This window comes from Phycisphaerales bacterium (genome assembly GCA_040221175.1).
In the GTDB taxonomy this organism is placed as follows: domain Bacteria; phylum Planctomycetota; class Phycisphaerae; order Phycisphaerales; family UBA1924; genus JAHCJI01.
The window spans coordinates 1-57,671 of sequence record JAVJVK010000015.1; the positions used below are offsets into that span (position 1 = coordinate 1).

The following is a 57,671-nucleotide window of genomic DNA, read 5'->3' on the forward strand; positions in this document are numbered from 1 at the left end:
GCGATAGATTTAGGTATAGATAATTTGATGGCTGTAACTTCAAATCAACCGGGTTTTACTCCTTTGTTGATTAATGGCAGACCGTTAAAAAGCCTAAATCAATTTTATAATCAGCGTCGAGCGAAGTTACAATCTCTCTTAAAAAGCAATCGTCAAAGTTCCCAGAGAATTCGTCGTTTAACCCGTTGCCGTAATCAGAAGATAGATAATTATCTTCACCGAGCTAGTCGTTATTTAGTCAATCTCTTAGTTGCTCAAGATATCACCACTTTAGTAATTGGGAAAAATGACGGTTGGAAACAAGAAGTGAACTTAGGAAAAGTCAACAATCAAAAATTTGTGACCGTTCCTCATGCTCGATTAATTGACAGGATTATTTACAAATGTCAATTAGCCGGAATATCTGTGATTCTTCAAGAAGAATCCTATACATCAGCTTCTAATTTTTTGAATTTAGATCCTCTCCCCGTTTATGGACAGCTCACTGAAAAACCCGTTTTTAGTGGAAAAAGAATTAAACGAGGTTTATATCGTACAAATCAGGGGGTTCTTGTTCAATCTGATGTCTTATGTGCTTACAATATTTTACGAAAAGCATTCCCAAATGCGTTTAACCGCTATGGGATAGAGAGGTGCGTAGTTCACCCAAGGAGAATTAATCTCTCAAAGTAAAAGCGAAGGGAATTTCTGCAATGAAATTTAGTCTGTCTATATTTGACTATACTTTTACCAACTATAAATAGCAGGAGATCAACTCATGCCCTTGAATGTCACCCAAAAACTGATTCAATCTCATCTGGTTTCTGGCAAGATGGAACCTGGTGCAGAAATTGGACTCCGGATCGATCAGTCTTTGACCCAGGATGCCACAGGAACCATGGTCATGCTGGAGTTAGAAGCCATGGGTATTGATCGAGTTAAAACTGAACTTTCAGCACAATACGTCGATCACAATCTCCTGCAAACCGACTATAAAAATGCCGATGATCATCTGTTTTTACGATCCGCCTGTCAACGGTTTGGCGTTTGGTATAGTCGCCCTGGCAATGGTGTCAGCCATCCCGTTCAGATGGAACGCTTTGGTATTCCCGGCAAAACCTTAATCGGTTCTGATAGTCACACCCCAGCCGCAGGTTCCCTGGGAATGCTAGCCTTTGGCGCGGGTGGAATTGATGTCGCCATGGCAATGGCGGGGGAACCCATGTTTGTGAAAATGCCCAGAGTCTTGGGTGTGAAACTTTTGGGGAAATTACCCGATTGGGTTAGTGCCAAAGATGTTGTCCTGGAAATGTTGCGCCGCTACGATGTCCACGGCTGTCGGGGCATGATTATTGAATATTATGGACCCGGACTTGCCCAACTCAGTGCCATGGATCGCCATGTTATCGCCAACATGGGAACGGAAATGGGTGCCACAACCACTGTTTTTCCCTCTGATGCTGAAATTAAGCGATTTTTAGAGGCTCAAGGGCGAGGACAGGATTGGGTAGAACGGGTTGCCGATGAGGACGCTGAATACGATGTCTATGACATGATTAATTTGTCGGAACTGGTTCCCTTAATTGCCTGTCCCAGTAGTCCTGGAAATGTTGTTCCGGTTACCGAAGTGCAGGGACGCCCCGTAAATCAGGTGGTGATTGGTTCCTCAGCAAATCCAGGGTTGCGTGATTTCTGGATAGTCAGCCAAATTGTGAAAGGACAAATTGTTCATGATCGCGTATCCTTTGATGTTAACCCAACCTCCCGCCAGGTGATTGAGAATTTAGCGGCAATGGATGACGCCTTTATGAATTTAATTCATGCTGGGGTACGATTTCATCAGGCAGGCTGTTTAGGTTGTATCGGCATGGGACAAGCACCCGCTTCTGATCAAATCTCTTTACGGACAATGCCGCGTAACTTCCCTGGGCGTTCGGGAACGGCTGATGATCAAGTGTATTTGTGTAGTCCAGAAACGGCTGTAGCGGCGGCTATTACGGGGGAAATCACTGATCCGCGTGAGTTGGAACAGCGTTTTGGTATCACCTATCCCCAATTCATTGCCCCAGAAACGGAAATCATTAATACCGATATGTTAGTGGCTCCGCCAGACAATGGCAGGACAGTGGAACTGGAAAAGGGACCCAATATTAAATCCTTCCCCGAATTTGCCGCTTTACCCAATGACATTTCTGTGCCTGTGCTGTTGAAAGTGAAGGATAATATTTCTACCGATGAAATTTTACCTGCAGGGGCGCGGGTTTTACCTTATCGCAGTAATATCCCCGGAATTAGCCAGTTTGTCTATTACATGAAGGATGAGACATTTTGGCAACGGGCAGAAGCCGCTAAGGAAAAATCTGGGGGACATGTTATTGTTGGCGGAAGTAACTATGCTCAGGGTTCTAGTCGGGAACACGCCGCGATCGCACCCCGTTATTTGGGGCAAGTGGCTGTCTTAGCTAAATCTTATGCCCGGATTGGTTGGCAAAATCTGGTGAATTTTGGAATTATGCCCCTAGAGTTTGTCAATCCTCAGGATTACGACAGTATCAGCGAAGGAGATGAACTGGAAATTATTGGCTTACGGGATGCGTTAGAGGCAGGGCGTTCAATTCCTGTGAAAAACCTAACTAAGGACATCATATATCCCATGACTCATAGCCTGAGTCCCCGTCAGGTAGAAATTATGCTTTGTGGCGGCTTAATCAATCACTTTAAAGCTAAGTCACAAGTTGCTCAATCTGTCAATATCTAAATTTGGGTTAACTGTCCCCTTTTTGGTAGGGAAAAGCTACAGGACAGAAGTTTCAAATAAAAAAGTCCCCTTGGGTTCTAATGGAATTCAATTTTTCCCTACACCCCACACCCTACCTATACCTCAAGTAGCTTGTCACCCTTCAGGTTTTTTTCCACGGAGAGGGGGGGATTCGAACCCCCGATGACCCGAAGGCCATACCGGATTTCGAATCCGGCGCGTTCAACCGCTCCGCCACCTCTCCGGGATGGGGAAGGGAATCTGTAGGCCGCTCCCGGGCCCTTGGCGAGCCGGACAGGTGCCAACAATGTCGCCCCATGGCCCAAGCACCTGAACTCAGTCGTACGGCCGATCGATCGTTGTCCAGGGCGTACTGGTGGATGTTGGGGGTGCCCTCGTTCGCGCTCTTGACCGCATTCGGCGCGCACGTCGCCGTGCCGTTGCCGCCCGATGGCGTTCCGATGACGCTCCAGACGCTATTCGTCGTGCTTGCCGCCCTTTGCCTGGGGCCGCGTGCCGGGTCCATGAGCATGCTGCTGTACATTGGTGCGGGCGTCGTAGGGGTGCCGCTGTTTGCCGAGGAATCCGTCGGGCTGGGCGTGATCCTGGGGCAGACTGGCGGCTACATCGTGGGCTTCCTCGCATGCCAGCCAGTCGTCGGAATGATCGTCAAGGACCGCAATGGGATGCCGCGCGGCTGGCTGGCGATCGTGCTGGCGGTGCTGGCGGCACACATGGTCGTGTTCGCCATCGGCGTGCCCTGGCTTGCCATCGTGCGGGACTTTTCGCTGGGCCGGGCCATCGAAGGCGGCATGGTGCCCTTCCTGCCGGGCATGGTCATCAAGAGCGTCATCGCCGTACTGGTGGGCCTGGCGGTGGCCCCGTGGTGCGTGCGGCGGGTGTGGTGAAGTTTTTTTGAGCGGCGGTGTCGAGTCGGGCGTTGCACGTGCGTCTACATGGGTGAGCCCAAGGCCGCGCCTCCCCTGCGGCCGCGGATCGAACCCTGAGAGGAGCCCATGATGCCGAAGTTCATGCTGTTGTTGTTCGATAACCCCGCCGACTACGCCGACCTGACGCCCGAGCAGATGCAGCAGGTCGTCCGGGAGTACGGTGCCTGGGCCCAGAAGATGGGCAAGGCCGGCAAGCTCGAAGGTGGCGAGAAGCTGGCCGACGAGGGCGGAAAGGTCGTCACCCAGAGCGGCGTGACCGATGGCCCGTTCGCCGAGAGCAAGGAAGTGCTGGGCGGGTACTTTACCATCAATGCGGCTTCATATGACGAGGCCGTCGAGATCGCCCGCAGCAGCCCGCACGTGAAGTATGGCGCCAGCACCCACGTCCGGCAGATCGACGCCCACTGACTCGGGCGGCGTGCCCGAACTGGTCGACCACCTGTTCCGGCACGAGTCCGGCCGGCTGTCGGCGTCGCTCGTAGCGGTGTTCGGGCCGGGCAAGCTCGACCTCATCGAAGACGTGGTGCAGGAAGCGCTCGTCGAGGCGCTGCGGCATTGGCGATTCAGTGGCGTGCCCGACCATCCCGCCGCGTGGCTCACGCAAGTCGCCCGGCGTCGGGCGTTCGATGCGCTGCGGCGGGACGCGACGCTACGAAGGCACGAGCCCAAGCTGCGGGCGTGGGCCGAGCGCAACGCGTATGCACGCGCGCACGACGAGCTGGATGAGCAGGTCCGGCTCATGCTGATGTGCTGCCACCCGGAGTTGCCGCGGGAGCAGCGCATCGCGCTCACGCTCAAGCTCGTCGCGGGCCTGGGCACCGGCGAGATCGCGCGGGCGTTCCTGATCAGCGAATCGGCGGCGGCGCAGCGGCTGGTACGGGCCAAGCGTGCGATCCGCGAGGGCGGCATCTCGATGGAAATGCCCGAACCCGAGGAACTCCGGCCGCGGCTTCGCAGCGTTCTCGAGACGGTGTACCTGCTCTTCAACGAGGGCTATTCGGCGGGCGAGGGCGAGGATGTGATCCAGCGTGATCGTTTGGAGGAGGCTTGCCGCTTGGGCGCAATGCTCGTGCAAGACGAGCGCACGGCCAGTCCCGCGGCCCACGCGCTCCTGGCACTCATGCTCTTTCACGCATCGCGACTGGAAACGAGGAGCGATGCCCAGGGCGCGCTGTTGCTGCTCGAAGACCAGGACCGTTCGCGGTGGGATCGCGACCTCATCTCGCGCGGCTTCCACCACCTGCAATGCTCGGCTGCGGGCGACGAATTGACCGCATACCACCTCGAGGCCGGCATCGCCGCCGTGCATGCGCGGTCGGCCAGCTTCGACCAGACCAACTGGGACGAGATCGTTTCGCTCTATGACATGCTGCGAGAGATCAAGCCCGGGCCGGTGGTGGGGCTGAACAGGGCGGTGGCGATCGCGATGACGCGGGGGACCGACGCCGGGCTCGCCGAGCTGGATTCGATCGGACCGATGGATCGCTACGCCCAGGCGAGCATCGTGCGGGGCGAACTGCTCCGGCGGGCCGGGCGCAACGACGAGGCCCGCGAGCAGTTCGAGCGGGCGTTGGCGATGCCGTGCTCGAAGCCGCAGCGGGCTCTGGTGAATCGAAAGCTGAAGGCGATGGCTCAGCGGCGGTAGTGGGAGGCCACCTTGGCGATTGCCTGGCCGATCCTGGTCACCGTCGGCCCGTCGAGCTCGTGGTGCATGGGCAGGCAGAAGACCTTGCTGGCCAGCCGTTCGGCGACGGGCGGGTGACCGCCGGACTGCGCGTTGACGTAGTCCTTGAACGCCGGCTGGTGGGTCAGCGAGCGCGGGTAGTGGATGGCCGTGGGCACGCCCTCGGCGTTCAGAGCCTTGACGAACGTATCGCGGTCGCAGGTGAACTGGTCCAGATCGAGCTTGGCGGTGTAGAGGTGCCACGCCGCGTCGGCGCCCTTGGTGCGGCCGGGGGCCAGCACGCCGTCGATCTCGCCGAGCACCTTGTCGTACTGGTCGGCCGCGGCCCGGCGGGCGTTGGTCTCCTCGCGCAGGCGGTCGAGGCGCGAGCAGCCGATGGCGCCGGTGATGTCGTTCATGCGGTAATTGAAGCCGATGCGCTCGTGCAGGTACTTGTCGGTTTCGCCGTGGCTGCGCATGAGCTCGATGTCGCGCTTGAGCGTGTCGTCGTTGACGGTCACCATGCCGCCCTCGCCGGTGCCCAGGTTCTTGGTGGCGTAGAACGAGTAGGTGCACGCGTCGCCGAACTCGCCGATGCCGTCCCCGTCGATCGTCGCCAGATGGCTCTGGGCGCAGTCGTAGACGACCTTGAGGTCCTTGGCCTTGGCCAGTTCCTGCACGGCCTTGATGTCCACCGGCATGCCGTAGAGGTGCGTGGCGGCGATGCCCCTGGTCTTGCTGGTCACCTTGCGGGCGGCGTCCTGGACGTCGATCTGCATCGTGTCCTCGAGGGCGTCGACCCAGACGGGGATCAATCCCTCGGCCACCAGCATGCTGGCGGTGGCGATGTAGGTCCACGCGGGCACGAGCACCTCGTCGCCGCGCTGAAACAGGCTGCGGTAGGCAAGCTGCAGGGCGCAGGTGCCGTTGGCGCAGGTCAGGCCGTGCCGGGCGCCGCTGGCCTTGGCGAAGCGCTCCTCGAGCTCGGCGCACTTGGTCGAGGCCCGCAGCATGCCGCTCTTGAGGACCTCGTGGGCGGCTTCGACGTCCTGGGGCATGAGCTGGGGGCGCATGAACGCGACGGGCGAGTCGAAGGTGGGGGCGCCGCCGTCGAGTGCGAGCTTTGAGGCCGTGGCCTGGGTCATCAGTCTCTCCTGGAGCCGTGTCGAGAACCGTCCGTGGATTCGGATGAGAATGCTAGGAACCCGGCCCGGGCCGATGCCGCGGCCGGCGGGGGTTCCCCGGTTTTCCTAGACTGGCCGCCTATGGCTCCAGAACCTCCACCGCACGCCGACCCCCACCCGGAGATCGACCGCATCCTCATCGACCGCACGCGCATCGCCAGCCGCGTGGTCGAGCTGGGCACGCAGATCGCCAGCGACGCCGAGCTGGACCGCGGGGCCGACCGGCTGGTCGTCGTGCCCGTCCTGACCGGGGCGCTGGTCTTCGCCGCCGATCTGGTGCGCTCGATGCCCATGCGATTGCGTCTGGAACTCATCCAGGCCAGCAGCTACCCCGGCACGGCAACCAAGAGCCAGGGCGTGACGCTGGGCAGCGGGCCGACCGACGAACTGAAGGACGCCCACGTGCTCATCGTCGACGACATCTTCGACAGCGGCCGCACGCTGGCGGCGGTGAAGCAGCTGGTGCAGGCGACCGGCCCGGCCAGCGTGCGCACGGCCGTGCTGCTTCGAAAGGAAGTCGAGCGCGCCCCCGACCTGCCGCCCCAGAGCGAGCCGGACTACGTGGGCTTCGACGTGCCCGACGCCTTCGTCGTGGGCTACGGGCTGGACTACGACGGGTGGTACCGCAACCTGCCGAATATCGCCGTGCTCAGGGCATAGACGATCACGCCGCGGGGAGCGCGCCCTCGCGCCCGCCGCGGCGTGGTAGGAAGTTCCGCCCGCGAACCGAACCGGCCTCAGGCCGCTCCGGAATCGGGCGTCTTGGCCTCGCTCGCCTCGGCCACCACCGGCTCGGTGGACAGCTGCCCATCGGTGCCGTAGTACACCGTCGAGGCGTCGCTCCACTCGCCCGCGTTGCCGTTGGTGCGGCGCGCGCGGACGCGATAACTGACGCTCGCCACGCCGCGAGGAACCTCCGTGTCCTCGAAGCGCTTATTATCTTCGGCCAGCCCGACGAACTCCCAGGGCGACACAACATTGCCCAGGGTCGTCGTGCGGCGCTGCACCTCGTAGACGCACCCGCCCCCGCTGCGCAGCTTGAAGCCGAATAAAACATTGCCCCCCGGACGAACGCGCGTCGTCACGGCCGTGGCCGCCGGCGGCGCGGGCCGCTCGCTCGGAGTCTTCGGCTCGGGCAAACCGGCGCGTGCGTACACGTCCGGGTCGCCCGAGCTCTTGGCGAACGAATCGATCGAGTCGAACATGCTGCCCAGCTGCCCCTTGATCGACCCGAAGGAAGAATCCTTCTCGTCGATCGCCGAGCGGTAGGCGGTGCGCTTGGCCTTGGCCGAAGCCAACTTACTTTCCCCGTCGGTGACGAGCGCCGCCAGGTCCTGGACCTGCTGCAACGTGACGCCGATGTCCGGCGGCCCTGCCTGGCCGCCCTCCCACAGCGTCACGTGCTCGCGTGCCCAGAGAATGAAGGCGTCGTCGTTGACGGGATACTTCGTGCTCATGATGAGCGCCCCTTTCCGCGGCGCCGTGCCGCGTGGAACCATGGCCGGGCCGCGGCACACGCCGCCGTCGCCCGCCCGATGGAGGGGTCATCGAAACAATCGAGGGGCCGGTTGAGTCGGATGTGCGGATTCCGCGGATTTTGTCGCCGGCGCCCTCCGACCGTCCGAGAACGGGCCGGGGCCGGGGGACGTTCTTATGTTTGGTTCTTACACGGAGAATCGGCCCTGCCGGCTCGTCAGGGCCGTTGCACACGCCGCCAACCCGAACAAAAATAAGGCAAAAGGACCGCGAAACGTCATTTTGCGGCCCCGAGATGCGATCTTGCGGCTCCGAAACGCGATCCCGCGGCCCCGGAAGGCAACGTCGCGGCTCCAAGACCTGATGTTGCGGCTCCAGGATCCCGTGGTGCGGTCTGGCCATGCCATCCCACGGCCCCGAAAGGGCATCCCGCGGCCCCAGGCCCCCGTCTTGCGGCTCCAAAAGGGGGCGCCGGGACCGCAACCCAACGCATGATGGCCGGGTAACGCACGAAGAACGCGCACGGGGCCGGCGATCGGCCTCGTGATCGTGTCGGTCTTCGGTTATCCTGACCCGGAGAAGGAGAACCCCATGCCCGCGACCACGAGAACCGCCTCTATCCTGGCCGCCTGCGGCCTGGCCGCGGCGTGTGCCCCCGCCTTGGCCCAGACGTTCCCGGCCGAGCTGCACGTCGAGGACCTGGACGGCGGCAACGGCTTCGCCGTCGACGGCGTCCCCGCTGCGCCCGGGCTGGGGCGGAGCGTCTCGAACGCGGGCGACGTCAACGGCGACGGCGTGGACGACTTTATCGTCGCCCGGGCCAACGGCGCCGGGCTGGGGGCGACCTACGTCGTCTTCGGCGATGCGGGCGGCTTCCCGGCGGTGATCGACGTAGAGGACCTGGACGGCGCCAATGGCTTTCGCATCGACGGCTTCGAGCCCGCCGACGTCGAGGGCCGCAGCGTGGCCCGCGCGGGCGACGTCAACGGCGACGGCGTCGACGACATCATCATCGGCAACGCGCGGGCGGCCGGTGGCGATGGCCGGGCCTCGGTGGTGTTCGGCCGGGCGATGGGGTCCGGGGGATTTCCGGCCGTGGTGGACCTAGCCGACCTCGATGGCGGCGACGGCTTCACCCTGCTGGGTGAAGCGGGCTTTGGCTACGGGGTGGGCAACGCCGTCGCCGGCGCGGGCGACGTCAACGGCGACGGCATCGACGACGTCATCGTCGGCTCGGACGACTACTACGGCGCGTGGCGGGACAGCGGCCGGGCCCACGTCATCTTCGGCCGCACGACCGGCTTCGACGCCACGATCCCCATCGGCGCGGCCGGTGGGTTCGCGGTGATCGGCGAGGGCTACCGGGCGCACCTGGGCCGGTCGGTCGCGGCGGCGGGCGACATCAACGGCGACGGCCTGGGCGACGTGATCATCGGCTCGACGGACTGGGGCGGGCATCCGTATTACTCTGTTGAACGGGCGGGCGCGGCCTACGTCATCTACGGCCGCGCCGGGACGCCCTCGGGCACGATCTCCATCGCCCGCCTGTCGGGGCTGGGCTTCGAGATCCGCGGCCAGTTCGATTTCGAGAACTTCGGCGAGGCGGTCGCCTCGGCGGGCGACCTCAACGGCGACGGCGTGGACGACGTGATCATCGGCGTGCGCGACGCCTTCCGGGTGGGCAACAGCGGCGCGGCCTGGGTCATCTATGGCCGCGGACCCGGCGAGCCGTCCTTCCCCGAACTGTTGTTGACCGAGGGCCTTGCGGCCAGCGACGGCGCCCGGTTCGATGGCCAGTTCTCGGGGGACCAGACCGGCCGGTCGGTGGCGCCGCTGGGGGACATCAACGGCGATGGGCTGGACGACGTGGCCATCGGCGCCTGGGGCTGGGGCGCGACCTACCCCAGCGAGTTCGGCGCGGCGTACGTCGTGTACGGCCGCTCAGACGACTTCCCTTCCCGGGTGCTGCTCGAAGACCTCGGCGGCGAAGCGGGCTTTCGCATCCGCGGCGAGAACCCCAGCGACGAGCTTGGCTGGTCGGTCTCGTCGGCGGGCGACGTCAACGGCGATGGCGCCCGCGACATCCTGGTTGGCGCCCCCGGGGCCATCGAGAGCGGCGGCATCGGCGCCGGTCGGGCCTACGTGATTTATGGCCAGAGCGGCGCATGCCCGGCCGACGTGGACGGCGACGGCGAGCTGACACTGTTCGACTTCCTCGCCTTCCAGAACCTCTTCGACGCCGGCGACCCCCGCGCCGACTTCGACGCCGACGGCAGCCTCACCCTCTTCGACTTCCTGGCCTTCCAGAACGCCTTCGACGCCGGCTGCCCGTAGGACCCGTCGCGGCCCGTGGCCGCCCGGATCGCACCCCGGTACGCTCCCCGCGGGAGGCTCGCCATGCATCGACGCCGTGCGAACGTGGCCGTGTTGGGGGCGCCGGCCTTCGAGGGGGCCCTGGTCCTGGCGCTGGCGTGCGTGCTCGCCGCGGCCGCCCCGGCGGCGGGCCAGCGGTGCGATCCCGGCGGGCTGTTCGAGGCCCAGGTGCGCTACGCCGCGGGCGATGGGGCCGATTGCGTGGCCCTGGGCGACCTGGACGGCGACGGCGACCTGGACGTGGTCGTCTCCAACCGCTACTCGGACGACGTAAGCGTGCTGAGGGGCCTGGGCGACGGCACGTTCGGGCCGCAGCGCCGCCTGCCGGTGGGCGCGTTTCCCCTGTGCGTGGCGCTGGGCGACCTGGACGGCGACGGCGCGCTGGACGCGATGGTCGCCAACGAGTTCTCCGATGATTGCAGCGTGCTCATGGGACGCGGCGACGGCACGTTCGAGCCGCAGCGCCGCGTGGCGGCCGGCGGTGGGCCGCTGAGCATCGCCCTGGCCGACGTCGACGGCGATGGCGCGCTGGATGCGGTCGTCGCCAACGTCTTCTCCGACGATTGCAGCGTCTTGATGGGCCTGGGCGACGGCACGTTCGGGCCGCAGCGACGCTTCGACGCGGGCGACTATCCCCTGGCCGTGGCGCTGGGCGACCTCGACGCCGACGGCGTGCTCGACGCGGTGGTGGCTAACCTGGGCAGCGGCGACGTGAGCGTGCTGCTCGGCCTGGGCGACGGGGCGTTCGGGCCCCAGCGGCGCTTTGCGGTTGGCCAAGCGCCCTACGCGCTCGCGCTGGGCGACCTCAACGCCGACGGCGCGCTGGACGTGGTGGCGGCGAACTTCCAGTCGGGCGATGCGAGCGTCCTGATGGGCCTGGGCGACGGCGCGCTGGCCGCCCAGCAACGCGTTGCCGCGGGCTTCGAGCCGGCCAGCGTGGCGCTGGGCGAATTCAACGGCGACGGCGTGCTCGATGCGTTGGTGGCCAACAGCGGCTCGAACGACGCGAGCCTCCTGCTTGGCGTGGGCGGCGGCGCGTTCGAGCCGCAGCGCCGCGTGGCGACGGGCCTGGGCCCCCGCGGCGTGACGCTGGCGGACGTCAACGCCGACGGCGCGCCCGACGCGATGATCGCCTGCGTGCGCTCGGACGAGCTGAGCGTGCTGCTGGGCCGGTGCGTGCCCAACCAGCCCTGCCCGCCGGACCTGGACGGCGACGGTGCGCTGACGATCTTCGACTACCTTGCCTTCCAGAATCTCTTCGACGCCGGCGACGCCCAGGCCGACTTCGACGGCGACGGCCGGCTGACGATCTTCGACTTCCTGGCCTTCCAGAACGCCTTCGACGCGGGGTGCCCGTAGGGGCGGATGGCGGGCTAGTCCTCGGTCAGCCATGCCTCCAGGCCGTCCAGGTCCAGCGGCTTGCTGAACAAGGGGGCCTGGGCGTGCTGCTCGGGCAGGTCCTCGGCGTTGTAGCCGGTGACGAAGGCGAAGGGCACGTTCCGCTCGCGCAGCCGATCGGCCACGGGGTAGACCATCGTGCCGTCCAGGTCGATGTCCAGCAGGGCCACCTCGGGCGTGTGTTGCTCGAGCAGTTCGAGGGCGGCGTCGACCGTAGCCACCGGGCCGAGCACCTCGAAGCCAAGCTCGCGCAGGAACACCGTCATCGAGCGTGCGATGACCGAGTTGTCCTCGACGTACAGCAGCGGCGGCGCGGGCTCGCTCGCCCCGTCCGCGTCTGCATCTGCGGCGGCCGCGCCGTCCGGTGCGGCGCGATTGGCGGTGCGCTGGAGCTGGAGCGGCGTCAGCGGCTTCTTCGTCCGCGCCGGCAGGGGTGGGGGCGCGCCCGTGTCGGTATGGCGGAGCGGGAACCAGATGCGGGCGGTCAGCCCATCGGGCTCGTATTCGAACGAGACTTCGCCCTCGAGCTCGTACGCGAGCATGTCGCGGATCATCTGGCTGCCGAAGCCCTCGGGCTTTACGCCCTCCAGGCGAGGCCCGCCGCGCTCGGTCCAGGTGATCTCCACGCCCTCGGCCTCACGAGGCGACACGATGCGCCACGCCACGCGGAGCCGCCCCTGGTGCGACGAGAGGGCGCCGTACTTGGCGGCGTTGGTGGCCATCTCGTGGATGGCCATGTGCAGCGAGAGCGCGCTCTTGGGCTTGACGGCCAGCTTGGGGCCTTCCATCTCCAGGGCATCGGCCGACCCGACGCGCGGTTCGAGCTCGCTGGCGATAATGTCGCCGATGTTGGCCCCCCGCCAGTCGCTGCGCGTCAGCAGCGAATGGGCCACGCCCATCGACGTCAGGCGGTCGGCGAAGGCCTTGCGGAAGGCTTCCAATGACGGCGCGTTGCGGGCCGTGACGCGGGCCAGGGCCTGGACCGAGGCGAGGGTGTTCTTTACCCGATGGTTCAGTTCGCTCATCACCAGCCGGAGGTGGGCCTCGCTGCGTTTGCGTTCGGTGATGTCCGTCGAGATGCCGCACACCGCGTAGATCTGCCCCGAGGCGGTCCGCAGGGGGAACTTCTGGGAGATGAACGACACGGTCTTGCCGTCGATCTCGATGTGTTCCTCGAACTCGATCGGTTCGCCGTGCTTGGCCACCTCGGCGTCGTTGCTTCGATACAACTCGGCCAGTTCCCGGCTGGGGGCGATGTCGTCGTCGCGTTTGCCCAGCGGCTGGCCGTGCTCGACGCCGAGGGCCCGGGCATGCGCAGCATTGCTGAGGATGAACCGACCTTGAAGATCCTTGGCATAGATCGCCGCGGGCGCGTTGTCGATGATCGACTGCAGCTTGCGCTGGCTCTCTTCGACCTCGCGGCCGGCCGCCAGGCGCTGGATCGCCACGCCCAGGACGTTGGCCATTTGTTGCACGAAGGCGACCTGGTGCTCGTCGAAGGCCTTCGTTTGTGTCGAATGCACGCCCAGCACGCCGAAAGGCTGTCCGCCCGAGCCCACGATGACGACGCTGATGCCGCTGCCGACCTCGTGGTCGGCCAAGAGTTCGGGCCCGCTGAAGCGTGTCTCGCCCGAAAGGTCGGTGACCACCACGGGGCCGGATGCCTCGAGCGTGTAGCCGGCCTGGCTGCTGCGGTCATTGGGCACCATCGCCTTGCCGACGAGGCCTTCCTGCCAGCCCACGCCCGCAATGAGGCGCATGCTGCTGCGGTCCTCGGTGAGCTCGAGCACCTTACACAGCGGACAGCCGAGCGTGTGGGCGACGACATAGACCGCGTGGTCGGCCAACACTTTGAAGTCATTCTCGCGGAGGGCCAGCACGCCCGCCTCGGCTGCCGCCCGCTGCTGCTCGCGCTGGGCGGTCAGGGCGGCGGTGAGGTCCTTCAGGCGGGTGACCTGCGAGAACGTGACGACCACGCCATCGATGCGATCGTCGGCGGTGCGGTAGGGCAGGATGCGACGCAAGTACCAGGCGCCGTCCTCGTCCTGGATTTCCTTCTCGACCGGCGCCAGGCCATCGATCACGCGCTGGGCGTCATCGAGCATGCCGTCGTCGATGCACACGCCCTTGAGGTCACGGATCGGCCGACCGATGTCGCTCTCGATGACGCTGAGTAGCTTGCGCGCCTCGGGCGTGTAGCGACGGATGCAGAAGTTGCGGTCGAGAAAGATGGCGGGCAGCTTGGTGCTGTGCAGCAGGTTGGCGATGTCGGCGTGGGCTTCCTGGAGTTCTTCGAGCTTCTCGCGGAGCTGGCTGTTGACGGTGATGAGCTCTTCGTTCACGCTGCGGAGCTCTTCGGACTGGGTCTCCAGCTCCTCGTTGGTCGACTGGAGTTCCTCGTTCATCGTCATCGACTCTTCGTTGCTCGTGCGCAGCTCTTCGTTGGCCTGCTCGAGCTCTTCGACGGTCGACTGCAGATCATTCCGAAGGGCTTCGACCTCTCGGTTGAGTTCCTCGGTGACGGTGTCCATGCCCGGATCGCTGCTGGCATCGGCGTCGCTCGCTTCACCTAGCTCGAACGTAACGGCCAGCAGATCGTCGCCAAGTTCGGTCGATGCGCACGGCGTGACGATGACCTCGTAGGCCCGCCGCTCGCCACCGCGCGTGTACAGAGTGCCCTGGGTCACGATGCGCTCGCGCGACCGTGAGGCCCGGTACACCGCCGCGCGGATGCGGGTCCGCGGCTCCTCACGCACCATCTCGATGAGGGTCATACGCCCCGCGCCGCTCGGCAGGTCGAGGAACTCGATGAGATCGCCGTGGAGGTACACGACCTGATGCTCACCATTGATGAGCACGCTGGGCGGCGTCGACGCCTGAGCCAGCAGTCGCAGCGAGGCCAACTCGCCGCTGCGTTGCTCGCTGCGGCGTTGCATCGTGGGTGAGGGGTGGGCCACTGGTTCGAAGCGGCGGCCGACGAACGCCGGCGTTCCCGGCGTGTCGTGCTTGCGCTGGGTTTCCAATCGCTGATAGAGGCGCCAGCGCTTGTCGATTACGCGGAAGTGGCTGGCGGTCTGGCCGAGGGCCTCGGAGGGACCCAGCAGGAGGTAGCCCTGGGGCCGCAGCGCGAAATGAAAGCCCGAGAGCGCGGTTTCCTGGGCCTCACGCCGCAGGTAGATCAGCAGATTCCGGCAACTGACCAGGTGCAGCCTCGAAAATGGCGGGTCGCTCAGCAGATTGTGCGTGGCGAACGACACCAAGTCGCGCACGGGCTGGCGGACGCGGAACATCCCCGGAGTATCCAACTGATCGAAGTGGGCCTCGCGACGTTCTTTGCTCACGTTGGACAGGCACGCTTCGGGATAGACCGCGGCGCGTGCCTGCTGGATGGCTTCCTGGTCGACGTCGGTGGCGAAGACCTGGATGGCGATGTCGGCATCCGCCGATCGCGTCTGGCGATGCTCCAACAACGCGATGGCCAGCGAGTACGCCTCCTCCCCGGTGGCGCACCCGGGCGCCCAGACGCGGATGACGCGCTCGTCGTCTGGGTCGTTCGACACGGCCTCGAAGATGCGCGGAATGGCGCGAACCGAGAGCGCCTGGAAGGCCTCGGGATCTCGGAAGAAGTCCGTGACGCTGATGTGCACGTCGCGGGCGAGTTCCTGGAGCTCGGTGAGATCCTGCTCGATGAGGTCGCGATAGTCCGATATCGCGGTGATGTGGCGCAGCCCCATCCGCCGCTGCACACGCCGGGCGAGGGTTGACATCTTGTACAGCGTCAGGTCGATGCCCAGCTTGTTGCGGAGCAAGTCGAAGACCTCGTGGATTTCGGCGGGGACGTCGTCGTTTTCTTCGGGACGCTGCTGCTCGCCCGTTGTTCCGAGTTCTCCTGATCTCCGATCACCGCCGTCTTCCGCCGTCCCGGCCATCTCGCCGGAGCCGTCGCCGCTGACATACGGGTGGTCGAGGAACCGCTGGATGGCCTCGGGAATCTCGTGAATCTCCAGCACGAGATCGGCCACGCCATGATCGACCGCGCTGCGGGGCATGCCCTCGTAAGCAGCGGTCTCGGGATCCTGAGCGATCGTGAACCCGCCGGCTGCCTTGATGGCGCGCAATCCGTTGGTGCCATCGCTGCCCGTGCCGCTCAGCACCACGCCAATGGCGCTGCGACCGAAGGACTCGGCCAGTGACCGGAACAGGTGGTCAATGGCAAGGCGCCCGCCGCGTTCGCCCGAGGGTGTGTCGAGCCTGAGGGCGTTGCCATCGATGGTCAGGAAGCGATTTGGTGGAATGATGTAGACGCATCCCGCCTGCACGCGCTCATCTGGCTGGGCTTCTTTCACCTCCAGCGAGGTCTTGCGCGACAGCAGGTCGGCCATCATGCTCTCATGCGTCGGATCGAGGTGCTGCACGCACACCCATGCGACGCGCAGATCGCTGGGGATGTTCGAAAGCAACTGAGAGAATGCTTCCAGGCCTCCCGCGGAGGCTCCGACGCCGACGACGATGAGCGGCTCTGTCGACATGGAACTCTCCGGGCGGATGGGCCGGCGACATCGCGCCGTGCCCCAGATGTACCCCGATCATGGTACCACGCCGGCTGGCTGTCAGAGCCACCAAATTAGAATCAGATCGAGGTTTCACGGAACCACCCCAGCATCGCCTTGCGACAAGTCTGAGGTAACGCTGCCCAGCGTGGCGCTACTTCACCAGCGTCGAACGCGCGGTAACGGGCGCGGCGGCCTCCACCGCGTTGATGAACATGCGCAATCCGGGTGCGGGTTCACCCGCCAGCGAGGCGCGATCCAGGCGCGAGTAATGGGGATGGCGCGTCCATTGCAAGAAGCGATCGGGATGGGGCATCAAGCCAAAGATCCGACCCGTCGGATCGCAAACTCCGGCGATCGCGCCGGCCGAGCCGTTGAAGTTGTCGAGGTAGGTCAGGGGCGCTTGGCCGCTCCGCTTCAGCCTGTTGACCACGTCCGGAGGGGCGAAGAGGCGCCCTTCGCCGTGGCCGACGGGCAGCATGAACGTGCCGGTCGGATCGTGCTGCAGATCGCGCGTCCAAATGCAGGGACTGTCGGCCTGGACCTCGAGCCGCACCCATCGGTCGGCGTAGCGGCCAAGCTGGTTGTCGCACAATGCCAGGGTGGCCGATTGCGGTTGCTCGGGCCACTCGATCTGGTCAGCCGAAGCGCCTCGTTCGGTGGGGCCGGGCAGCAGGCCCGCCTGCGTGAGCACCTGAAAGCCGTTGCAGATGCCGATCATGGCCACGCCACGACGCGCGGCATGGCGGAGGGCGGGGTAGAGCTTCTCCCGCACCAGCAGGGCCAGTACGCGGCCCGAGGCCACGTCGTCGCCATAGCTGAAGCCACCCGGGAAGCCGATCAGGCTGTAGCGGTCCAGCCGACCCGGGTCGTTGGCCAGGGCCCGCACGTGCAGGACGTCGACGTCGGCTCCGGCCATGCGAAAGCCGCGGGCCATTTCCTCATCGCAGTTGATGCCCGCGGCCCGGATGACCAGTGCTCTCGTCATGGGATGAGTGTATGGCCCGCAGGCCTCAGGCAGTGCGATCCCGGCGGCTGGCAGGCGGCTGGTGGCGTCTCGGAGGGCCAGCGGGCATATCCTTGCCGCGGCCGGGCCGGGTGGCTCCTGGCCCGGTGTCTTCACCGTTTCTCAACCCGTGACTCGTGTCTCAGGAGGCTTTGCCATGCCCGCCGTTTTTCCCTTTCGGGCCGTTCAGTTCAACCACGGCAAGGGCGACGTGAGCGCGTTCATCGCGCCTCCCTATGACGTGCTCGATGCGCGTGGCAAGGCGAAGCTGCTCGAGAAGAGCCCGGCCAACATCGTGGCGGTGGACCTGCCCCACACGCCCGCCAAGGAACTGGGGCCCCCCGAGGCCTACGCCAAGGCCGCCGACATGTATCGCGGCTGGCTCGAAGACGGCACGCTGAGCCCGACCGACCGGCCCAGCATCTTCGCCTATCGGCAGACGTTTGACTTCATGGGCCAGCGATATCAACGCTCAGGCATGGCCTGCACGGTCGAGACCCGCCCTTTCGGCCCACGCGAGGGCGGCGGCGTGCTGCCCCACGAGCAGACCTTCAGCGGACCCAAGCAGGACCGCTTCGCACTCATGGAAGCCAGCGCGACGCAGTTCAGCCCCATCTTCGGCTTGCACGCCGACGAAGACGGCGCCGCCACCGCGCTGACCAAGAGCGTCATGGACAGCCGCCCGGCGGATCTGACGGCCGACATGGGCGACGGCGTGATGCACGAGGTCTGGACCATCGACGATGCCGAGACCATCGCCGCGTACGAGAAGGCACTGGAAGGCGAAGACGTCTTCATCGCCGACGGTCACCACCGCTACACCACGGCCATCAACTACCTGGCCAAGCTTGAAGAGGCCGGCAAGGAGATCGGCCCCGATCATCCCGCGCGGCGCACGATGATCGTCCTGGTGGGCATGAGCGATCCGGGCCTGGCCATCGGCGCGACCCATCGTGTGCTGGGCGGCATGAAGGACTACGACTTTGGCAAGCTCACGAATGAACTCGACCAGTACTTCACCCTCGATCGCGTGGGACGCGAACCCGGCCAGATCGAGGCCCACATGGAGAAGCGGTTTGACCCGGGCAAGAACGTGCTCGGTCTGATCGATCTGGCGACCAACGAGTGCGTCGTGCTGACCCTGAAGGACGGCGACCCGCTGGCCGACAAGTTCGCCAGCAAGCCCGAAGCCTGGCGCAAGCTCGACGTCGCACTCGTGCAGCATCTGATCGTTGAGAAGGTGTGCGAACCGAAGTTCAACGGCGGCGAGGCGGTCAAGTGGGCCTTCCCGCACACGGTGGACGAGGTGCTCGAGATCGCCAGCGGCCAAGAGACCGGCGCGGGCGGCGGCGCCGGCTTTGCGCAGGTCGCGGTCATCGTTCGCCCCACGCCGCTCGACGCGGTGAAGGAGATCGGCGCCGCGGGCGAACTGATGCCCCAGAAGTCGACGTTCTTCTACCCCAAGCTGGCGACGGGCCTGTTCATCAACCCGCTGACAAGCGACCTGCCGGTGGGCGCGGGCGCATAAGCGTCAATTAGTCTGGCCGGTCGCGAAGCGTATGTGCGAGCGCTCGGTAGGATCTGGCCGTCCGCCAGCGAAGGCGTGCGATCAGGATGCACGCGGAGAGCCGCGACAACACGCTGGCGTCGCTCTGGCGCCATACCCGCCGCCACTGTCCTAGTGGCGGCTTCATTGCGCGACGGGCACGCCGGCGCACTTCGTCGATGCCACGTGGCCCGGCCAGTTCGGAATCGGCAAGGCCACCAATCACGCGATCGAGCTTGCGGTAGAGTTGCTCGATCGAATGCCGGGCCGGGTGTCGCACGACGCAGGCGGGGTCGTACACGAGGTTGAAGCCAGCGCTCGTTGCGCGCCGTCCGAACTCCCGGTCGCCACCGGAGTGCAGGCCGTCTGCAAATGGACCGGCCTTCTCGATGACCCGTCGCCGGACGAAGAGGTTGGCCGTCACGCCGAACGAATCGCTCTGGACGTATGCAGCCTGCGGGAATGCGAACACGATCTCGTAGATCTCCGCGGGTGTCGGCGCGTTGGCGTCTCGGGCGAACACGTCGACGCGGCCGGCGACGAGGTCGGGCAGTGCGACGCGGCCGTCCCTGCTCTCCATCGCGGCCAAGCCCTGCTCGAGCCAATCCTTCGCAGGAATGCAGTCCGAATCGGTGAAGGCCAGCACATCTCCGCGGGCGATCTCAATGGCTGCGTTGCGGGCTGCATACGAGCCGCCTTCGGGCTGAAGCACGTACCGGGCATCGAACTCTCGCGCCAGCGGCTCGAGCGACGGATCCGAACCATTGTCGGCGACGATAATCTCGAACTGCGTCTCTTCGAGCGTTTGCGCACGAAGTGATTCAAGGCATGTTCGCAGCCGTTGATGGTCATCCTTGCTCGGGATGATGACGGTCACGCGTGGCGCCTGGCTCATCGTGCGCCGTCCTTGGTGGCAGCGGCCTTGATGCCGTCGTGCAAGAGCGTGCTCAACTGCGATCGGCTGGCGGGTATGAGCCAGAGTACTCCGAGGTAGACCAGCCCCACCAGCGGTCCGACGATCGCGATGCGTCCGATGGCCGATGGGACGGGTTCGTCCAGAGCCCCCAAGGCGAGCAAGCCGGCGATCGCCGAGAGTAATGAAGCGGTGAGTTGTGGCGACAGCCGGGCGGCAAGGTCGCGCTTACGGACCGGCGAATTATGGCACGCCATGGCGATGAACACGAAGTTGCCGATGCACCAGGAGAGGCTGAACGCGGCCGCCACGCCGTCGATGCCCCAGTGCACGCCGATGGCAAACGCTGCAACCGTGATGGGCGCCCACATCATGGCCCATCGTACCTGGACCTGCGGCTTGCCCAGCGAGACGCACAGCCATCCGGGTGCGACGTTGATGGTGCCGAACAGGGCAGCCGGCGCCAGCCAGCGGAAGACCGTGGCAGCCTGAGCCCACTCGGACCCGAGCAGAACAAACACCATTTCGTGGGCGAGCACGTATGCGACGACGACGACCGGCATGCCAACCATGGCAAGCGCACTCATTGCTTGCAAATATGCACGCTTGTACCGCACCGGATTGTCCTGCAATCGGCTCAGGGACGGGACCATCACGGCGCCGACGGGCGCATTGATCTGGCGGATTGGCAGCATCAGCAGGTTGTATGCCTTCGAGTAGATGCCCAGCGGACCACTGCCCATGACGAAGCCGATGATCACGTTGTCGGCGTTTCGGGTGAAGTAGTTCAGGAACGAGAAGCCCGTGACATTGCCGCCGAACTTCAGCATCGACATGGCGCCGCAGCCCCGACGTGGCAGCCCAGGACGCCAGTCGCAGAATACCCACACCAGCACGGCATTGGTGGCTGCGGCTGCGCAGATGTTGCCCACCAGCGCCCAATACCCAAAGCCCAGGATCGCCATGACGATGGCGACGATGATGCCCATCGCCATCGCCGAGACTTGGATGATCGCAAGCGCCTTGAATCGCATCTGGCGACGCAGCAACGCCTGGTGCTGGGTCGTCAGGCCGCCGAAGATCATGGCTCCCGCCAGTACCATCGTAATCGGGATGAGCTTGGGTTCGGCGTAGAACGCGGCAACGACCGGCGCGAGCGCGGCGATCACGAAGGTGGCCGCAACGCCCAGCAGTACGTTGATCCAGAACAACGTGGAGACCTGCTCGTGGGTGATGTCCTTGCGTTGCACCGTGGCGGTCGAAAGCCCGGCATCCTTGAACATCTCGACGAAGCCGGTCACCGCGATCACCATGGCGATCAGGCCGAAGTCGCTGGGCAGCAGCAGGCGAGCCAGCACGACTGTCGAGCCCATGTGGAGCACGAATTTCAGGGTCTGTGCAGTAAGGGTCACCGTGCCGCCGCGCAGCGATCGCCCCTTGAGATCACCCATCAGGTGATCGGTGGAGAAATGCCGCCGGTGCGGATCTTCGGCCCCAATGGCGGGCTTGGCGGGCGGGCTCTGGGCGGGTATGCTCAACATCGCTGCTTGGCTGTGTTCCTGCCCGCCGTTCATCCTTGGAGCATCGGCCTCAGCCGACGCCACAGGAACTTCATCGGGCTGCCCATGCGGGCGCGGTTCGCGCGAAAGGCACGAACGACCGCCGCGGGAAACGACGCGTAGTGTCGCAGGGCGCTGGTTGCCGAGACGCCCTGCACGCGTTCGTAGCCCAGTTGGTCGATGAGCTTTCCGCTTACCCGCTGGATCACAGCGATCTCGCCGGGCCTCAGCTTGCTCTTCCATCGATCCACCGGCTGTTTCGAGACGCCCCGCCCCTCGGTGAACTTCTCATAGCTGCTGTTGGACATGGGCATGTCCAGGACGGCCTCATCGAAGGGAAGCTCGAGCCAGTCAAGCAACGCGCGCATCTTTGCGTCCGGGTTGCCCACAACGTCCTCGAATCGTTGCAGGCGTACGCGATCCTGGCCGAAGCGATCCTCGGCCGCCAGCGCCGACTTCATCGCGCCGTTCCACAGCGAAGCGATGATGATCGGGTGGTACGACTTCTTCGCGCGCTGGTGGTCGGCCTCGAGCGTCTCCTTGTGGCCCGGGTCCTTCTCGAAGTCGAAGCCACCCTGGTTCTTCCAGTCGCGGTATGACGCCACGACGGCGCGCACGTCGCGGATCATGCAGATGACCCGCGCATCGGGAAACGCCGTCAGGATGTCGTCGATCCGGAAAATGTGCCGGGGCGTCTTCTCGCCCCATACGACCTTGCCGTGGTGCTCGGCCTCCAACTCGCAGTAGGCACGAAGGCACAGGTCGGCGGTGGGGGCGTTGTCCCCGGCGAGCGCACCGACTCGGTCCCGGAAAGCCTGCCGAGTCACGCGACCCTTGTCGGGGTCTCCGCCGTGGCTGTAAGGCCGGTGGCCGAGGGCCAGCAAGTAGTCCTCTGCTTGACGCACCTGCTCGGGCGAGAGCGGGCCGTCGCCGCCCGTGCCCAACGCAACGCGAAGGTCGTCGAAGTAGTGGGTCTCGCCGCTCAGGTGGACCATTGGGTGTAGGTTCAGGGCCGCGCGCACCATGGCCGTGCCCGAGCGCGACGGCCCGCAGATGAAGATTGGTCCCTGTGGCAGCGCGTTCTCGCTCACGATCCCGATTCTCCCAGAGCTCCAGAGCCCGTCCATTCCCTCCGCCGCGCCCAGACCTCGTCGAAGGTCCCCGGCTCCTTAGCGGGCTTGCCCCTGCCGATCGCGCAGCGGAGGCGTGCTACGGCGCGTCGCCGCAACACGTTCATCATCGGTCCAACATCGGCCCACCATTGCCACGCTCGGCCCCAGTGCCTTGCATAGAGCTGCCGGCGGGCGGTATAGAGGCGAACAATCTTATCGGGCCTGACGGTGTCAGACTGCCCGCCATAGTGGACGATGTCGGCCCGGGCGGTCACCATGGGGCTCGCGCCGAGCCCGCGTGCCCGCAGGCACAGGTCCGCGTCTTCACCGTACATGAAGAACGCCGGGTCGAAGCCGTCCAGCTTCTCCCACAGCTCGCGGTCGATCATCAGCAGGCACCCGGTCACCACATCCACGGGCAGCTCGGCCCCGTCAGGCAGCACGCCGAGGGACTCGGGGTTGAAAAGCCGCGAGCCCTTGAACAGCCCGGCCAGCGCCGAGGCCGAGCAGAAGACGCTCCAGGGCGTGGGCCTTCGCCAGCAACTCGTCGGGTTGGGCGAACCGTCTCCGAAGCGGGTTCGCCCGCCCCAGATGCCCGCCTTCGGATTGCGGTCGGCAAAGGTTACGAGTTCGTCGATCGCGCCAGGGTCGACCAGCGTGTCGGGATTGAGCAACAACAAACGCTCAGCGGTCGCGTGCGTCGCGGCCAGGTTGTTTGCCCGGGCAAAGCCGAGGTTGTCCTCTGACGCAATGACGCGGAAGCCGGGGAACTCGCGCAAGATCGCATCGGCCGACCCATCACTCGAAGCATTGTCGACGACGATCACCTCATGGCTGGTCTTGCTCGCTCCCTCGCGGATCGTGCGTAAGCAGGCGAGGGTCATCTCTTTCGTGTTGTAGCTGATGACGAGGATGGCCACGCGGGAGTCGTTTGTCATTGGTGGTAAGGCTTCCAGAGCCCTTGGGCGGGCGGGACTTCATGGCGGGCAACTGCGAGATGGTGGCGGCGAGCGCGAGCGTCAGGAACCATGCCACGCGGGTCTGGCCAAAATACGACACGCCGATGAACGCCATGCAATGCGTGAACAGGCTGGCGCCGACGGCCCATTTGAGCCAGAACAGTCCGCGGCGGGTCGGTTCGGTCTTGAGCGCCCTACCCACGGCGCGGAAAGCCAGCACGATGACGACGACGAAGGCCACCATGCCCCAGATGCCCCCGCGGACGCCTTCGAGGATGTATTGGTTGGTCACGTCCTGAAGGCCGTAGCCCCAGTGCTCGGTCGTGCGGGTGCCCAGCAGGGCCCATTCGCCGAAGTTCTCCACGGTCTTGTCGATCAGGTGCTTGCGGTGCCAGGCCGTCGATCCGCCAACCGCGCTGACGCGAGCGATGAGCGCCCAGACGGGCCCTTCCATGACGAAGTGCAGCATGATCAGCAGGGCGACCAAGGCATAACGGAGGGGACGGAGTAGTTCCCGCACCCAGGCGAACGCCATGGCGATGCCGCCAGAGAGCACCGCGAGGAGCGGAGTGCTGGACGCGCACATGATCACGATGGTGGCCGACGCAATGCAACCGGCCATGGCCGTGGTGCGTTTGCGTCGGTTCATGTACAGTCCCGAAGCCAGCACGAGCACGATGGCGAAGAAGCAGCCGGCCATGATCGGGTGGCTGAACGCCCCCTGGGCGCGCAGCCGGCCTTCTCTCACCTGGGTGTAGGTGCGTACGCCGCCCATGACCGAGAACATGTTGTACCCGGTCTGCTTCTCGATCATGAAAAAGCCGGCGCAGCCCAGAGACACCAACGCCAGGATCACGATCGTTCGCTCGACGTCGGCCCAGGAGCGCAGCAGACATCGAAAGGTGATGTAGATGCCCAGCGACTCGTAGATGTAGCCGGCCCGATTGATGATTGCGGACGTGCTGCTCCATTGGAGGATGAACACGACCGAAACGATGAGGATCCACGCTCCCACGGCATAGTCCAGTGCGACCAGCCGGAGCCCTCGATAGTCGCGAAATGCCAGGATTCGCACCCAGTAGGCGATGACCAGCAGCCGCAGGAACGTGAAGTCGAGGCCAAGGAAGGCGATGCGCTGGCCCGCCGGCACGAAGCACGCCAGCACGAGCAGCGGCGCCAGCGACCAGCGCCGGGGCAGCGTGAACACCAGCACGCCAAGCACTGCCAGAACCGCAAACCCGACCGGGTGGACCGACGTCTGGTTGGTGTAACCCAGGTCATCGCCGGCGATCTGCGCGAGAAGGCTGCTCAACGCCATCATGACGCACCCACCGCGGCACCAGGCTTCATGGCACCCTGGCTCACGACCGAATCCAGAACACCCGCCATGCGGCAAGCAATCTCTCGTCGGTCGTAGACCTTCAGATCATCATCAGCCAGCGGCGGCTCGCACAGCGTTGATCCATGCTCGATCAACTCGGCCAGCGCGCGTGCAATGCTCCCGGGATCGCATGGGTCGGCCAACACGCACCGACGCCGACACGCCAGCATGTCGCGTGCATCGCCCTCGGGGAGCGCGCCCAGGATTGGTCGTCCGCTGGCCAAATACTCGTAGGACTTGCCGGGCACGATCCGCGCCCGGTGGCCGGCAGGAAGGCCGTGCAGGTGCAGGAAGAGTGCGTCCGCCGCCAGCAGGTGGGCAATCGACTCGTCATGCGGGCGGTAGCCGACCGGCGTAACAAGGTCCCTCGAAGGGCTGGCATCGATCCGGGCCCTTGTGGCTGGGTCGAGGTTGCCCACGTGCATGAAGCGGAACCCGTCCATCATCGTGGGGCGCTCACGCCGCACGATGTCGATGGCGTCCAGGACCGGCCCGATCGACCGCCCTATGGGACGAATGGGTTCGGGCCGGTAGTGCAGTCGACGCTTCAACCGGGCTGCGAAGCCTCGAGCGGGCAAGGCCTGCTTGGTCAGAAACGTCCCGGTATGCACCAGCACGAATCGGGCTCCGGCAGGCCGAGGGGCCGCGATCACGTTCTCGAAGTCAGCTGGATCGAAACCATTTGGAATGACGTGCACCCGCTGGGCATCGAGTCGGGGAAACGTCTTTAGTGTCTCTCGCCGCGCTTCGGGGGTGTTCATGACAACCCCGGGCGCCGCATGCAGCGTGAGCTCCATCGTCGCCAGATCACGCTTCCACTGGAGCTTGTGGCGATAGATCGGCACACCATCGAGTGCCCAGGGGTCGCGCAGGTCAACCACCACCGGAACCCGGTCCTGCAATTGCTCGGCCAGCGGCGAGAGCCAGAACGGGCTCATGGTGATCAGGACGGCGTCGATCTCCTGGCGCTCGATAAGTTCGACGAGATACGCCCGCGCGCGCTCCAGCCACGCCGGCTGAGATTCGGCCTCGATTCGCTCGATGTGGACGCTCGCGGGCACGTCAGCATGGGCCATGCGGTCGTCCAGGTGTTGTGCCGATACCCCCCTCGCGGCGCCATCACCGGTCGGGGCGCAACAGACAACGGTCGGAGTCCAGCCAGACTTGCCGAGGTAGCGGCATAGCTTCGCGGCGCGCTGCGTGCCAGCTCCGCCGATCGGCGGGAAGTAGTACGACACGATGGCCACGCGCTTCGGTATCACGCCGCCACCCATTGGCCCCGCTCGAAGTCGAAGCGTCGGATCACCCGCGCCGGCACGCCCACGGCAATGCAGTACGGTGGAACGTCCCGGTTGACCAACGCTCCGGCCCCGATGATGGCTCCCTCGCCAATCGTCACGCCCTTGAGGATGATCGCCCGTTCACCTACCCACGCCTTGGGCCCGATTCGCACGGGGGCGGCGAGCAATTCGCCCGTACCGAAGTAGCCGCGCTTTGGGTCGCGATAGTCGTGATCGTGGTCCGTCACGTACACGCCCGACCCAAAGACCGTGCCGTCCAGGATCTCCACGCTCTGGCACGCGCCGATATGGACGTCTCGCTGGATCGAGACGCGTTCACCGAGCACCACCTGCGGCGTCTGCCCGGCCCCGACGGCCTCGATGCGTGCCCCCCGAAAGAGCGTCACGTTGGCGCCGATGGCGATGCGGGACGGCCTGACAAACTGGCTCGTGTGGTGCAGGTACGCGCCGCGACCCAGGCTGTGCAGCCGCGATCTCCACAGGGTCCTCGTCGCAATGCTGTACACACGGGTGACGATGCGGATGGGCAGAGTCCGCCTGGGATACTCCTGAGGCACCGGCATGGCTTGCTGTGCACTCATGGGGTGAACCCTTAATCACGCTCGGTCTGATGCGTCCTGGTCCGAGAGTCGGTCAATTGCCTGAGCCATGGTCAGGAGCGCCCCGATGGCGTGGGCACTGGTCCGCGGATCGGATCGCATCACCTCGGCTACGCGATCGACCCGCACGCCATCGAGCGTACGCAGACGATCGACCACACTATCGGCACCATCGAGGGTCCGCATGAGCGAAGCAGCCGTGGAAGCCCATCGTTCGGGCTGCTCACTGGGCCCGGGGAGCACCCGGCCCGCGAGTCGTTGAACCTTGGCAAACTTGCGGCGCAGCCTGCCCCCCGGCGAGGGTTGCAGCGATGCGGCGTAGGGAATGTCGGCCAGTTGAGGCGCCAGTCGGTGGATGACCTCCTTCTGACCGGCTCGGCCGTGCCGTTGTTCCGGGGAGAGCGAAGCCGACCAGGCGAGATACTCCGGAGACAGGAACGGCGTCACGGGTCGGTACCAGGCGGCTGACGCTCGGATGACCGGCAACGCCCAGCCGTGGATACGGGCGTGCAGGTAGAAGGCATCGGTCCGCACCCTCCAGGGCCCGGACCCGTGCAGTTCCGTGCGGTCGCGGGCGACGGCCCGAAGGCGTTCGGCAAAGACGCCGCGATCGAAGAGGCTTGCCCAGCGACCCCCATCCACGACCGCCCGAACGCGCAGCCACAGGCGAGGAGAGTTCAAGCGCTGAAAGAGGCGGTCCAGGCCGGTGTAGTAGAAGCCCTCGCCAACCTCGCCGCCCACGCCCGAGAGTTGCTCGGTGCGGAAGTCGTCGAGCTCGCGAAATACGGTGGGCAACCATCCGTAGGCTGCGGCATTGCACACGAAGCCGCTCTCGGCGATGAAATCAATTGCATCCGTGCCGATCGATCGCTGGTCTGGTTCGACCAGAAGAGTTCGATGCTCGATGTCCAGCGCACGGGCAAGATCCCTCGCAACGCGGACGTCCGGATCGTGCTCTTTGCCAATGGTGAACGCCTTGGTGGGCTTGCCGCCCGACCCGAGGCCGAGTGCGAGCAGCAGCCTGCTGTCGACCCCGCCGGTCAGTTCGACGCAGGCGCCGGCATTCATGGATTCGGCGACGCGGCGGCCGAGGGTCTCCAGCGGATCATCAACGCCCGCTTGGTCGGGGGTGTCGATGCCTCCGGGGTGGAATTCCAGGGCATGCGCCGACCCGCACGGCAGTACGTCCTGGTAAGGTGAACGACCATCGGGACGGAAGCCGAGCAGCAGATCATCGACCAACGCCGAAGGATCGGCGCTACGGCCGATCGCACGCGCCACGGTGGCGGAGTCACTGCCGATTGCATGGATCGAACCATCCGTCTGGCGTGCATACCAGGCCGCCGCGTGCGAGAACGGTTCGCTTCGAAATCGCCAACTCGCGCCTTCGAAGATCAGTCCCGTTGGCAATTCGTCCTTCGCGGCAAACAACTTCCAAGGGCCTACCGCGCGTTGAGACGGGGCCTGGAAAGATGGTGGGCGTCCATCTCGCAATAAGACCCACGGCGAACGCTTGGTTCGCCGTGGGTGCTCGATCTCGGTGGTTGATTTCATCGGCGGATTATTCGCCGATCAGCCGCCGAAGTAGGCGCCCAGCGGAACCATGTCGCCGCGGGCGGGGCGGCCGAGCACGTCGGCCGGGGCCATGAGGTCGCTCGCGGGGAAGCGACCCCACACGATGCTGGAAGGACGTGGCTGGTAGTTCTTGCTCCGCGGGCTGACGAAGATGTCTTCGCGCGAATCGCCACCGTGGACGTCGCCATCGGTGATGTTCACGCCCGGGGGCACCCATGCCATGTGGCTGTTGCCGTCGATCACGTGGATGTTGCGGAAGCGTCCATCTTCGGGCAGAGCATTGCCGGTGATCTTCGCGAAGATGCTGTTGGTCACGGCGAGGTTCTTGATGGTCAGTTCGCCATCGTCGTCCTGGCGGTGTACATCGAAGCGGAAGGTCTGATCGGGGAGCTGGAGGCCCGAGATTACGAGGTGGTTCACGTCGAAGTTCCACATGCTCGACCCGACACTGTCCTGGTCTTTGGAAATGTGGACGTTGACAATGGCGATGTCCTCGAGTTCCTGCTCGCCACCGCGGATGGGATTCATCAGGAAGCCAAGAAGCGGAAATTCGTAGACCCGGAGGTTGTAGATCAGTCGGTTCTCGCGTTCCTGGTCATCGCGCCAGAACCAGTGGAACACGTCCGCATGCGTGCCGTCGGGATTTCGCGTGAAGTCTCGGACGTCGCCGTTGATCACCAGCGTGTCGGCTCCAAAAGGCGTATCCGAGAAGCCACTGGCCTGAACGTTGCGGACGAACGTCGACGAGCGGAACGGCGAACGGACCTCGATGGCGCGGATGTCGGTGCCATAGATGCCGGCCCAGTCGTTACTGCCCGATGCGAGGCCGCCACCCTCGAATCGGCTGTCGCCCATCAGGGTCGAGTTGCTCAGCCAGAAGTACGTGTCCATGCTGGTGAACGTGCGTGGTGTGCCTTCGCCGGTCATGGTGATGTTGTGGGCCCGAATCAGACGCGTCCGAAGGCCGGCGGGTTCGTTGCCGACGAAGCGGACCTGATCGGCATCGACGCCCGGCGCCGGGGTCACGGTCGCCCAACGAGTGGACGTGTCGATCGTGTGCGGGTGCGAAATGCCCTCCCAGACGTAGTCGCCGGGAAGGAGATAGCACACGGCGCCCTCGGAAGAACCGTGCTGCGCCGTCACCTCCGCAAGCGCCCGGACGTGGCTGCGGAAGGGGTTGTCGCGTGAGCCATCGCCCGTCTCGTCGCTGCCATTCTCGGCATCGGCGTAGACCTCGTGGCGGGGGAGCGTGCCGCCGGCGTTGGCATTGAGGAACATGGAGTGGATGCCATTGCGAAACGCGATGGAACCATCGTTGTGGCCATCGATCTGGCCGCCCAGCACGCGAACCTCACCGGCATACCTCGGGAAGGCTCGGGCGCGAATCTCGACCAGGCCGTCGTCGAGCGTGGCTGCATCGACGATGGCCGTGTACTCCCAAACGCCCGTCCGCGGGTTGAGCTTCATCTCGCGAACCGCTTCCCACGGGCCGCCGTTGAGGCTGAACTCGACGCGATCGATGCCGTTCATGTGGAAGGCCACGACGCCGATGTGGAACTGGCCGTCGAAGTCTTGGTAGGGCACGGCGTCCCATCGTGCAATCGCCTGGGCGTCGTAGCCCGGCAGGCTCGGGTTGCCCACCGCCGGCGGCTGCGGCGTCGCGCCCGCGAAGCCCGAACCCGGACGGAGCACCGGGAAGTCGCCCGCGGATCCGCCGCCGCCGCCACCCGAGCCGGGTTCGGGATCAGACGAGAGCGTGCCAGCCGTGGCGCTGGGACCGGCCAACATCCCCGGCGTGGGTCGAACGAAGGAACCAGGTTCGGTGGTGCCCGAAGGGGGGGCGATAGGGCCCGAGGTGCTGATGGTGATCCGGCCAAGGGTGGGATGGCTCAGGATTACGCCGCGAGGGTTGGAACTGGGACCCGCGCCCATATCGCGGATGAGCCGGAGCCGCGCTGCGCGGATCTCGCGAAGCTCCTCCTCGGTGTACTGCCGTCGCAAGCCCGAAGCCTGAACGTGCGTCCGCTTCGAGGTGAGGGCGTGCCGGCTAGGGCCGGTGAGGTAGAACCGTGGGTCGGCGGTGCGAGCGGCCTCCAGGCGTTCCTGGCTGGCTCGTGCGTCTCGCTGCAGGGAGTTACGCGTCGTCGTTTTCTCGGCATCCTGGGCCGCCAGGATGCTCGTCGGAAGGGCTAGAACAGAAGCGGCCATGAGAATGGCCGAAACGGATCGGCGGCGATCAAGCATCGTGTCCTCCAGCGCCCCACACCCGGACGCACCACCACCATCCATTCTGATCGCCCACGAGTCTCGCCTTCTTGCCCGGCTTGTTGAGCTTTTCAGCGTTGCCCAAGCCACACAATCAGACCAATCTCTACGAATCGAAGGGGGTGATGCTGCCTTGTTTGGTGTGGGTTCTGACCAGGCCCTGGACGCGATGCCGATCGATCCGGGGCCTCAACGAGCTCCGACATCCGTGCCGGCGCCAGACGCAGGCGGCTCCGCTTGCGGGAGACTCGCTACCTGCGCAAGGGGCAAGCGTAACCGACTCAATGTGAACGGAAGCTCACAAAGAGATGGGGAGTTTCCCTGATTTTCTGGGCAAAACTTGTCAACCTTCTAGGTCGGCCGCTGCTAAGGCCCGTCAGAGCAACGGATTCTTTGCCCCGTGCACATATTCACGCGTGGGGCTCAGGTGTGGCTGGGGATACACGAACACGTCCGAGTAGAGTTCGGCTTCGACGCTGGGCGCCTCGGCGGACTCGGCAAACTCGACCGCGTCCTTCACCTCATCGCGAATCTCGCCTCGCATGGTCTTCCACGCGTCCTCGTCGATGGCGCCGCGGTCGTTCATGAGGTGGTCGAGCAGTGCCGCGATGGAGTCCTTGCCCTTGTATTCGTCGACTTCGTCTTTCGTCCGATATTTCTGCGGGTCGCTCATTGAGTGGCCCTGGTAGCGGTACGTCAGCAGGTCGACGAAGGCGGGCTTCTGTTCCTCGCGGCATTGGTCGACTACGGGCCTGAACTGGTCGTATACGTCACGAATGTCCAGGCCGTCGATCTGCACGGAATGGATGTCGTAGCTCTTGCCGCGAGAGATCAGGTCCTTGTGGTTGGCGGTGTGCCTGTCGATCGACGTACCCATCGAGTAGCCGTTGTTCTCGATGACATAGATGACCGGCAGGCCGAAGAGCGAGGACAGATTCAGCGCCTCGTGGAAGGCGCCCTGGTCGATGGCGCCGTCGCCCAGGTAGCACAGGCAAACCTTCTTCGAGCCCGTGCCGAGAACCTCCCACTCGTAGCGGGTGGCGAAAGCCAAGCCGGCGCCGAGCGGCGTCTGCGCTCCGACGATGCCGTGGCCGCCATAAAGGTGGTTGGGCTTGTCGAACATGTGCATCGACCCGCCCTTGCCCTTGGCGCAGCCATCGATCTTGCCGTACATCTCGGCCATGCACGCACGGGGCGTCATGCCGCGAGCGAGCGCATGGCCATGATCGCGATACGCCGTAATGACCGGGTCGTCGGCGTTGGTGCAGGCGATGGTGCCGACGGCGCAGGCTTCCTGGCCTGAGTAGATGTGGCAGAAGCCACCGATCTTGGCCTGCTGATATGCCTGCTGCGTCCGGGTCTCGAATTCGCGGATGAGCTGCATCGATCGCAGCCAGCCCAGCAGCGTGTCATTGTCCAAGGCATCGACCAGACGGGATCCGGCCGACGAGGCGTTCGCACTGTTCGTGGTAGCTTGGGCCATGGTGATTCGGGGCTCCCCGGGCGTGCCCGGCTGGCGGAGGCACGGGCTTGTCAGGATTCGGTCTGGGGCCGCGCGCACGCGTGGCCGGAACGTTCAAGTCTAACGCCCCGGCCACGCCAAGTCGCCCGATTGTGCCCATTCGTCAGGGCGTTCGACGGCCGGATTCCTCCGGCAGCATCGCCGCAGCGCCGGTCGTGGGCCGGGTCTGGGACTGCAGCAGAACGAGGGCGGCGTTCAACTGCAGGTCCATCGCCTCGTCGATCAGTCGCGAGGGGTCGGGTCGATCCTCGATGGCCGGCGGGTTGCCCTCTTCATCCAGGACCAGGACGTCGGCTTCCTGGCGAAGCACCAGGCTCTCGGCCACTTGATCGGGCAGCATCGAGATCGAGAGATCGGGCACCACGCCGTGCTCGATCTTGCCCGGCACCCGGTGGATCATCCGGCCGCCCGGCAACACGTAATACTGGGTGGTGAGCTTCATGAGCGCCCGTGGGGCCGATCGCCGCTCGGGGTCGATGGGCAGCACGTTCTGCACGCTTCCCTTGCCGAAGCTGGTCTGGCCCAGCACGACGGCCTTGGCGGCCGACACCTCGGCATAGTCCTGGATGGCGCCGGCGACGATCTCACTGGCCGAGGCGCTCCCCTCGTTGATCAACACGACGACGGGGATGTTCGGCAGCGGCGAGTTGCGTCGTTGAAGACGCTCGGGAGGCATGCCGGTGCCATCGGTGCGTTCGTTGCGCGTCGAGACGACCACCTGCCCGAACGATCGACGGCTCTGCGTGTAGTCGACGAATCGGCTGGTGATTTCCACGGCCTGATCGAGCAGACCGCCACGGTTGAACCGCAGATCGAGGATAAGGCCCTGGAGCCCCTGATCCTGCATCTCGGAGATCGCCTTGTCGAAGTCTTCGGTCGTGTTCTCGGTGAACCCCGTGAGGCGAACGTAGCCGATGCCGTAGATCGGATCGATCATCCAGTTCCAGTGGTCTTCTGCGGCGTCGACACGCTCCCATCCCTTGACGGTCTTGAGTTCAACCGTGTCGCGAACGATCGTGAAGGTGATTTCTTCCTTCTCCTCTTCCTCGCCGCGGGTCACGGTAATGTCTACCGGCGTGCCCTTGGGCCCGGTAATCTTGTCCACCGCCTGATTGAGCGAGATGCCGAAGGTCGGCTCGCCGTTGACTGCCGAGATGATGTCCTCGGCCCGGACGCCTGCGCGCTGTGCGGGCGTGCCATCGAGCGGCGTGACGACCTGGATCTGCCGCTTGTTGTTCATCTGGATGGAGACGCCGATGCCGCTGAAGTTGCCGCGGGTGCTACGCTCGAACTGGCGGACGTCATAGGGCCAGATGATCTCGGTGTAGTCGTCCAACGCCCGCATCGCGCCATCGCCGAAGACTCGGAGTACGAGCGTTTCGGGCAGCCGCACGGTCTGGCGGTTCCACGACTGGACGTCGCGGACGACGTCCTGCAGGGTGCGATCGGTAGCGATCGGCGCCCGTTCCACGTCCGCGGCGCGAGATGCGACGGCCTCGATGAATCGTGCACGCGACTGCTCGTCGGCCAACTGGGGATACTGCCCGTAGAGGTCTTCGGTCTCGGCCAGCAGGCGCAAGCCCTTAAGTCCTGATACCAGCAGGTCCTTCATCTTCGAGCCAGACACATGGTGCCGGTCGGCGTTGACCATGGCGTAGAGCAGCATGAGCGGCTCGATGTCTTCCAATCGCTCGTCGACGGAGTTGCCGGCCGGGTTGTAGGGGGGCAGCGGCTCCTCGCCGGTCTCGACCAGCCGTTCGCTGCGCAGCTCGTGATTGCGCTCGGGCGCATACAGGGCCACCAGCGACAGTCGCTTCAGTTGACGCTTGCGATCATCCAGGTACGTGCCCTCGTCCTCGTACAGCGCGTGCAGCCGCTCGAACATCTCGGCCGCGGCATACCAGCGACCGTCCGATTCGGCCTTTCGAGCCTCGGCGTCCGCCGCCGAGACGAGTTGCGTGATCGTCTCTTCCCGAAGCACGCCTTCCTTGTCGTCGGCCAGCATGTGCAGCGCGATGGCTGCGCTCATGCCTTCGAGCAAAGCCTCCTCGCGCTCGTTGGGCTCGGGCTCGTCGCCGAGCGTCGCAAGCGTCTCTTGAACGGTCTGGCGATACTCCTCGACCTTCTCGTGACGCGCGACGGTGTGCTCGTCGAGCGCGACGCCAAGCGACTCTGCCAGCCCTGCCAGGATCGGATCACGGACGTTCTGGGTGGCGGTGGTCAGCAACGACTGGAACTCGGCGCGATCGCCTCGGCTGGCAGCTTCCCACAGGTCGGTCGACCATACCCGAGCTTCCTTGGCCGAGGCGGCCTTGGCCTGATCCTGTGTTTGGGTCGTGTTCTGGATTGCAAGCGCCGGTGGCGCCGCGACGGCCGCGCCGAGGGCGGCCAAGAGGGCCGCCGCGGTGGTGATGACGCGCGTGCTCGTTCCGGTCTGTCGCATGGTGCCTCCTGACGTGTCCGTGCCTCGGTCCCTCCAGGACCGTGCCCCAAGATCGGGCATAAGCCATCGCATCGGCTCGATCGACCCTCGTGGCTTGCGATCTCGTCCACCTACAAGGATCATCGGGGAAGGTTGTACCGTCACCGAACACAGGTTATTCGACGTGGACCCCTCCGGCGTTCATTGCCCAGGGATTCTGATATCGGAGTCAGGGCTTGCCCCATTCACTCCAGCGACTCGCCCGGTTGCTTTCCATCCCTTCGCCCCGACACCAACGCCCATACTACCGAGCCAAGTCCAAGCACCACCACGATGGATCCAGCGATGGCCAGCAACAGCAGGCTGGGGCTGGTGGGGAGGGGGCCATGCGGTCGCGCGAAGCCGTAGGCCATCAGGCCCACCAGCGGCCCGCCGAGGTAGCCCAGCCCGATGAACGCCTCGTGCTTTCCACCGGCGTCAATTTCCGCATCGCCAACCTCCATGGCGTAGTACAGCGCACCGGTGTAGATCATGCCCACGCCCAAGCCAAGCACGGCCAGCCCGCCCAGGACCAGCAGCCGCGCGGGCGTGAGCGCGTCGATGTTCGGCCCGATGGTGATGCCAGCGAACCCGACGAGCATGAGCGCAGCGGCAATGGCGGGCATCGCCCACCTGCCGTGCCAGCCGTGCCACCGCGCGAGCAGGGCGAAGGTCGCCACTCGGGTTGCCAGCCAGATGGCCGCCGCCGGCGCGCGCCATGGATCTTCGATGGCCACGCTGGCGATGAGGAATGGCGATGCCGGCTCGAGCACGGCGACGACCAGAAAGCTCGTGGGCAATTGCACCCGGAACACCGAGAGCAGCTTCTTGTACCGCCCCGGCCGCGTCGGGTGGGCGTCGGGCAGGCTGCGGGCGGGTTCGGGGCCCATCCAGACCGTCAGCAGAGCGCAGAGTCCATAGACCGGGAGCATCGCGGCCAGGGCTTCGAGGGGGTGTGGCTTCACGAATGGGCCCAATGCCGCCAGGGCAACCACGATGCATCCACCCCAGGTAATGTTGAACAGGCCGGTTGCGTGCCGGAGGCTCTGCCCACGCCTGCCGCCGCTGAGGTAGCTCTCGACGATGGGCCATGTAGCGCCGCTAAGCAGCCCTTGAGCAGCCATCATGAGCCAGATGGCCCACGCCCCCATCGCACCGCTCTCGGCGGCAGGCCTGGTGACCAGGGGGAGGGCCGCGAGCAGGCCGAGGACGATGCTGATGCACGCCAGCAGCCGACCACTGGTCATCCACGAGTGCCGAGCCGCAAAGCGTCTCAGGGCGGGGCCCACGCCCAGGGCGCCCGGGATATAGACCACCCCGTAGAGCAGTGCAAGCAAGAACACCGCCGTCTCGCCGTAGCCGTAGGCGCTCTGTGCGAGGAAGGGGACCCCGGCGGTGGCCACTGCGGTTCCGACGCTGCCGGCGAAGGTGAAGGAAAGCACCGCCCACAGCGGGGCGGGCAGCATGGGCACATGATCACTTGAGGAGTTGGCTTCGGCCTTGCTTGGCACCGCGAGTGTCCTTACCATGAGCCCGTTGGCCGGCACCGGGCTGGCCACGTCGAGCCCGTAGCTCAATTGGATAGAGCGCTGGCCTCCGAAGCCAGAGGTTCCGCGTTCGAATCGCGGCGGGCTCGCTTCCCCTTCGACGCCTTCGCCTTGGCCGATCCACGCGCGTTCTCGCAGAACCGCTGGCAGATGCTGTCGCTCTCGCACAGCCAGCCGCGGGCCTTGCAGACCTGCCGGCCGTGGTAGATGATGCGGTGGCTGAGGTCCGCCCACTGGTCTCTTGGAAAGAGCGCAATCAGGTACCGCTCGACCATGGCCACCGTGGCATCGTGAGGGGCCAGGCCAAACCGCTTGCTCAGCCGCTCGATGTGGGTGTCGACGACGAACCCTTCATTGATGCCAAAGGCGTTGCCGAGCACGACGCTGGCCGTTTTCCTTGCGACGCCTCGCAGGGTGAGCAGTTCATCCATCGTTTGTGGTACCTGGCCACCAAAGTCCTCGACCACGCTGGTCATCGCCGAGTGGATCGCCTTGGCCTTGTTGCGGTATAGACCGATGGACTTGATGTGCTTCTCAATCTTCGCCGGGGTCGCATCGGCATAGTCCTGCGGCATCGGGAAGGCCTCGAACAAGGCGGGCGTCGCCTTGTTCACGCCCACGTCGGTTGACTGTGCGGACAGGATCGTGGCAATCAGCAGTTCGTGCGGCGTCGTGTAATCGAGCGCACACACGGCATCGGGATATCGCTCGGCCAGGGCCTTGGCGATGCGACGCGCACGCGCCTTCTCGGCCTTGGTTACCTCGGGTACTTTGAAGGGAAGGTCCCGCAGGCCGCGAGGATTCTCGGGGGTGCGAGCGGTCAACGTCGCGGTCCTCGTGCCAGTTGCGGCTCCTGGAGGCGGGGCTCGACGGCGTGTGCGGAACGATCGCCCACCTCGCCGGACATGACACGGCGTGTGGTGGCGAACGTCAATCCCAGGGCGCTCAACGAGAGCGCCAGGCTTCCGAGCATCACGTTGCTGGCGGTCTTGTGGTGCTTGTCGTAGTCCTGCTGGAGCGCCAGCGCGTTCTCCGTATCTCCCAGGGCCGCGGCTTGGCGATACGCGGTGAGATCAGTTTGCATTGCCGGGTCGAGCACGGCGAACCGGTAGGTCATCACGCCCACCATGGCCATGATCAGCAGTGCCCGCAGCGCGGCCGTCCACGAGCGGGGGTGGGGGTGGCCCCGCCAACTGGCCAAGGCAAAGGCGCCTCCGCCGATGCAGATGGCCAGGAAGCCGACGACGTCCGCTCCGATGAAGAGCCGCTCGGCGACGTACCCCCCCAGCAGACGCCAGTGCTCGCCCTGGTACGCCGAGAATTCCGGCAGCGTCGGATCGAGTCGCTTGAGCAGCGTGAAGACGAAATAGGCGGTCGCACCGGTGACCAGCAACGCCCCCGACCAGGTCGCCCATGCAGCGACCTGGATGGCTTCGAGGCGGGGCGAGGGCGGACGAGGGCCGGCGGCTTTCATGCCCGAGGCTAGCCGCGCGACCCACGCGGTTGCCGACGCGTGGCCTACAACTTTGGGTGTTCCAGCAGGGGTCCAACTCGATCCTTGGCCTTGGCTTGTGCGCCTGGCGAAACGGACCGTTGCGCGAAGCGATTACCCTTGCCGCATCGCTGGGCTACCGGGCCGTGCAACTCGACGCGACGCACCCGGAGGCTCGCCCCCGAACGCTCGACCGCTCGGGCCGGCGGGACCTTGGTGCTCTGCTGCGTCGGCAGGAACTCGAACTGACCGGGCTCGACTTGTGCTTGCCCCCCGAACACCTGGCGGGCGGCCAGCACGTCGAGCGGGCCGCGGAAGCGGTCCTTGGGGCAATTTCCCTGGTTCGTGAGCTGGCCGGGCTTGTTCCGGCCCGGGCAGTGGTCAGCCTCACGCTGCCCGACGCACCAGACCCCCACGCCATGGAGACCATCATCGCCGCGTCGGAGCGTGACGGCGTGTCGATTGCCAACCACGCCTGGCCGCTGGCCGACGCGGGTGACGTGGGCATCGACCCCGCGCTGGCCATCATGGCAGGAAGCAGCCCCGCCAAGGCCGTGACGCTGGCCGGCGAACGCGTGAAAGCCGCACGCCTGAGCGATGCGGGCAGTGGGGGCCGCGTTGCCGTGGAATCGGCAAGTGGTCGGCTGGAAGTTGCCGCGTTCGTGGCCGCGCTGGCCATCTCGGCACCGACCGCTGCGGTGGTGGCAGACGTTCGCTACCTGGACGATCCCGTCGATGGGGCCCGCCGGGCCCTCGGCTCCTGGGCCGAAGCCACGGCCTTTCCGGGCTCGTAGACTCGACCCGCCGTGCCGCAACCCTTGCTCTCCATCGTCACCCCTTCGCTCGATCAGGGCCGATTCATCGGCCAATGCCTCGAGTCGGTGGCGGCTGAAATGGCGACGCCATGTGCCCGTCGCTTCGGCGTCGAGCACATCGTCATGGACGGCGGTAGCACCGACAACACCGTCGAGTTGCTGGAGAACGCGGGGCACCTGGCCTACTGGCAGAGCGAGCCCGATCATGGCCAGAGCGCGGCGATTAACCGCGGGTTGTTGCATCATGCGACGGGGCGCTATGCCACGTGGCTCAATGCGGACGACTGGCTCGAGCCGGGCGCCCTTGGGGTCATGCTCGAGCGATTGGCCGAACAGGACGCGCCAGACGTGCTCGTCGGGCGATGCAGATTCGTCGAAGACGGTCGGACCATCTTTTCGCCACGCCCGCCCGAACCGATCGACATGGCAAGCTTGCTGCGGTTGCGGACCAAGTGGTTTGCGGGCGAGTTGATCGTCCAGCCCGAGGCGTTCTTCAGCAGAGAGCTCTTCAAACGCATTGGCGGCCTGAACGAAGACAACCACTACACGATGGATCACGAGATGTGGCTCCGGATGCTCGAGGCGGGCGCTCGCTTCGAGTCGGTCGACCATCCCGTGGCATGCATGCGCGTTCACGAAGCACAGAAGACTGCCGACAATCGGCGCATCGTGCAATCACTCATCCAGTTCGGTCGGCCTTTCCTCGACCGCAACGCCGAACAGATGGGCACGGCGGGGCAATCTGCCCGGAGCGAGATACAGGCGCTCGAGCACAAGGTCCGGCTGAGTGAACCCTTGCTGCGTCGCCTTGCTCTGCCTTGGACCGAGCAAGAGACCATCGATGGCCAGGCCGGACAGGATGCGGCGCCCCCGGGATTCCACCTCGGCCCCCTGAGGGCGGTGCTTTCGAGCGTGCCACGCTGGCGAGCGTTCTGGCGCAGGTCCTACCGTGCTCGGGTCTTTGGCGAGCCTCCACGAAGCGAACTTCCCATCTCGCTTCGTGCCCAGAAGGCATCGATGGTGGATGTGGCCCTGTTCTGGCACGCCCTGAGCACGCGCCAGGACCCCGAGTCGGTGGTGCTCGAGGCATGCGAGGTCCTGCGCCCCGGAGGACTGATGATCGCCGCTGCCGAATTGGGCCCGTGCGATTCGGGCCTGCGTACGTATTGCGAAGGGCTTCGCCGGCTCGTCGACCAGCAACTCAGCCAGGATCACGACTGGCTCATCGGTCCCGCCGCAATGCGATGGGTCGAATCTCTTCAAGAAACTACAGGCCGAGACGACGATGAGTGGCGAGCGGCCCATCCACAACCATGTGGCGTCGAAGTCGCCGTGCTGATGGAGGACGCCGGCCTGCAACGCGTCGCATCGATGTCGTACGGGGGCATGTCATGGCACCCGTTGACCCCGTTCGCAGCAATCGAGGGGGTTCCGGGGCGTGACTCGGACGCCTGGATCTGTGGCGTGTGGCAAAAGCCTGGTTGATTACTGGCTCAGCGCCCGGATGAGCTGCACGCGCTCCTGCATCAGCCGCGTCTGCTCCTGCTGCAATGGCGCAAGTTCCTGTCGAAGCTGAGAGATGCGATCGCGCAGGCGATCGGCGTGGGCGCGGCCATCGACCGTGTCGGCGGTCATGCGAACCTCGACGATCAACTGCCGCACCGTTTCCTCGATGTCGATAGACCTGCGGACTACTTGCGCGAGCTCGCCGTTGATCCGGGTCAACTCCGCCCGGACCGCGGCTTGGTCGCTGTTTCCACCGACATACTGAGCCATGACGCCGACACGGCGACCAGTCGTGTTTCCGGGCTCGCCACCCAGCGCAACGTCGGCCGACGTCGCGCGCACGCGGGTCGGGTTGGCCGACGGCGGCGCTACCGAGAGCGAGCGCGCGAGATCCGCATCGAGCGCGGCGCGGTCTTCATCGCCCCGCAGGCGGTTCATGCGCAGGGCCCATGCCCGGCGGAGCACCGGCTCGTTGAGGCGGCGAGCCGCGTTCAGGTCGTCGCGCCGGCCCAGCCGAACGGTGACCTCCATGGGCTCGCCGTTGCGAAGCAACGAAATCACGCACGTCTCTCCCGGCAGGTGCGATGCAATGGCGACTGGAAGATCCATCGACGATGCTTCAATGGGCGTGCCCGACAAGCTCAGCACGATGTCTCCGCTGCGGAGCGTGCCATGGGCGTCGAATCCTTCCACCGTGTCCCCGAGGCGGACGCCCCGCGACGTGGGTGCGGTGTCATAGGTGATGCCCAGACCGGCGCGGGGGCCGTTGAAGAACGCTTCTGCCGCGGCCAACTCGAATCGGGCAAGCACTTCGGCCCGGTCGCCATCGTCGCGCGATGGATCGGACATCCAGTCGGCCAACGCTTGCTCGAGCACGCCCAGCGCGTCGGCGGGGTCCATCGATCGGGCCAACTCAAGAAGATCGGCGCTCGCGGAGATGCGGTCGGGCCACCGCTCGCTCGCGAGGGCGGCGACGGCTTCTCTGGCGGCCTCGGACTCTGGAGATTCCGGTTGGTGTGCTGGTGCGGCTCCGGCGACCCAGGCGAGCACGCACGTGGCGACGGCTTGTCCACGAGGGCGAATCATTGCTTCAATGGTACGGCGTCTACGGGCGGGCGTGCTGGAGCACCTCGGTGGGGTTATCGGCGAGCCATTGGGCCTTTCGTGCCACCATGCGCAGGAACGGGGCGGGGTCACGCCCGTGAAAGGCTCCGGAGGAGGCAATGGGGACCGCTGCCTCGGCGATCAAGGCCTGCGCCATCAGCCAGGGCAGGCCGCCCAGGGCTTCCTGCGCGACGCCGGGCACCCCGATCATGGCCCGTCCGCCGTGCACGCCCCCTAGAAAGGCCTCCAGGCGATTCGCATCGGGAGGCGTGGGCCATTGCCTGAAGTCAGTACCGGCACCCTGGAGGGAGAACTGGAGGGCGCCGTTCGCGATGTCCAGCATCGCCGGCGCCATCCCGGCCGACTCGTGATCCAACACGGCGGCCAGTGCGCCGCGATCGAACAGCAGGTTCCCCGGATGCCAGTCCCCGTGCACGATCTGCAATCGCTCGCCCGCCAGCGCGTCGCGAGCCCGGGCCGCGGCTCGCTCATAGAGCGCACCCAGCCGTGCGGCCAATTCATCGCCGCCCTTGGCGTCCAGCGCCTGGGGCAGCCTTGCGAGGGCGCGGCGGATGCGGGCGTCGTCGTGGTACACGCCCGTGAGCGGCTCGCCGATGGACCGGCCCATCGCGCCGAGGTGGTCGTGCGCGTTCGCGAGCAGGGCGTGGTAGCGACCCAGCGCCTCGCCGGCCAGCCGGGTCTGTGCGGCCGAACGATCGCACTTGCCACCCCGAACGAACCCGCACACCTCGTAGGCTCGCCCTTCCAAGCGCAGCGCGCTTGCCCCGCCACGGGTGGGCAGCAGCGGCGCGAGCGGGAAACCGTGTGCGGCCAGGCGGCGATGGATCGAGTGGATGACGTGTACGAACTCGGGCCCGTCTCGTCCGGGGGCGAGCCGCTTGAGTACGACAGGTCCCGACAACGAACCCAGCAGGATGATCTTGGGAGCCATCGGCGAGCCCGCGTTCAGCGGCGCGGCCTTGAGCACTTGTCCGATTGGGAAATGCACCCGAACGTGGTGCACCTCGCCGACGGCAAAACCCGCCTGCGCCTCGGCGGAAGCCAGCACCTCGGGATCGATGGGTGGCTGGGCCGGCTGCTTTGGTGCGTCCCGGTCCACGACGCTACTCGACGTTCTGGACCTGTTCTTTGATCCGATCGATGGCGGCCTTGGCTTCGATCGCCGCGCGAGACAGTTCAGCATCGGGGCTCTTGCTGGCGATCGTGTTGGCCTCGCGCAGCATTTCCTGGGCGATGAAGTCCAGCTTGCGGCCCACGGCACCTTCCTCATCGATGGCCGCCAGAAACTGTTCGACATGCCCGCTGAGCCGCGAGATCTCCTCGTTCACGTCGCATCGCTCGGCGTAGGCCGCGACTTCGCGGACGATGTCTACGGGGTCGGCCTCGGGCAGCAACTGCTCGATCCGAGCCTTCAGCCGCGATTCGTAGAGCTTGCTTACTTCCGGCGCCCGGTCCTTCACGACCGTCAGGCTCTTCGAGACCACGCCGCACAACTCGACCAATTCGGCATGCAGGGCCTGGCCTTCGCGGATGCGCATCTCGATGAGCTTGCCGCACGCCTGGGGCAGCAACTCGTGGAACGCCGTCCGGGCGGCCGACAGGCGGGCATCCATGGGCTCGGCCCGAAGGACGCCGGGCAACGCAAGCAGCGTGGCCAAGTCGGCGGTGGGGGTCGCGCGATCGAACGAGATCCGGCGTGAAGCTTCGTCCACGGCCTTCAGATAGGCCTCGAGGACGCCTTCGTTGATGGCGCCGGCCTGGCTGGCGGGGTTGCCCTCGGCCGAGCAGCGCACCGTGACGCTGCCGCGCTGGAGCAGCCCACGCAAGGTCTCCTCGAGGCCGCCCTCCAGGGGCGCGAATTCGTCGGGCAGGCGGACTTGAGCCTTGAGGTAGCGGTGATTGACCGAACGCACTTCGAGGCTGTAGGTCAGCCCGCCGCGCTCCAGCCGCGCATCGCCGAATCCCGTCATGCTGCGGATCATGCCCGACCTCCCACGAGATCGAACTGATTCACGAGCCCGGCTCCGGATCGGTGGGCTCGGGCTCGCCGGCTTCGGGCTCGCCGGTGGACCCATCGATCGGATCCGCTGGCTCTTCGGCAGGCGTGTCCGGGGCGGAAGGCTCTGAATCGCCGGTCGTCGCCCCCGTGTCCGCCCCCTCGACCGCTTCGGCCGGGGCCTGCTCGCCTGCGGGTGCGGCGACGGGCGTGCCAGAAGGGCTTGCCGTTGGACGGCTGGTATATACCAAGACAATGGCAGTCAGGATGAAGACCACGAAGGTGCCGATGGTCATCAGAGTCAGGGCGTCGCCTGTCTTGGCGCCGAAGGCCGTCTGGCCCGAGCCGCCGCTCGAAGCGCCGAACGCCCCGCTGAGCCCGCCGCCAGAGGGACGCTGGATCAGGATGACCAGAATCATGATGATGGCCACGGCGATGAACAGCAGCATGAGCAGGTTCGAAACCACCGGGTTCAGCGCGAGCAACAGGGGCATGCAATCCTCCAAAACCCGAACACCACGCCTCGGCGGCATCGGGTCGAGAGTGTAGGGGGTCAAAGCGAGAAGGGGTAAACAAATGAGGCCCGGGGGCGGGCCCGGGCCTAGTGCGGTCAATTGGAACCTGCAAGGGCCCAGGCTTGCGCCCGGGGCCTCGTGGCGGCGTTTACGCCCCCGTGGGCTCTCCGGCCTGCGTCACGCTGGGCCGGCCCACGCTGTGGTGGCTGAAGCCCAGTTCGAACATCTGGTCGCGCTTGTAGAGGTTCCGGCCGTCGAAGATCACCTTCTCGGCCAGGTGCCGGCCCATTCGGGCGAAGTCAGGGGCCTTGAACTCGTCCCAGTCGGTCGAGACCACGACCCCGTCGCAGCCCTCCAGGCACGCATACATGTCGCCGACGATCTCGGCCGGAACGCCCATCTCGTCCAGGGCCTGCTTGCCGGTCTTGTCGGCCACCGAGTCGTACGCCCGGATGGTGGCGCCGTGCTCGTGGGCCAACTTCATGAGCGACAAGGCCGGGGCCTCGCGCACGTCGTCGGTGTTGGGCTTGAAGGCGATGCCCCAGAAGGCCAGGGTCTTGCCCGCCAGGCTGCCGCCGTAGTGGGCCAGGATCTTGTCGAAGAACAGCTTGCGCTGCCGCTGGTTCACGTCGTGCACGGCCCGGGAGAGCTGGGTGTCAAAGCCGGCCTGCTCGCCCATGCCGATGACGGCCAGGGTGTCCTTGGGGAAGCAACTTCCGCCATAGCCCAGGCCCGGATAGAGGAATTTGTGGCCGATGCGGCTGTCGCTGCACATGCCCTCTCGCACGCGGTTGATGTTGGCGCCGAACTGTTCGCACAGCATGGCCATCTCGTTGATGAAGCTGATCTTGGTGGCCAGGAAGTTGTTGCTGGCGTACTTGACCATCTCGGCCGACGGAATGTCCATGATGAAGATCGGGTGCCCGTTACGAGTAAAGGGCTCGTAGACCTCGTGAAATCGCTTGGCGGTCAGGTCGTCGGGGTCATCGGGATTTTCGACGCCGCAGACCACGCGGTCGGGCTTGTTGAAGTCGATGATGGCATCGCCTTCCTTCAGAAACTCGGGGTTGTCGCCCACCGTGAAGGGAATGTCGCCCACGGTCTGTCGGATGCGATCCCGAACGGCCAGCGTGGTGCCCACGGGCACGGTGCTCTTGACGACGACCGTCTTTGGCGTCTGGCCGGGTCCGAGTCGCTTGATGACGGCGGCGATGTCGTCGGCGGCCTGCATGACATACTTCAGGTCGGCCTTACCGTCGGCGCCGCTGGGGGTGCCCACGCAGATGAAGATCATCTCGGCATCCTCGTAGGCCTCGTCCTTGTCGAGCGTGGCCTTCAGGCGGCCGGCCTTGAGGTTGCGCTGCATGAGCTCGGTGAGCCCCGGCTCGTAGATCGGACACTCGCCGCGGTTGATCTGGTCGACCTTCTCGGGCAGTACGTCCAGGCAGATGACATCGTTGCCGGTGTTGGCAAAGCACACCCCGGTCACCAGCCCAACATACCCCGTGCCCACCATCGTCAGCTTCATGCCGATCCTCCCTGAACGGCCGAGCCAGCGGGTCGACCAGCGTCCTTCGTGTGGCGGCCCGCGGCCGGACCGTTCTCCTTGGGAGCGACTCTAGGCTCCGGCCATTTCATCGAAACCCGCCCGTACCGACTTGAGCCGCTACAGTGGCCGATGGCCGATAAATCCACCCCGAAGACAGGTTCGAAGAACACCCGCACCCCAAAGCGGACCGCCCGGCGGAAGCCCGCCCGTGCTCCGAAGTTGACTGCCGCCACCGCCGATCGCCATCAGCTCTATACGGACGCAGTCCAGAACGTCGAGAGCGAGATCGACTTCGTTGACGAGACCTACCAGTCGCTCCGCAAGCGCAAGGCGGTCCGGTTGCGAGAAGACTTCTGCGGCACGGCTCAGACCAGCGCCGAGTGGGTCCGTCGCCGGCCGACCAACATCGCCGTTGGATTGGACCTGGACGAGCCCACGTTGCAGTGGGGGCGTGACCACGTGTTGAGCCAACTGACCGATGAGCAGCGCAACCGCTTGACCCTGAAGAATCGCGACGTGCGCGAGCCGGGCAAGAAAGGGCGCGACATGGACATCATCCTGGCGATGAACTTCAGCTACAACGCGCTCATGAAGCGTGCCGATTTGCTGGCCTATATGAAAGCGGCTCGCAAGAGCCTGGCGCCCGGCGGGCTGTTCATCATGGACTGCTATGGGGGCTACGAGAGCCTCATGGAGCAGGAAGAGCGGCGCGCGTGCAAGGGCTTCACGTACGTGTGGGAGCAGGTCAAGTACAACCCCATCGACGCGACACTCGATACCGCCATCCACTTCGAGTTCAAGGATGGCACCGAGATGCGCAACGCCTTCACCTACCACTGGCGGCTCTGGAACCTGGCAGAACTGCGCGACCTGCTGGCCGAGGCGGGCTTTGCCAAGACCACGGTGTACTGGGAAGGTGACGACGGCAAGGGCGGCGGCGACGGCAACTTCACGCCCACCACGGTGGGCGATGCCGACGCATCCTGGATCGCGTACATCGTCAGTGAAGGCGACTGATCCGTCTCGGTTAGCAGCCGGCTGCAAACTCGTTCTGGAACGCCAGGAAGTCGAACAGGGTGAGGCTGCCGTCACCGTCGAAGTCGGCAGCCAGGTCGCCTGCATCGAAGGCGTTCTGGAAGGCCAGGAAGTCAAACAGAGTCAATGCACCATCGCCGTCGAAATCGGCACGGCAAGGCGTTCCGCCACCAGCGGCAAGAACCGCCTCGAACGCGTCAACACGACCGTAGCCGAAGATCGGGTCGAAGCCCGGCGTGCCGAGATCGACCGAGGTCGTCTGGAAGATCGCCCGAACCTCGTCGGAAGTGATCGAGCGGTCGACGCTGCGCATCAGTCCGATGACACCAGCCACATGCGGCGTCGCCATCGAGGTTCCGCTCTGGAAGGCATACCCGTCCGTGGGGCCGAAGAGCGCCAGCGTGTCCCACGTGCTCCACACGTCCACGCCCGGCGCCGTGACGGTCATCTCCGGGCCGGTGGTGGTGAAGTCGGCGATCGCATCGCGGTTATCCGTCGCGCCCACCGCGATGGTCGAGTCGAACCGAGCGGGTGCGAAGATTGGCACGCCCGGGGTGTTTCCGGTTGCGGCGACGATGATCACGCCCTGGTCGAGCGCATAGTTGCAGGCGTTCTCGAGTACGCTGGAAAAGTCGGGCGAGCCCAGGCTCATTGAGATCACGTCCGCGCCGTTGTCGGCCGCCCATACCACGCCCGCGGCGATGTCCGGCTCGGTGCCCGTGCCCAGGAAGCCCAGCACCTTTACGGGGAGGATCGAGCAATCCCAGCCCACGCCGGCGATGCCGATGCCGTTGTCCGTGTCGCCGCTGGCGATGCCGGCGCAGTGCGTGCCGTGGCTGATCAAGATGTCGTCGTCCCAGCTTCCACCCAAGGGGCTGTAGCCAGGCAGCACGTTGTTCTGAAGGTCCGGGTGGCTCTGGCTCACGCCGGTATCCACGATGGCGATCACGACATCGGGGTCACCAGTGGTGATATCCCACGCGAGGCTCGCGTTGATGTCCGCGCCGGCCACACCGGGCGTGCCCGAGATGGGCTGGCCGGTGTTCAAGAGGCCGTACTGGAGATCGAAGTCGGCGTCGTTGGGCGTGGTCGCCAGCACGCCGCCGATCCCGATGAGTTCCGCTCGCTCCACACCATCGATGGCGGTCAGGGCGATGATGGCTTGACGCGCATTGACGCCTGCGTCGAGCGCGGCGACGTAGAGCCGGGTGAGGCCATGTTGCTCGGCTAGCGCCTGGTTCGCCGGGGGGCGTGCGAACGCGTGCGAGAGCGACGTGACCCCGGGCAGGTTGGCCGGTTCGGCAGCGTGACCAGCCGCCAGACGAAGCAGTACGGCATCGCTCTTGAACCCACCTATGACGTCGACCTTCTGAACGCGTCCGGTGAAGGGCTCGAAGCCCTCGGGCCACGCGATCGCATCGTCGGCCATGGCCGGAACCGTCGAGAAGACACCGAGGGCGATCAGGACCGAGCTGTGGAAGGTGGCGCTGAGCATCGTGGGATCTCCTGCTGACGGTTGGTCGAGAGCACGGAACGAGCCGAGGTCGGACGGGGCCATGAAAGACGCCGCGAGCGAGCCCACCTCCCCGCGGGCCCGCCTCGCGGCATCCGTCATTCTCTACGCCCAGCTGCCGATGGGGCGTTACAGTGGGCCTTTGGCGGCCCGCTGGGTCATGCCATGCAGGCATTCCCGTACGCCCCGTCCCCCACGCACGCGAGGAACAAAGCCAGATGACCACGAACACGCCCCTTCGAGCTTTTATGGAGAGGCACTACCGGCACTACAACGCCGGCGTCGTTGTGAAGGCGGCCAAGGCGTATGAGCAGACGCTGGCCGGCGGTACGCCCATGTTCATGACGCTGGCGGGGGCCATGAGCACCGCCCAGTTGGGGCGGTCCCTCGCCGAGATGATCCGCCAGGGGAAGGTGCACGCGATCAGCTGCACGGGCGCGAATCTCGAGGAGGACGTATTCAACCTGGTTGCCCACGACCACTACAAGCCCATCCACGACTGGCGGGCCCTGTCCGAAGCCGATGAGGTCGCGCTGGACGAGGGTGGCTATCCGCGCGTTACCGACATCTGCATTCCCGAAGAACAGGCCATGCAAAAGATCGAGGGCCACCTGCTGAATCGATGGAAGGCCGCCAACCACGCGGGCGGACGAGCCCTGCCGCACCAGTACCTCTACGACCTGCTGCGCAGCGGTGATCTGAAGCACGAGTACCAGATCGATCCCAAGGACAGCTGGATGCTGGCCGCCGCCGAAAGGGACCTGCCGCTGTTCGTTCCGGGGTGGGAGGACAGCACCCTGGGCAACATGTTCGTCGCCAATGCGGACAAGCACGGCTACAGCCTGGACAGCGTACTCGGCGGGACGAGCTACATGGCGTCGCTCCTGGAGTGGTACCTGGGCATTACCAAGGGCAAGGACAAGGGGCCGGGCTTCTTCCAGATTGGCGGTGGCATCGCAGGCGACTTCCCGATCTGCGTGGTGCCGACGATCAACCACGACCTGTATCGCGATGATGCCGACGAGGCCAAGCGTGTACCGAGATGGAGCTACTTCTGCCAGGTCTCTGATGCGACGACAAGCTACGGCGGATACAGCGGCGCGGTGCCCAACGAGAAGATCACGTGGGGCAAGCTGGGTGCTGGTGAACCAAAATTCATGATCGAGAGCGACGCGACCATCGTGGCGCCGCTGATCTTTGGCTGGGTGCTTGGCTGGTAGATCCCCCGCCCGCTGCCGCGGGAATACACTTGTGCTCGCTCCAGGAGGCCTCGCATGCGGATTCTCGTCGTCGAAGACAACCCGAAGATGGCCCTGGCCATTCAGAAGGGGCTCACCGAGCACGGGTTTGCGGCCGATGTGTCCAACACCGGCTACGAGGGTGAGGAACTTGCCTGCGGTGGGAACTACGACCTGGTGCTGCTGGACCTGATGCTGCCCGATCGCGATGGCATCGAAGTATGCCGGAACCTGCGTCGCCGCAAAATTGCCACGCCGGTCATCATGCTCACCGCGCTTTCGGCCATCGAAGAGAAGATCGATGGGCTAGATGCTGGCGCCGACGACTACATCACGAAACCGTTCCAGTTTGAGGAGTTGCTTGCCCGCATCCGGGCGATCCTCCGTCGCGGCGAAGCCAGCGAGAGCCGAGTGCTTCGATGCGAAGACCTCGAGCTCGACCTGTACACGCGTCACGCGACCCGTGGCGACACGCGGGTGGAGCTTTCGAACAAGGAATTCGCGCTCCTTGAATTCCTGATGCGGAATCAGAACCGTGTGCTCAGTCGCATCCAGATCGGCGAGAAGGTCTGGGACATGAACTTCGAGCCATCGAGTAACGTGATCGACGTCTACGTGTCGGCGTTGCGCCGTAAGCTGGACCGCGGCTTCGACACGCAGCTCATCCACACCATTAAGGGTGCTGGCTATCGCTTCGGAGTGATCGATGCCCATTCGGGCGTCTGAACCAGACCACCCGCTCCCGTCAGCCCCCAGAGCCTGGGTGTCGAGGGTCCCGCTGCGCCTGCGCATCACGTTGTGGGTCGTCGCGATCTCGGGCGCCGTCCAGATCACCCTTTCGCTCCTGATCATCCTCTACCATCGAGAGAACGTCCAGACGACCAATCAGCAGCGGCTGACCGAGGCCGCCGTCAGCATCGCCGCTCAGGCAGAGATCAACCCTGCCACCGATGAGGAGGCCAGCCTCGCCGAGTTGATCGATGATCAGATCCAACTCCGCTGGTTTGGGCGCGTTGCGGCCATCGATGTGTCGAGCAACAACGGGACCCGCATCGACGGCCCCTTTGATTCCGATGACTTCGACGTTCTTCGGTCGGCCACTTTCGATGGAGACTTTGGCCAGCCCGGGCAGCGCGACTCGGGGCAAGCACGGGGCTTCTACTACGCGGCCGAGCCGTACGGCGAGACCGCGCGACTGATCCTGGCCACCCCAGTGGCCGAAGCCAATCTGCCCCTTCGGACGATCACCGTGGCGCTGGTGCTACTGCTGCCCGCGGGCATCGCAGCTTCCGGCGTGTCAGCGTGGTACATCGCTGGCCTGGCGGTCCGACCCATCCGTCAGATGCAGCACTTTGCCGAGGAACTCTCGGCCGACAACGTCAGCGACTCGCTGGATCTGGAAGACAGCGCGCCCGAGCTCGATGCCCTGCGCGATGAACTGGAACTGGCCATGCGGCGAATTTCCGCGGGCTATGACGCCCAGGCCCGGTTCCTTGCCAACGTGTCACATGAGATCAAGACCCCGATCAGTGTCGTTCGGACCGAGGGAGAAGTGCTCATGGCGGGCCGACCTTCGATGGACGAACTGCGGGACTTTGCCCGCACCACCGTCGAAGAGATGGACCGGCTGGGCCGCATGGTCGAGAGCTTCCTGCTCCTGACGCGTGTCCGTCAGGGCAAGAGCGTGGTGCAGGCGCAAGGCCACGATGCCAACGACATCCTCATGGAAACCGTTTCGGGCTGCAACGCGATGGCTCGCCAGTACGGGGTTCGCCTCGAACCGTTGCTGTACGACGGCGAAGAGCCCCCCCAGATCGAAGGCAATGCCGATCTGCTCATTACCGCGCTGGGCAACCTGATCCGAAATGCCATTCGATTCTCGCCCCGCGATGCCGCCGTTCGGATCTCCTGTGCGGTCCGGAATCGCAGGGTCATCATCCGGGTGCGGGACTTCGGGCCAGGCGTGCCGCCAGAGGTGATGCAGCACCTGTTCGAACCGTTCACGCAAAGCGCCGAAGAGCGACGACGCGGTCGCGGGACCGGGCTCGGACTCCAGATCGCCCATGGCATTGCCGAATTGCACAACGGCGAGGTCCGAGTGCGCAACTTGAAGCGCGGGTGCGAATTCTCGATTCACCTGCAAGCCAGGCAAGATGGGTCGGGTGAAGCTCTCCAACATGAGGAGACTTTCACCTGATGTTCAGGTCACCATCAGTCCGTGAGCCGAATATCTTGGCATGATCCGTCGTCTTGCCATTCTGGCACTGGTGCCCATATGCGCCTGGCTTGGGTATCGGACGGTGCTCTTTGATTCAGCGCCGCAGTCTCTCTTTCTCCAAGTCGCGTTCGGAATCGGAGTCCTGATTCTGCTTGTCTCAGTTGTCGCCGAGATGGGCGATCGCGCTACACGCATCTTGCAGCGTCACGAAGAGGACGTGCGTCAGTCCATACCGCGGAGTTCCCGCGATGGGCGTAGGGGATGGAACGAATCGTCTGAGGATCGCAGGTCCGGCCAGAACTCGACGGCCTAACAGTCTTTGATTCTGGCGGATGCGAGCGTCCGCAATTTCTCAGTTCCGACGGGCGAGGCTCGTTGGAATGCTCTGAAAGGACCGATTCATGAGCACGACTCCCTGGCGCGGCCCCGACTTCATCGAGCAAAATCCGATTAATCTTCCCGAAGCGGCCGCGAGGAAGATCATTCCGGAACTCGATGGTCACCTGGCGTCGTTCTTCGTCCTGTTCCATCAATACCAGAAGCACCACTGGCTGGTGGAAGGGCCCCAGTTCCGCGATATCCATCTGTTCCTCGAGGACAACTACAACGAGGTGCATGAACAACTCGACGCCATCGCCGAACGCATCACCGCGATTGGGGGCGTGCCCACAAGTAGCCCAGCGAGTCAGTCCAAGCTCGCGTACATCGAGCACGAGCCCGAGGGCGTCTTCCGCATCCGAGACATGCTGGAGCGCGACCGCACCGCCGAGGGCCACATTGCGGCCAAGCTCCGCAGCACCATCAAGATCTGCACCGAGCAGGGCGACTTCGGCACCGAGACCCTGCTGAAGGGCATTCTCTTGAAGGTTGAGGATCGCGCCCATCACCTGGACCACTTCCTCGGAGCGGATTCTCTCGGCATGGCCATCGACGACCAGCCCCAAGAGGCATAGGGTCGGTCTGCGAGGGTGGCACAAAGGAGCCCATCGATGATCATCATCAAGATTCTTCTGGCGATCTTCCTGCCGCCGGTTGCGGCACTGCTACAAGTCGGCCTTGGACTGCACTTCTGGTTGAATCTTCTGTTGACCATCCTGGGATGGCTGCCCGGCCAGATCCATGCAATCTGGTTGATCGTGGCCGACAAGCAGCCCGCCGCCTGACCCCGACACGAAAGGACGCTACCCGTGAGTGCGCAACGTGGCGCGGGCGACGAAGCCCGGCCGACAACAAGCAACCCCGAAACTACTCCCCGCAGCGAGCGCGAGTACTCCACGCAGTCCGAGCCCGATCAGCCGCCACCGGTCAAGGACGAGAAAGCTCGTCGGATTGCCGAGGTCTCGCCCGAGGGCATTCCGGCGGACCTGGGAACGAATCAGCAGACGATCAGTCGATTGCTGTTCGCGGCCGTCGTGCTGCTCCTGACCGTTGCGTTGGCTGTGGCCGTATTTGCGGATCGGTGGATCGGGCTTGCCGTTGGAGTCCTCGGACTCTTCCTGCTTATCGTGAACCCAGCACTCTGGGCGGCGATTCTCCGCGTGAAGGAGCGCGAACAGGGCTGACGGACGGCCATACCGAGTGGCTTTTAGGGTTCCTCAGATACATCAAGCGTGGGCTTGTTCCATCCCCAGTCAGGGTCCTTGGCCAACCGCGTCGAACTCTGGCGAATGCATCGGCGACAGATGATCGCGCTGCCTTCACTGTCCCGTACGGCCACGGGGCTTTGCCAGCCGGGGTCATCACGCTCTTCCAGGCACATGGTGCAAGTCGCCCCGGGCGGCTTGCTGTCATTTCCCAGCAGTACAACCTCGGTATAAGCGATCCGAAGGGCGTCTCCACAGATCAGGCTTCCCTGATGGCCTTCGACCATCGGAAAGCTCCCATCCCATTGCCGACCCGTGAAATCGCAGACGAAGTCGCTGGGGAGCATGTCCATGGGATTCGAGCCGGGTCGGTGCATCGGCCATGATACGAACGCAGCCATAGCATGGGCCATGCCCGACCCAGCCAATCAGTCCCCGAATTCAGGCGTCCAAGCTGCCCGGCCGGCGACTCGCGTGGTCCTGGTCGTGAACTCGGGCAAGCCCGAGGCCCTCGACGCCGCTCGATCGGTCCGGCGGGCGATCGAGACGCACGCCCAACTCGTGGGCGAGTTCGATGCGGCAGACGAGGAGCGGGCCCTCGCCGAGGGGGCCGACCTGGCGATCGTGCTCGGGGGAGACGGGACCATCCTCGGGCTGGCCCGGCATGCCGTTGCCGCGGGGGTCGCCGTGCTGGGAATCAACTTCGGCAAGCTCGGCTTCCTGGCGGAGTTCGACGCGGACGCATTCCATCGTCACGCGGCCGAGTTGCTCGCAGGCCGGGGACAGATCCGACGTGTTGCGGCCCTGGAGGCCTGGGTGTTGCGCCAAGGCGAGCAGATCGCGCGTCAGGTCGCGATCAACGACGTGGCGATCTGCAACGGGGCTCCGTTCCGAATGATCGAACTGGGCCTATGCATCGATGGGGCGCCCGCGCAGAGTGCGCCGCGCGTCGCGGGCGATGGTCTCATCGTGGCGACGCCCACCGGCAGCACGGCCTACAACGCGGCCGCCGGAGGACCAATCCTCGAACCCACGCTCGAGGCGATGGTCGTAACGCCGATCGCCGCGCACTCGCTCAGCTTCCGACCGATCGTCGTGCCCGGCCGTAGCAGCATCGACGTGGTGGCGCATCGGACGAATCGCGCAGAGGGCCATGATCCCACCGCGGGAACCTGTGCCGTGATCGATGGACAACACACCGTGCCGCTCGAAGCCGGGGACGTGGTCCGCGTTACCGTGGGCGATCAGCCGCTGAGCCTGGTGGTCAATCCGGATCGAAGCTACTGGCAGACGCTGATCCGCAAGCTGCGATGGGCCAGCACGCCTGGCGGATGAAGCCGGTCAGGGTCAGGCCGACACGGACTCGTTGTTCACCGACGCTGGGTTCTGCCCTTGCTCGATAGCATGGATCTTGGCCACGCGTCGCGCGTGCCGACCGCCCTCGAACTCGGCGGTCATCCAGGCTTCAACCATCCGTTCGATGAGTCGCTGGCCGAGCATATCGGCCGACAGGCACAGAACGTTGGCGTCGTTGTGGCTCTTGGCCATGGTCGCGGTGAACTCGTCGTGGACCAACGCGGCCCGAACGCCGGGAACCTTGTTGGCGGCGATGCACATGCCGATGCCCGAGCCGCAGAGCAGGACGCCCTTGTCCGCTTCGCCGCGGGCCACCAGACCGCCCACTTGGTGCGCCCGATCGGGGTAATCGCACGACTGGGGGTTTTCCGACGGATCGCCGCCGTTGTGGACCGCGACCTCGTGCCCCATGTTCTCCAGGGCCCGTGCGAGGCTGCGTGCGGCTTCATGGCCACGGTGGTCGGCTCCGATGGCGATCTTCATAGTCCCAGTTCCTCAAGGCGTCGTTCGATGGCTCCGACGAACGTTCTCGCCAGCTCATCATAGAGCGTCTGAGGCCCGCCGATTGGGTCGTCTACGTCTTCATCCGACAAAAGCGTGTGGACCTTCGACCGCTGGGCCGGTGGCAGTTGGGCCCGGGCGGCCTCGGCGTGGCTGGCCGTCATGGCGTACACCACGTCGGCCTTCTCGAGTACCTCCCGGCTGGCGGGTTGGCTGCGATGATCCCGCAGCGAGGCGCCGACCGCTTCACTGGCCAGAATTGCCTCGGGCGTCGCCCGGGCGCCATTCATCGCCGCAACGCCCGCCGACACCACGATGGCTCGGTGTGCATGTCCGCGTCGCTCGAGCAGGCTCGTCGCGATCGCCTGAGCCATGGGGCTGCGGCACGTGTTCCCCGTGCACACGAACACGATGAGCGTGGCGAGCCTCTCGGTGATCTGCTCTCGCGTGAGGGCGCCTTCCGCCCGCACCGTCCAGTCGCCATCAGGGTGGATATCCAGCACGGTGCTGTGCCGGCCGTATCTGGTCGGCCCCTCGTCGTGAATCAGTGCGATACCGGCCTTCTCCAGACCCTTGGGGCAGGATCCCGGTTGTGGGGCCGATTCGCCGGTCTCGATCGGTTCGGCCGACGCACCGACGATGGGACCGGCGGCACGCTGGAGGGCCATCGAGGTCCACGTATCGTCGGGGACTCGCACCGAAAGGGCATGGCCGTCTTCGCCTTGCGCATCGGCCACGCCTGGAAGCAGCCCGCAGGCCGAGATCAGTGCCTCGATCTCCTCGCCGTGCAGGCGCAGCGTCACGGGGCCGGGCCACACGCGCCGCATGGCCCGCCGAAGCGCTGGGGATGCCTCGATCGATGCCCGCTCATGGGCCTCGAGGACGGCCTCGACGGTGGGGGCGTGCCACGTCAGGGTTCCCCAGGCTCCCGCACGCCGAGGCAACGCCCGTACGCGGTCGATGGCAGCCTGCTGGTCGCCGCGGGCAAAGACGCCGTACACGGTCTCGGTGCGCAGCACGGCCAGTTCTCCGCGATCGAGGATGGCGGCGGCGTCACGGGCGGCGTCGATTCGTGTCGGAGACGTTTCGGGGGTCACGATGCGGTCCTCGCTGGGTCTGTCTGCTCAACCACGGGAAAGCCCAGGGCCTTCCCAGGCACACTATCGGCTGATCAATGCGGGCGACAGGGATCGAACCTGCACGGCCTTCCGGCCACGGGAACCTAAATCCCGCGCGTCTGCCAATTCCGCCACGCCCGCTCTGGGTCTGTCAGCCCGATCGTACGGGGCCTGCGCGTAGGCTTGTTCGATGCGACTTGCGACCTTCTTCGTCACCATTTGCCTCGCTCTGGCGTGCCGCGAGCCCGCTTGGGGCGCTCAACAGCCCGAGCCAAGCCAGCAACGCTTCGAGGACCTGTTGCCAGCCCAGAAGCTGGGCGCCCGCGTGCGAACGGTCGATCGGGCGGTCGGCGTGGCTCCCGTCGTGCTGGTTGTCTCCGACGAGCATTCGTTCGTAGAGGCCATCGCCAGATGGTCGCCGGCGAGCCGGTTTCCGGTACTGCTCGATGACGGCACGCCCGAGGCTCGGGAGGCCATTGCCCGATTCGTCAACGCCTTCGAGCCGGACCGGGTGCTCCGCTGGCAGGCCCCTGACGCCGCAAACGGGTGGGGCGCGGAGGAGCGGCGGGAGGCGATCGAGGCGGCGGTGGTCCGTGCCTGGGGCGGCCAGCTGTCGGACGAAGTTCAGCCCATGCCCTCCCTCATCCGGCGGTGGCGCGAGCTTGACGCACCGCCACCCGGAGTCGTGGTGGTGGCTCCCGGCGATGGGGCTTGGACCGCTGGGCTTGCGCTATCGGCCGCGAGGATGCAGCCAATCGTTTGGCTCGGCGCCCCGGGCGGTATCAATCAGACGATCTCTGACGCCGATGCTGACGCTTTTTGTGACGCGCTCGAAGCCTCCTTGACCGCGCTGGGCCTGCAATGGAACGAACTCGGCGACGAGATCGACGCCGTCACACTCTGCATGAATGCTCCGGCCAGGCTCGTGGGCGAAGCCCATGGAACGACCGCGTTCACGGCCCGAGTAGGACGCGCGGGCTCGGCTGCCCGCAGCGCCGATCGCTGGGCCTGGTGCGGACACGTCTTTGGTTCGTCGGCAATCACGGCCGCGAGCGCCATGGCGTCGATCTTCCTGCCGACACAGCGAGCATGGTTGTTCGAGAGCTATCCGGATGATCCTCCGTGGTCGAACTACGCCCTCTCAACGGCGGCCGAGATCTACCGGCAGATCGGCCTGGACGTCCAGATCAATAACGCTGCGTCCCGTGGGCTGGGCGAGTTCCTGCATCGGTCCTCCACGGCTCTCGATGCGAACCTGATCGCTGTCAATACGAAGGGCCGCCTGGGCGATTTCCAACTCTCGCCCGGCAAGGCTGCCGGACGCGACGTGCCGATCCTGAGCGCGCCCGTGGCAGTGTACTTCGTGCACTCGTTCAGCGCCCAGCGGCCGGGGGTCAACACGAGCGTGGCCGGCGCGTGGCTGTCTCGGGGCGCTTTTGCTTACATGGGCTCGGTGGACGAACCGGGGCTCCAGAGCTTCGTGCCTCAGGTAACGTTTGCGGCTCGGTTGGGTTCGCTGTTTCCCTTCGGTGCGGCGGGCAGGGAGGATGGCCTGCTGGAGAATCGAAAGCTGGCGACGATCGGAGATCCGCTCTGGATGCTCGATCCGCAGCCACGCAAGCGAGCGATGTCCATGCCCGACTTCGAAGGCGCCGCGACGCTCGAGTCGCTTGCACAGAGCGAGATCGAAGCCGACGCACTTGCAAAGGCCGCGTGGCACCTGCGCATGGCCGGTCGCAACGAGACGCTCGTCGACCTGGCGATGGCGACGCTGCGCGATGAGCCCGGTCGCGTCGATGCCCAGATGGCCGAGGCATCGATCCGCGCGTTGTTCGAGGCGGGTGAACGACGCGCCGTCGCGGCGATGTTCGCTCGCCTGCCGAGCGAGCGTCAGCGTGACGTGGTCATTGAAGACCTTGCCTGGCACGCGTTGCGTCCGCTGCTCGAAGATCCCGAGGCCGCCACCACCATGGCCCGGCTGCTGTCGCCGCACGTCCGCCCGCAGAAGCTCGTCGAAGACGCCCGTACACTGGC

47 protein-coding genes and 3 tRNA genes (1 of these 50 running past the window's edge) are annotated in these 57,671 nt (G+C 65.3%); 22 read left to right on the top strand and 28 right to left on the bottom strand.

Translation table 11 applies throughout. The features are described 5' to 3' along the window. Together RIE32_11445 and RIE32_11450 are read left to right on the top strand one after the other, a co-directional pair. Positions 1 to 672 (top strand): transposase (locus tag RIE32_11445; GenBank protein MEQ9096865.1); only part of this gene is annotated, 672 nt, incomplete at its 5' end. A gap of 85 nt (positions 673 to 757) precedes the next feature. Further along, positions 758 to 2,737 carry an aconitate hydratase gene (locus RIE32_11450; protein ID MEQ9096866.1) on the top strand — a complete coding sequence of 660 codons (1,980 nt, stop codon included), beginning with the start codon at positions 758 to 760 and terminating at the stop codon, positions 2,735 to 2,737. Between the two features lie 157 nt (positions 2,738 to 2,894). Here the strand turns inward: RIE32_11450 and RIE32_11455 are convergent. After that, positions 2,895 to 2,981: transfer RNA gene (locus tag RIE32_11455), tRNA-Ser, on the bottom strand. A 73-nt stretch (positions 2,982 to 3,054) separates the two neighbouring features. Here RIE32_11455 and RIE32_11460 point away from each other — a divergent pair. The 3 genes from RIE32_11460 (at position 3,055) to RIE32_11470 (ending at position 5,332) form a co-directional block, all read left to right on the top strand. After that, positions 3,055 to 3,645 (top strand): biotin transporter BioY, encoded by a 591-nt coding sequence (locus tag RIE32_11460; GenBank protein MEQ9096867.1) that lies wholly within the window; start codon positions 3,055 to 3,057, stop codon positions 3,643 to 3,645. Positions 3,646 to 3,756: 111 nt separating this feature from the next. Continuing rightward, positions 3,757 to 4,095: a YciI family protein gene (locus tag RIE32_11465; GenBank protein MEQ9096868.1), complete on the top strand. Its 339-nt coding sequence runs from the start codon at positions 3,757 to 3,759 to the stop codon at positions 4,093 to 4,095. A 10-nt stretch (positions 4,096 to 4,105) separates the two neighbouring features. Continuing rightward, positions 4,106 to 5,332, top strand: a complete 1,227-nt coding sequence (locus RIE32_11470) for a sigma-70 family RNA polymerase sigma factor (GenBank protein ID MEQ9096869.1) — start codon at positions 4,106 to 4,108, stop codon at positions 5,330 to 5,332. Here the strand turns inward: RIE32_11470 and RIE32_11475 are convergent. Then, positions 5,320 to 6,495, bottom strand: coding sequence for a DegT/DnrJ/EryC1/StrS family aminotransferase (locus RIE32_11475; GenBank protein ID MEQ9096870.1), 1,176 nt, complete (start codon positions 6,493 to 6,495; stop codon positions 5,320 to 5,322). The genes RIE32_11470 and RIE32_11475 overlap by 13 nt on opposite strands. A 120-nt stretch (positions 6,496 to 6,615) precedes the next feature. Here RIE32_11475 and hpt point away from each other — a divergent pair, with 120 nt between their 5' ends. After that, a complete protein-coding gene (gene hpt, locus RIE32_11480; protein ID MEQ9096871.1) occupies positions 6,616 to 7,194 on the top strand; it encodes a hypoxanthine phosphoribosyltransferase in 579 nt (192 codons plus the stop codon). Positions 7,195 to 7,271: 77 nt separating this feature from the next. Here the strand turns inward: hpt and RIE32_11485 are convergent, their stop codons facing one another. Next, the gene (locus RIE32_11485) at positions 7,272 to 7,991 is read right to left on the bottom strand and encodes a hypothetical protein (GenBank protein MEQ9096872.1); all 720 of its coding nucleotides are present in this window, start codon (positions 7,989 to 7,991) and stop codon (positions 7,272 to 7,274) included. Positions 7,992 to 8,601: 610 nt separating this feature from the next. Between RIE32_11485 and RIE32_11490 the strand changes: the two genes are divergently transcribed. Together RIE32_11490 and RIE32_11495 are read left to right on the top strand one after the other, a co-directional pair. Beyond that, a complete protein-coding gene (locus RIE32_11490) occupies positions 8,602 to 10,344 on the top strand; it encodes a VCBS repeat-containing protein (protein ID MEQ9096873.1) in 1,743 nt (580 codons plus the stop codon). Positions 10,345 to 10,407: 63 nt separating this feature from the next. After that, positions 10,408 to 11,742: an FG-GAP-like repeat-containing protein gene (locus tag RIE32_11495; GenBank protein MEQ9096874.1), complete on the top strand. Its 1,335-nt coding sequence runs from the start codon at positions 10,408 to 10,410 to the stop codon at positions 11,740 to 11,742. 14 nt (positions 11,743 to 11,756) lie between these two features. On the opposite strand, the gene RIE32_11500 is transcribed toward RIE32_11495, so the two are convergent. Together RIE32_11500 and RIE32_11505 are read right to left on the bottom strand one after the other, a co-directional pair. After that, positions 11,757 to 16,310, bottom strand: coding sequence for a chemotaxis protein CheB (locus RIE32_11500; GenBank protein ID MEQ9096875.1), 4,554 nt, complete (start codon positions 16,308 to 16,310; stop codon positions 11,757 to 11,759). 175 nt (positions 16,311 to 16,485) lie between these two features. Further along, a complete protein-coding gene (locus tag RIE32_11505; GenBank protein MEQ9096876.1) occupies positions 16,486 to 17,319 on the bottom strand; it encodes a phosphoribosylformylglycinamidine synthase subunit PurQ in 834 nt (277 codons plus the stop codon). Positions 17,320 to 17,494: 175 nt separating this feature from the next. Here RIE32_11505 and RIE32_11510 point away from each other — a divergent pair, with 175 nt between their 5' ends. Next, the gene (locus RIE32_11510; protein MEQ9096877.1) at positions 17,495 to 18,865 is read left to right on the top strand and encodes a DUF1015 domain-containing protein; all 1,371 of its coding nucleotides are present in this window, start codon (positions 17,495 to 17,497) and stop codon (positions 18,863 to 18,865) included. A 7-nt stretch (positions 18,866 to 18,872) separates the two neighbouring features. On the opposite strand, the gene RIE32_11515 is transcribed toward RIE32_11510, so the two are convergent. From RIE32_11515 to RIE32_11570, 12 genes are all read right to left on the bottom strand, one after another. Continuing rightward, positions 18,873 to 19,778, bottom strand: a complete 906-nt coding sequence (locus RIE32_11515; protein MEQ9096878.1) for a glycosyltransferase — start codon at positions 19,776 to 19,778, stop codon at positions 18,873 to 18,875. Then, positions 19,775 to 21,337 carry a lipopolysaccharide biosynthesis protein gene (locus tag RIE32_11520; protein MEQ9096879.1) on the bottom strand — a complete coding sequence of 521 codons (1,563 nt, stop codon included), beginning with the start codon at positions 21,335 to 21,337 and terminating at the stop codon, positions 19,775 to 19,777. The genes RIE32_11515 and RIE32_11520 overlap by 4 nt, the downstream gene beginning before the upstream one ends. 29 nt (positions 21,338 to 21,366) lie before the next feature. Then, positions 21,367 to 22,446, bottom strand: coding sequence for a sulfotransferase (locus RIE32_11525; GenBank protein ID MEQ9096880.1), 1,080 nt, complete (start codon positions 22,444 to 22,446; stop codon positions 21,367 to 21,369). After that, entirely contained in the window at positions 22,443 to 23,405 is a 963-nt protein-coding gene (locus tag RIE32_11530) for a glycosyltransferase family 2 protein (protein ID MEQ9096881.1), read from the bottom strand. Before RIE32_11530 ends, RIE32_11525 begins: the two co-directional genes overlap by 4 nt. Continuing rightward, the gene (locus RIE32_11535; protein ID MEQ9096882.1) at positions 23,296 to 24,747 is read right to left on the bottom strand and encodes a hypothetical protein; all 1,452 of its coding nucleotides are present in this window, start codon (positions 24,745 to 24,747) and stop codon (positions 23,296 to 23,298) included. Before RIE32_11535 ends, RIE32_11530 begins: the two co-directional genes overlap by 110 nt. Further along, complete coding sequence (locus tag RIE32_11540) at positions 24,744 to 26,081, bottom strand: glycosyltransferase (protein ID MEQ9096883.1); 1,338 nt, start codon at positions 26,079 to 26,081, stop codon at positions 24,744 to 24,746. Before RIE32_11540 ends, RIE32_11535 begins: the two co-directional genes overlap by 4 nt. Continuing rightward, entirely contained in the window at positions 26,066 to 26,689 is a 624-nt protein-coding gene (locus RIE32_11545; protein ID MEQ9096884.1) for an acyltransferase, read from the bottom strand. Before RIE32_11545 ends, RIE32_11540 begins: the two co-directional genes overlap by 16 nt. Before the next feature lie 15 nt (positions 26,690 to 26,704). After that, positions 26,705 to 28,138, bottom strand: coding sequence for an asparagine synthase-related protein (locus RIE32_11550; GenBank protein MEQ9096885.1), 1,434 nt, complete (start codon positions 28,136 to 28,138; stop codon positions 26,705 to 26,707). Between the two features lie 141 nt (positions 28,139 to 28,279). Beyond that, positions 28,280 to 30,526, bottom strand: coding sequence for a hypothetical protein (locus tag RIE32_11555; protein ID MEQ9096886.1), 2,247 nt, complete (start codon positions 30,524 to 30,526; stop codon positions 28,280 to 28,282). A 397-nt stretch (positions 30,527 to 30,923) separates the two neighbouring features. After that, positions 30,924 to 32,030: a pyruvate dehydrogenase (acetyl-transferring) E1 component subunit alpha gene (gene pdhA / locus RIE32_11560; GenBank protein MEQ9096887.1), complete on the bottom strand. Its 1,107-nt coding sequence runs from the start codon at positions 32,028 to 32,030 to the stop codon at positions 30,924 to 30,926. A 142-nt stretch (positions 32,031 to 32,172) separates the two neighbouring features. After that, a complete protein-coding gene (locus tag RIE32_11565) occupies positions 32,173 to 34,512 on the bottom strand; it encodes a S41 family peptidase (GenBank protein MEQ9096888.1) in 2,340 nt (779 codons plus the stop codon). Positions 34,513 to 34,736: 224 nt separating this feature from the next. After that, the gene (locus tag RIE32_11570) at positions 34,737 to 35,996 is read right to left on the bottom strand and encodes a hypothetical protein (protein MEQ9096889.1); all 1,260 of its coding nucleotides are present in this window, start codon (positions 35,994 to 35,996) and stop codon (positions 34,737 to 34,739) included. Positions 35,997 to 36,092: 96 nt separating this feature from the next. Between RIE32_11570 and RIE32_11575 the strand changes: the two genes are divergently transcribed. Both RIE32_11575 and RIE32_11580 read left to right on the top strand, forming a co-directional pair. Next, positions 36,093 to 36,166 (top strand) — tRNA-Arg (locus RIE32_11575). Between the two features lie 126 nt (positions 36,167 to 36,292). Then, the gene (locus tag RIE32_11580) at positions 36,293 to 36,589 is read left to right on the top strand and encodes a hypothetical protein (GenBank protein ID MEQ9096890.1); all 297 of its coding nucleotides are present in this window, start codon (positions 36,293 to 36,295) and stop codon (positions 36,587 to 36,589) included. Between the two features lie 308 nt (positions 36,590 to 36,897). Here RIE32_11580 and RIE32_11585 read toward each other — a convergent pair whose 3' ends face one another. After that, positions 36,898 to 37,551, bottom strand: coding sequence for a hypothetical protein (locus RIE32_11585; GenBank protein ID MEQ9096891.1), 654 nt, complete (start codon positions 37,549 to 37,551; stop codon positions 36,898 to 36,900). Between the two features lie 56 nt (positions 37,552 to 37,607). Between RIE32_11585 and RIE32_11590 the strand changes: the two genes are divergently transcribed. Beyond that, a complete protein-coding gene (locus tag RIE32_11590; GenBank protein MEQ9096892.1) occupies positions 37,608 to 38,363 on the top strand; it encodes a hypothetical protein in 756 nt (251 codons plus the stop codon). A 12-nt stretch (positions 38,364 to 38,375) separates the two neighbouring features. Further along, positions 38,376 to 39,869, top strand: a complete 1,494-nt coding sequence (locus RIE32_11595; protein ID MEQ9096893.1) for a glycosyltransferase family 2 protein — start codon at positions 38,376 to 38,378, stop codon at positions 39,867 to 39,869. On the opposite strand, the gene RIE32_11600 is transcribed toward RIE32_11595, so the two are convergent. The 5 genes from RIE32_11600 to RIE32_11620 form a co-directional block, all read right to left on the bottom strand. Then, positions 39,870 to 40,976: a PDZ domain-containing protein gene (locus RIE32_11600; protein MEQ9096894.1), complete on the bottom strand. Its 1,107-nt coding sequence runs from the start codon at positions 40,974 to 40,976 to the stop codon at positions 39,870 to 39,872. It lies immediately after the preceding gene. Positions 40,977 to 40,995: 19 nt separating this feature from the next. After that, a complete protein-coding gene (locus RIE32_11605) occupies positions 40,996 to 42,114 on the bottom strand; it encodes a phosphotransferase (GenBank protein ID MEQ9096895.1) in 1,119 nt (372 codons plus the stop codon). Between the two features lie 4 nt (positions 42,115 to 42,118). Beyond that, complete coding sequence (locus RIE32_11610) at positions 42,119 to 42,997, bottom strand: YicC/YloC family endoribonuclease (protein MEQ9096896.1); 879 nt, start codon at positions 42,995 to 42,997, stop codon at positions 42,119 to 42,121. Between the two features lie 28 nt (positions 42,998 to 43,025). Then, positions 43,026 to 43,505, bottom strand: a complete 480-nt coding sequence (gene secG / locus RIE32_11615) for a preprotein translocase subunit SecG (GenBank protein MEQ9096897.1) — start codon at positions 43,503 to 43,505, stop codon at positions 43,026 to 43,028. Between the two features lie 169 nt (positions 43,506 to 43,674). Continuing rightward, positions 43,675 to 45,054 (bottom strand): UDP-glucose/GDP-mannose dehydrogenase family protein, encoded by a 1,380-nt coding sequence (locus tag RIE32_11620; GenBank protein ID MEQ9096898.1) that lies wholly within the window; start codon positions 45,052 to 45,054, stop codon positions 43,675 to 43,677. 150 nt (positions 45,055 to 45,204) lie between these two features. Between RIE32_11620 and RIE32_11625 the strand changes: the two genes are divergently transcribed. Beyond that, a complete protein-coding gene (locus RIE32_11625; protein MEQ9096899.1) occupies positions 45,205 to 46,092 on the top strand; it encodes a class I SAM-dependent methyltransferase in 888 nt (295 codons plus the stop codon). A gap of 10 nt (positions 46,093 to 46,102) precedes the next feature. Here RIE32_11625 and RIE32_11630 read toward each other — a convergent pair whose 3' ends face one another. Continuing rightward, the gene (locus RIE32_11630; GenBank protein ID MEQ9096900.1) at positions 46,103 to 47,605 is read right to left on the bottom strand and encodes a S8 family serine peptidase; all 1,503 of its coding nucleotides are present in this window, start codon (positions 47,603 to 47,605) and stop codon (positions 46,103 to 46,105) included. A gap of 236 nt (positions 47,606 to 47,841) precedes the next feature. Between RIE32_11630 and RIE32_11635 the strand changes: the two genes are divergently transcribed. The 6 genes from RIE32_11635 (at position 47,842) to RIE32_11660 (ending at position 52,641) form a co-directional block, all read left to right on the top strand. Further along, positions 47,842 to 48,843 carry a deoxyhypusine synthase family protein gene (locus RIE32_11635; GenBank protein MEQ9096901.1) on the top strand — a complete coding sequence of 334 codons (1,002 nt, stop codon included), beginning with the start codon at positions 47,842 to 47,844 and terminating at the stop codon, positions 48,841 to 48,843. Positions 48,844 to 48,897: 54 nt separating this feature from the next. After that, entirely contained in the window at positions 48,898 to 49,587 is a 690-nt protein-coding gene (locus RIE32_11640) for a response regulator transcription factor (GenBank protein ID MEQ9096902.1), read from the top strand. A gap of 37 nt (positions 49,588 to 49,624) precedes the next feature. Then, positions 49,625 to 51,058 (top strand): ATP-binding protein, encoded by a 1,434-nt coding sequence (locus RIE32_11645; protein ID MEQ9096903.1) that lies wholly within the window; start codon positions 49,625 to 49,627, stop codon positions 51,056 to 51,058. Between the two features lie 422 nt (positions 51,059 to 51,480). Next, positions 51,481 to 52,032, top strand: coding sequence for a DNA starvation/stationary phase protection protein DpsA (gene dpsA / locus RIE32_11650; GenBank protein MEQ9096904.1), 552 nt, complete (start codon positions 51,481 to 51,483; stop codon positions 52,030 to 52,032). Positions 52,033 to 52,068: 36 nt separating this feature from the next. After that, complete coding sequence (locus tag RIE32_11655) at positions 52,069 to 52,242, top strand: YqaE/Pmp3 family membrane protein (protein ID MEQ9096905.1); 174 nt, start codon at positions 52,069 to 52,071, stop codon at positions 52,240 to 52,242. 24 nt (positions 52,243 to 52,266) lie between these two features. Next, positions 52,267 to 52,641 carry a hypothetical protein gene (locus tag RIE32_11660; GenBank protein MEQ9096906.1) on the top strand — a complete coding sequence of 125 codons (375 nt, stop codon included), beginning with the start codon at positions 52,267 to 52,269 and terminating at the stop codon, positions 52,639 to 52,641. Between the two features lie 23 nt (positions 52,642 to 52,664). On the opposite strand, the gene RIE32_11665 is transcribed toward RIE32_11660, so the two are convergent. Next, positions 52,665 to 53,039 carry a hypothetical protein gene (locus tag RIE32_11665; protein ID MEQ9096907.1) on the bottom strand — a complete coding sequence of 125 codons (375 nt, stop codon included), beginning with the start codon at positions 53,037 to 53,039 and terminating at the stop codon, positions 52,665 to 52,667. A gap of 34 nt (positions 53,040 to 53,073) precedes the next feature. Between RIE32_11665 and RIE32_11670 the strand changes: the two genes are divergently transcribed. Further along, on the top strand, positions 53,074 to 53,997 hold the full coding sequence (locus tag RIE32_11670) for an NAD(+)/NADH kinase (GenBank protein ID MEQ9096908.1): 924 nt from the start codon (positions 53,074 to 53,076) through the stop codon (positions 53,995 to 53,997). Positions 53,998 to 54,009: 12 nt separating this feature from the next. Here RIE32_11670 and rpiB read toward each other — a convergent pair whose 3' ends face one another. The 3 genes from rpiB to RIE32_11685 all read right to left on the bottom strand — a co-directional run bounded on the left by rpiB (position 54,010) and on the right by RIE32_11685 (position 55,778). Beyond that, positions 54,010 to 54,501, bottom strand: a complete 492-nt coding sequence (gene rpiB / locus RIE32_11675) for a ribose 5-phosphate isomerase B (protein MEQ9096909.1) — start codon at positions 54,499 to 54,501, stop codon at positions 54,010 to 54,012. After that, positions 54,498 to 55,616 carry a Sua5/YciO/YrdC/YwlC family protein gene (locus RIE32_11680; protein MEQ9096910.1) on the bottom strand — a complete coding sequence of 373 codons (1,119 nt, stop codon included), beginning with the start codon at positions 55,614 to 55,616 and terminating at the stop codon, positions 54,498 to 54,500. The genes rpiB and RIE32_11680 overlap by 4 nt, the downstream gene beginning before the upstream one ends. A gap of 78 nt (positions 55,617 to 55,694) precedes the next feature. Further along, positions 55,695 to 55,778 (bottom strand) — tRNA-Leu (locus RIE32_11685). Positions 55,779 to 55,827: 49 nt separating this feature from the next. Between RIE32_11685 and RIE32_11690 the strand changes: the two genes are divergently transcribed. Further along, positions 55,828 to 57,671: the 5' portion of a hypothetical protein gene (locus tag RIE32_11690; protein MEQ9096911.1), read on the top strand. It continues 130 nt past the right edge of the window; the window shows 1,844 of its 1,974 coding nt (coding positions 1-1,844); the start codon lies at positions 55,828 to 55,830; the stop codon falls past the right edge of the window.

Bases quoted from the DNA above. Each gene is read 5' to 3' on its own strand.
- RIE32_11450 (MEQ9096866.1), top strand. From the start codon at position 758: ATGCCCTTGAATGTCACCCAAAAACTGATTCAATCTCATCTGGTTTCT.
- RIE32_11460 (MEQ9096867.1), top strand. From the start codon at position 3,055: ATGGCCCAAGCACCTGAACTCAGTCGTACGGCCGATCGATCGTTGTCC.
- RIE32_11465 (MEQ9096868.1), top strand. From the start codon at position 3,757: ATGCCGAAGTTCATGCTGTTGTTGTTCGATAACCCCGCCGACTACGCC.
- RIE32_11475 (MEQ9096870.1), bottom strand. From the start codon at position 6,495: ATGACCCAGGCCACGGCCTCAAAGCTCGCACTCGACGGCGGCGCCCCC.
- hpt (MEQ9096871.1), top strand. From the start codon at position 6,616: ATGGCTCCAGAACCTCCACCGCACGCCGACCCCCACCCGGAGATCGAC.
- RIE32_11485 (MEQ9096872.1), bottom strand. From the start codon at position 7,991: ATGAGCACGAAGTATCCCGTCAACGACGACGCCTTCATTCTCTGGGCA.
- RIE32_11490 (MEQ9096873.1), top strand. From the start codon at position 8,602: ATGCCCGCGACCACGAGAACCGCCTCTATCCTGGCCGCCTGCGGCCTG.
- RIE32_11495 (MEQ9096874.1), top strand. From the start codon at position 10,408: ATGCATCGACGCCGTGCGAACGTGGCCGTGTTGGGGGCGCCGGCCTTC.
- RIE32_11500 (MEQ9096875.1), bottom strand. From the start codon at position 16,310: ATGTCGACAGAGCCGCTCATCGTCGTCGGCGTCGGAGCCTCCGCGGGA.
- RIE32_11505 (MEQ9096876.1), bottom strand. From the start codon at position 17,319: ATGACGAGAGCACTGGTCATCCGGGCCGCGGGCATCAACTGCGATGAG.
- RIE32_11510 (MEQ9096877.1), top strand. From the start codon at position 17,495: ATGCCCGCCGTTTTTCCCTTTCGGGCCGTTCAGTTCAACCACGGCAAG.
- RIE32_11515 (MEQ9096878.1), bottom strand. From the start codon at position 19,778: ATGAGCCAGGCGCCACGCGTGACCGTCATCATCCCGAGCAAGGATGAC.
- RIE32_11520 (MEQ9096879.1), bottom strand. From the start codon at position 21,337: ATGTTGAGCATACCCGCCCAGAGCCCGCCCGCCAAGCCCGCCATTGGG.
- RIE32_11530 (MEQ9096881.1), bottom strand. From the start codon at position 23,405: ATGACAAACGACTCCCGCGTGGCCATCCTCGTCATCAGCTACAACACG.
- RIE32_11535 (MEQ9096882.1), bottom strand. From the start codon at position 24,747: ATGATGGCGTTGAGCAGCCTTCTCGCGCAGATCGCCGGCGATGACCTG.
- RIE32_11540 (MEQ9096883.1), bottom strand. From the start codon at position 26,081: ATGGGTGGCGGCGTGATACCGAAGCGCGTGGCCATCGTGTCGTACTAC.
- RIE32_11545 (MEQ9096884.1), bottom strand. From the start codon at position 26,689: ATGAGTGCACAGCAAGCCATGCCGGTGCCTCAGGAGTATCCCAGGCGG.
- RIE32_11555 (MEQ9096886.1), bottom strand. From the start codon at position 30,526: ATGCTTGATCGCCGCCGATCCGTTTCGGCCATTCTCATGGCCGCTTCT.
- pdhA (MEQ9096887.1), bottom strand. From the start codon at position 32,030: ATGGCCCAAGCTACCACGAACAGTGCGAACGCCTCGTCGGCCGGATCC.
- RIE32_11565 (MEQ9096888.1), bottom strand. From the start codon at position 34,512: ATGCGACAGACCGGAACGAGCACGCGCGTCATCACCACCGCGGCGGCC.
- RIE32_11570 (MEQ9096889.1), bottom strand. From the start codon at position 35,996: ATGCTGCCCGCCCCGCTGTGGGCGGTGCTTTCCTTCACCTTCGCCGGC.
- RIE32_11585 (MEQ9096891.1), bottom strand. From the start codon at position 37,551: ATGAAAGCCGCCGGCCCTCGTCCGCCCTCGCCCCGCCTCGAAGCCATC.
- RIE32_11600 (MEQ9096894.1), bottom strand. From the start codon at position 40,976: ATGATTCGCCCTCGTGGACAAGCCGTCGCCACGTGCGTGCTCGCCTGG.
- RIE32_11610 (MEQ9096896.1), bottom strand. From the start codon at position 42,997: ATGATCCGCAGCATGACGGGATTCGGCGATGCGCGGCTGGAGCGCGGC.
- secG (MEQ9096897.1), bottom strand. From the start codon at position 43,505: ATGCCCCTGTTGCTCGCGCTGAACCCGGTGGTTTCGAACCTGCTCATG.
- RIE32_11620 (MEQ9096898.1), bottom strand. From the start codon at position 45,054: ATGAAGCTGACGATGGTGGGCACGGGGTATGTTGGGCTGGTGACCGGG.
- RIE32_11625 (MEQ9096899.1), top strand. From the start codon at position 45,205: ATGGCCGATAAATCCACCCCGAAGACAGGTTCGAAGAACACCCGCACC.
- RIE32_11630 (MEQ9096900.1), bottom strand. From the start codon at position 47,605: ATGCTCAGCGCCACCTTCCACAGCTCGGTCCTGATCGCCCTCGGTGTC.
- RIE32_11635 (MEQ9096901.1), top strand. From the start codon at position 47,842: ATGACCACGAACACGCCCCTTCGAGCTTTTATGGAGAGGCACTACCGG.
- RIE32_11640 (MEQ9096902.1), top strand. From the start codon at position 48,898: ATGCGGATTCTCGTCGTCGAAGACAACCCGAAGATGGCCCTGGCCATT.
- dpsA (MEQ9096904.1), top strand. From the start codon at position 51,481: ATGAGCACGACTCCCTGGCGCGGCCCCGACTTCATCGAGCAAAATCCG.
- RIE32_11655 (MEQ9096905.1), top strand. From the start codon at position 52,069: ATGATCATCATCAAGATTCTTCTGGCGATCTTCCTGCCGCCGGTTGCG.
- RIE32_11665 (MEQ9096907.1), bottom strand. From the start codon at position 53,039: ATGCACCGACCCGGCTCGAATCCCATGGACATGCTCCCCAGCGACTTC.
- RIE32_11670 (MEQ9096908.1), top strand. From the start codon at position 53,074: ATGCCCGACCCAGCCAATCAGTCCCCGAATTCAGGCGTCCAAGCTGCC.
- rpiB (MEQ9096909.1), bottom strand. From the start codon at position 54,501: ATGAAGATCGCCATCGGAGCCGACCACCGTGGCCATGAAGCCGCACGC.